This window comes from Catonella sp. (genome assembly GCF_052169795.1).
Classification (GTDB): domain Bacteria; phylum Bacillota; class Clostridia; order Lachnospirales; family Lachnospiraceae; genus Catonella.
On the sequence record NZ_JBQNBU010000002.1, the window covers coordinates 1 to 57,671 of the forward strand.

General features: G+C 36.6%; 55 protein-coding genes and 1 pseudogene (1 of these 56 running past the window's edge). 8 read left to right on the plus strand and 48 right to left on the minus strand.

All coding sequences use genetic code 11. The annotated features are described in order from the left end of the window. The first annotated feature begins 244 nt into the window (after positions 1-244). The 3 genes from ACTTKP_RS00340 (at position 245) to ACTTKP_RS00350 (ending at position 2,684) form a co-directional block, all read left to right on the plus strand. On the plus strand, positions 245-610 hold the full coding sequence (locus ACTTKP_RS00340; protein WP_442551916.1) for a LytR/AlgR family response regulator transcription factor: 366 nt from the start codon (positions 245-247) through the stop codon (positions 608-610). Between the two features lie 54 nt (positions 611-664). Continuing rightward, positions 665-976, plus strand: coding sequence for a LytTR family DNA-binding domain-containing protein (locus tag ACTTKP_RS00345; RefSeq protein ID WP_442551982.1), 312 nt, complete (start codon positions 665-667; stop codon positions 974-976). Positions 977-1,082: 106 nt separating this feature from the next. Continuing rightward, positions 1,083-2,684: a GHKL domain-containing protein gene (locus ACTTKP_RS00350; RefSeq protein WP_442551917.1), complete on the plus strand. Its 1,602-nt coding sequence runs from the start codon at positions 1,083-1,085 to the stop codon at positions 2,682-2,684. Between the two features lie 8 nt (positions 2,685-2,692). On the opposite strand, the gene ACTTKP_RS00355 is transcribed toward ACTTKP_RS00350, so the two are convergent. The 10 genes from ACTTKP_RS00355 to lon form a co-directional block, all read right to left on the minus strand. After that, on the minus strand, positions 2,693-4,204 hold the full coding sequence (locus ACTTKP_RS00355; RefSeq protein ID WP_442551918.1) for an ATP-binding protein: 1,512 nt from the start codon (positions 4,202-4,204) through the stop codon (positions 2,693-2,695). 159 nt (positions 4,205-4,363) lie between these two features. Continuing rightward, positions 4,364-4,711 (minus strand): ORF6N domain-containing protein, encoded by a 348-nt coding sequence (locus ACTTKP_RS00360; RefSeq protein ID WP_442551919.1) that lies wholly within the window; start codon positions 4,709-4,711, stop codon positions 4,364-4,366. A 27-nt stretch (positions 4,712-4,738) separates the two neighbouring features. Next, the gene (locus ACTTKP_RS00365) at positions 4,739-6,067 is read right to left on the minus strand and encodes a vWA domain-containing protein (protein ID WP_442551920.1); all 1,329 of its coding nucleotides are present in this window, start codon (positions 6,065-6,067) and stop codon (positions 4,739-4,741) included. A 1-nt stretch (position 6,068) separates the two neighbouring features. Beyond that, positions 6,069-6,908 (minus strand): leucine-rich repeat domain-containing protein, encoded by an 840-nt coding sequence (locus ACTTKP_RS00370; protein WP_442551921.1) that lies wholly within the window; start codon positions 6,906-6,908, stop codon positions 6,069-6,071. A 1-nt stretch (position 6,909) separates the two neighbouring features. Next, entirely contained in the window at positions 6,910-7,440 is a 531-nt protein-coding gene (locus ACTTKP_RS00375; protein ID WP_442551922.1) for a hypothetical protein, read from the minus strand. Beyond that, positions 7,425-8,084 (minus strand): J domain-containing protein, encoded by a 660-nt coding sequence (locus tag ACTTKP_RS00380; protein WP_023353330.1) that lies wholly within the window; start codon positions 8,082-8,084, stop codon positions 7,425-7,427. The genes ACTTKP_RS00375 and ACTTKP_RS00380 overlap by 16 nt, the downstream gene beginning before the upstream one ends. Beyond that, complete coding sequence (locus tag ACTTKP_RS00385) at positions 8,071-8,898, minus strand: DUF5685 family protein (protein WP_442551924.1); 828 nt, start codon at positions 8,896-8,898, stop codon at positions 8,071-8,073. The genes ACTTKP_RS00380 and ACTTKP_RS00385 overlap by 14 nt, the downstream gene beginning before the upstream one ends. A 179-nt stretch (positions 8,899-9,077) precedes the next feature. Continuing rightward, positions 9,078-10,364: a serine--tRNA ligase gene (gene serS / locus ACTTKP_RS00390; RefSeq protein ID WP_442551925.1), complete on the minus strand. Its 1,287-nt coding sequence runs from the start codon at positions 10,362-10,364 to the stop codon at positions 9,078-9,080. A 91-nt stretch (positions 10,365-10,455) separates the two neighbouring features. Beyond that, a complete protein-coding gene (locus tag ACTTKP_RS00395) occupies positions 10,456-11,169 on the minus strand; it encodes an adaptor protein MecA (protein ID WP_442551926.1) in 714 nt (237 codons plus the stop codon). A gap of 97 nt (positions 11,170-11,266) precedes the next feature. Next, a complete protein-coding gene (lon, locus tag ACTTKP_RS00400; RefSeq protein WP_442551927.1) occupies positions 11,267-13,645 on the minus strand; it encodes an endopeptidase La in 2,379 nt (792 codons plus the stop codon). Between the two features lie 158 nt (positions 13,646-13,803). Between lon and ACTTKP_RS00405 the strand changes: the two genes are divergently transcribed. Further along, positions 13,804-14,559, plus strand: a complete 756-nt coding sequence (locus ACTTKP_RS00405) for an SDR family NAD(P)-dependent oxidoreductase (RefSeq protein WP_442551928.1) — start codon at positions 13,804-13,806, stop codon at positions 14,557-14,559. Between the two features lie 213 nt (positions 14,560-14,772). Here ACTTKP_RS00405 and ACTTKP_RS00410 read toward each other — a convergent pair whose 3' ends face one another. From ACTTKP_RS00410 to ACTTKP_RS00490, 17 genes are all read right to left on the minus strand, one after another. Beyond that, complete coding sequence (locus ACTTKP_RS00410) at positions 14,773-16,566, minus strand: aminopeptidase P family protein (protein WP_442551929.1); 1,794 nt, start codon at positions 16,564-16,566, stop codon at positions 14,773-14,775. A gap of 263 nt (positions 16,567-16,829) precedes the next feature. After that, positions 16,830-17,222, minus strand: a complete 393-nt coding sequence (gene rpsI, locus ACTTKP_RS00415) for a 30S ribosomal protein S9 (RefSeq protein WP_442551930.1) — start codon at positions 17,220-17,222, stop codon at positions 16,830-16,832. A 24-nt stretch (positions 17,223-17,246) separates the two neighbouring features. Next, positions 17,247-17,687 carry a 50S ribosomal protein L13 gene (gene rplM, locus ACTTKP_RS00420; RefSeq protein WP_442551931.1) on the minus strand — a complete coding sequence of 147 codons (441 nt, stop codon included), beginning with the start codon at positions 17,685-17,687 and terminating at the stop codon, positions 17,247-17,249. Between the two features lie 155 nt (positions 17,688-17,842). Continuing rightward, entirely contained in the window at positions 17,843-18,367 is a 525-nt protein-coding gene (locus tag ACTTKP_RS00425) for a shikimate kinase (RefSeq protein ID WP_442551932.1), read from the minus strand. Beyond that, complete coding sequence (aroD, locus tag ACTTKP_RS00430) at positions 18,364-19,125, minus strand: type I 3-dehydroquinate dehydratase (RefSeq protein WP_442551933.1); 762 nt, start codon at positions 19,123-19,125, stop codon at positions 18,364-18,366. The genes ACTTKP_RS00425 and aroD overlap by 4 nt, the downstream gene beginning before the upstream one ends. A gap of 18 nt (positions 19,126-19,143) precedes the next feature. After that, a complete protein-coding gene (gene aroE, locus ACTTKP_RS00435) occupies positions 19,144-20,004 on the minus strand; it encodes a shikimate dehydrogenase (protein WP_442551934.1) in 861 nt (286 codons plus the stop codon). Between the two features lies 1 nt (position 20,005). Next, the gene (locus ACTTKP_RS00440) at positions 20,006-20,521 is read right to left on the minus strand and encodes a YqeG family HAD IIIA-type phosphatase (protein ID WP_442551935.1); all 516 of its coding nucleotides are present in this window, start codon (positions 20,519-20,521) and stop codon (positions 20,006-20,008) included. Next, positions 20,518-20,781 (minus strand): barstar family protein, encoded by a 264-nt coding sequence (locus ACTTKP_RS00445; RefSeq protein WP_442551936.1) that lies wholly within the window; start codon positions 20,779-20,781, stop codon positions 20,518-20,520. The genes ACTTKP_RS00440 and ACTTKP_RS00445 overlap by 4 nt, the downstream gene beginning before the upstream one ends. 121 nt (positions 20,782-20,902) lie before the next feature. After that, on the minus strand, positions 20,903-21,757 hold the full coding sequence (locus ACTTKP_RS00450; protein ID WP_442551937.1) for a CvfB family protein: 855 nt from the start codon (positions 21,755-21,757) through the stop codon (positions 20,903-20,905). A 12-nt stretch (positions 21,758-21,769) separates the two neighbouring features. After that, the gene (locus tag ACTTKP_RS00455; RefSeq protein WP_442551938.1) at positions 21,770-22,498 is read right to left on the minus strand and encodes an acyl-[acyl-carrier-protein] thioesterase; all 729 of its coding nucleotides are present in this window, start codon (positions 22,496-22,498) and stop codon (positions 21,770-21,772) included. Then, complete coding sequence (recD2, locus tag ACTTKP_RS00460; RefSeq protein WP_442551983.1) at positions 22,491-24,728, minus strand: SF1B family DNA helicase RecD2; 2,238 nt, start codon at positions 24,726-24,728, stop codon at positions 22,491-22,493. The genes ACTTKP_RS00455 and recD2 overlap by 8 nt, the downstream gene beginning before the upstream one ends. A 68-nt stretch (positions 24,729-24,796) precedes the next feature. Further along, positions 24,797-25,180, minus strand: a complete 384-nt coding sequence (locus ACTTKP_RS00465; RefSeq protein ID WP_442551939.1) for a hypothetical protein — start codon at positions 25,178-25,180, stop codon at positions 24,797-24,799. 2 nt (positions 25,181-25,182) lie between these two features. After that, on the minus strand, positions 25,183-26,007 hold the full coding sequence (locus ACTTKP_RS00470) for a flagellar hook-basal body protein (RefSeq protein ID WP_442551940.1): 825 nt from the start codon (positions 26,005-26,007) through the stop codon (positions 25,183-25,185). 18 nt (positions 26,008-26,025) lie between these two features. Beyond that, the gene (locus ACTTKP_RS00475; protein ID WP_442551941.1) at positions 26,026-26,802 is read right to left on the minus strand and encodes a flagellar hook-basal body protein; all 777 of its coding nucleotides are present in this window, start codon (positions 26,800-26,802) and stop codon (positions 26,026-26,028) included. Positions 26,803-26,881: 79 nt separating this feature from the next. After that, positions 26,882-27,877 (minus strand): rod shape-determining protein MreB, encoded by a 996-nt coding sequence (gene mreB / locus ACTTKP_RS00480; protein WP_442551942.1) that lies wholly within the window; start codon positions 27,875-27,877, stop codon positions 26,882-26,884. Between the two features lie 123 nt (positions 27,878-28,000). Then, complete coding sequence (locus ACTTKP_RS00485; protein WP_442551943.1) at positions 28,001-29,029, minus strand: ribonucleotide-diphosphate reductase subunit beta; 1,029 nt, start codon at positions 29,027-29,029, stop codon at positions 28,001-28,003. Between the two features lie 69 nt (positions 29,030-29,098). Beyond that, complete coding sequence (locus tag ACTTKP_RS00490; RefSeq protein WP_442551944.1) at positions 29,099-31,390, minus strand: ribonucleoside-diphosphate reductase subunit alpha; 2,292 nt, start codon at positions 31,388-31,390, stop codon at positions 29,099-29,101. A gap of 272 nt (positions 31,391-31,662) precedes the next feature. On the opposite strand from ACTTKP_RS00490, the gene ACTTKP_RS00495 reads away from it, so the two are divergent. After that, positions 31,663-32,145 (plus strand): hypothetical protein, encoded by a 483-nt coding sequence (locus tag ACTTKP_RS00495; RefSeq protein WP_442551945.1) that lies wholly within the window; start codon positions 31,663-31,665, stop codon positions 32,143-32,145. Between the two features lie 71 nt (positions 32,146-32,216). On the opposite strand, the gene ACTTKP_RS00500 is transcribed toward ACTTKP_RS00495, so the two are convergent. Next, positions 32,217-33,434 carry an iron-containing alcohol dehydrogenase gene (locus ACTTKP_RS00500; RefSeq protein WP_442551946.1) on the minus strand — a complete coding sequence of 406 codons (1,218 nt, stop codon included), beginning with the start codon at positions 33,432-33,434 and terminating at the stop codon, positions 32,217-32,219. 406 nt (positions 33,435-33,840) lie between these two features. On the opposite strand from ACTTKP_RS00500, the gene udk reads away from it, so the two are divergent. Continuing rightward, positions 33,841-34,458: a uridine kinase gene (gene udk / locus ACTTKP_RS00505; RefSeq protein WP_442551947.1), complete on the plus strand. Its 618-nt coding sequence runs from the start codon at positions 33,841-33,843 to the stop codon at positions 34,456-34,458. Here udk and ACTTKP_RS00510 read toward each other — a convergent pair. From ACTTKP_RS00510 to ACTTKP_RS00525, 4 genes are all read right to left on the minus strand, one after another. Next, complete coding sequence (locus tag ACTTKP_RS00510; RefSeq protein ID WP_442551948.1) at positions 34,448-34,699, minus strand: GIY-YIG nuclease family protein; 252 nt, start codon at positions 34,697-34,699, stop codon at positions 34,448-34,450. The genes udk and ACTTKP_RS00510 overlap by 11 nt on opposite strands. A gap of 187 nt (positions 34,700-34,886) precedes the next feature. Then, on the minus strand, positions 34,887-36,293 hold the full coding sequence (locus ACTTKP_RS00515) for a sodium-dependent transporter (RefSeq protein WP_442551949.1): 1,407 nt from the start codon (positions 36,291-36,293) through the stop codon (positions 34,887-34,889). Positions 36,294-36,548: 255 nt separating this feature from the next. Next, entirely contained in the window at positions 36,549-36,740 is a 192-nt protein-coding gene (locus ACTTKP_RS00520; protein WP_442551950.1) for a YjfB family protein, read from the minus strand. Positions 36,741-36,752: 12 nt separating this feature from the next. Then, positions 36,753-38,174 carry a leucyl aminopeptidase gene (locus ACTTKP_RS00525; RefSeq protein ID WP_442551951.1) on the minus strand — a complete coding sequence of 474 codons (1,422 nt, stop codon included), beginning with the start codon at positions 38,172-38,174 and terminating at the stop codon, positions 36,753-36,755. A gap of 335 nt (positions 38,175-38,509) precedes the next feature. Between ACTTKP_RS00525 and ACTTKP_RS00530 the strand changes: the two genes are divergently transcribed. Then, on the plus strand, positions 38,510-38,896 hold the full coding sequence (locus ACTTKP_RS00530) for a desulfoferrodoxin family protein (protein ID WP_035041164.1): 387 nt from the start codon (positions 38,510-38,512) through the stop codon (positions 38,894-38,896). A gap of 141 nt (positions 38,897-39,037) precedes the next feature. Here the strand turns inward: ACTTKP_RS00530 and ACTTKP_RS00535 are convergent, their stop codons facing one another. From ACTTKP_RS00535 to fic, 16 genes and pseudogenes are all read right to left on the minus strand, one after another. Beyond that, the gene (locus ACTTKP_RS00535) at positions 39,038-39,166 is read right to left on the minus strand and encodes a hypothetical protein (protein ID WP_442551952.1); all 129 of its coding nucleotides are present in this window, start codon (positions 39,164-39,166) and stop codon (positions 39,038-39,040) included. 210 nt (positions 39,167-39,376) lie between these two features. Then, the gene (locus ACTTKP_RS00540) at positions 39,377-40,303 is read right to left on the minus strand and encodes a ketopantoate reductase family protein (protein ID WP_442551953.1); all 927 of its coding nucleotides are present in this window, start codon (positions 40,301-40,303) and stop codon (positions 39,377-39,379) included. Positions 40,304-40,333: 30 nt separating this feature from the next. Then, complete coding sequence (locus ACTTKP_RS00545; protein WP_442551954.1) at positions 40,334-41,413, minus strand: LacI family DNA-binding transcriptional regulator; 1,080 nt, start codon at positions 41,411-41,413, stop codon at positions 40,334-40,336. A gap of 14 nt (positions 41,414-41,427) precedes the next feature. After that, a complete protein-coding gene (locus ACTTKP_RS00550; protein ID WP_442551955.1) occupies positions 41,428-42,936 on the minus strand; it encodes a sulfatase-like hydrolase/transferase in 1,509 nt (502 codons plus the stop codon). Positions 42,937-43,201: 265 nt separating this feature from the next. Then, positions 43,202-44,371, minus strand: a complete 1,170-nt coding sequence (gene alr, locus ACTTKP_RS00555; RefSeq protein WP_442551956.1) for an alanine racemase — start codon at positions 44,369-44,371, stop codon at positions 43,202-43,204. Between the two features lie 173 nt (positions 44,372-44,544). Continuing rightward, complete coding sequence (locus ACTTKP_RS00560) at positions 44,545-46,323, minus strand: ABC transporter ATP-binding protein (RefSeq protein ID WP_442551957.1); 1,779 nt, start codon at positions 46,321-46,323, stop codon at positions 44,545-44,547. A 254-nt stretch (positions 46,324-46,577) separates the two neighbouring features. Next, the gene (locus ACTTKP_RS00565; RefSeq protein ID WP_442551958.1) at positions 46,578-48,314 is read right to left on the minus strand and encodes an ABC transporter ATP-binding protein; all 1,737 of its coding nucleotides are present in this window, start codon (positions 48,312-48,314) and stop codon (positions 46,578-46,580) included. Next, entirely contained in the window at positions 48,311-49,771 is a 1,461-nt protein-coding gene (locus tag ACTTKP_RS00570; RefSeq protein ID WP_442551959.1) for an RNA-binding domain-containing protein, read from the minus strand. The genes ACTTKP_RS00565 and ACTTKP_RS00570 overlap by 4 nt, the downstream gene beginning before the upstream one ends. A gap of 132 nt (positions 49,772-49,903) precedes the next feature. Next, positions 49,904-50,599 (minus strand): MgtC/SapB family protein, encoded by a 696-nt coding sequence (locus ACTTKP_RS00575; RefSeq protein ID WP_442551960.1) that lies wholly within the window; start codon positions 50,597-50,599, stop codon positions 49,904-49,906. A 94-nt stretch (positions 50,600-50,693) separates the two neighbouring features. Beyond that, positions 50,694-51,620: a translation elongation factor Ts gene (tsf, locus tag ACTTKP_RS00580; RefSeq protein ID WP_442551961.1), complete on the minus strand. Its 927-nt coding sequence runs from the start codon at positions 51,618-51,620 to the stop codon at positions 50,694-50,696. Positions 51,621-51,662: 42 nt separating this feature from the next. Next, on the minus strand, positions 51,663-52,388 hold the full coding sequence (rpsB, locus tag ACTTKP_RS00585) for a 30S ribosomal protein S2 (protein WP_442551962.1): 726 nt from the start codon (positions 52,386-52,388) through the stop codon (positions 51,663-51,665). 375 nt (positions 52,389-52,763) lie between these two features. Beyond that, the gene (locus ACTTKP_RS00590) at positions 52,764-54,254 is read right to left on the minus strand and encodes a Cna B-type domain-containing protein (RefSeq protein ID WP_442551963.1); all 1,491 of its coding nucleotides are present in this window, start codon (positions 54,252-54,254) and stop codon (positions 52,764-52,766) included. Further along, a complete protein-coding gene (locus ACTTKP_RS00595; protein ID WP_442551964.1) occupies positions 54,251-55,006 on the minus strand; it encodes a vWA domain-containing protein in 756 nt (251 codons plus the stop codon). Before ACTTKP_RS00595 ends, ACTTKP_RS00590 begins: the two co-directional genes overlap by 4 nt. A gap of 14 nt (positions 55,007-55,020) precedes the next feature. Further along, positions 55,021-55,305 (minus strand): hypothetical protein, encoded by a 285-nt coding sequence (locus ACTTKP_RS00600; RefSeq protein WP_442551965.1) that lies wholly within the window; start codon positions 55,303-55,305, stop codon positions 55,021-55,023. Between the two features lie 246 nt (positions 55,306-55,551). Next, a pseudogene (locus ACTTKP_RS00605) lies at positions 55,552-56,382 on the minus strand (Fic family protein); the annotation flags it as partial. A 59-nt stretch (positions 56,383-56,441) separates the two neighbouring features. Then, positions 56,442-57,047 (minus strand): protein adenylyltransferase Fic, encoded by a 606-nt coding sequence (gene fic / locus ACTTKP_RS00610; protein WP_442551966.1) that lies wholly within the window; start codon positions 57,045-57,047, stop codon positions 56,442-56,444. 555 nt (positions 57,048-57,602) lie between these two features. On the opposite strand from fic, the gene ACTTKP_RS00615 reads away from it, so the two are divergent. After that, on the plus strand, positions 57,603-57,671 hold the start of the coding sequence (locus tag ACTTKP_RS00615) for an ATP-binding cassette domain-containing protein (RefSeq protein WP_442551967.1). 1,464 nt of this gene lie beyond the right edge of the window; the window shows 69 of its 1,533 coding nt (coding positions 1-69); its start codon is at positions 57,603-57,605; its stop codon lies beyond the right edge, outside the window.

Genomic DNA, 57,671 nt, shown 5'->3' on the forward strand with positions numbered 1-57,671 from the left:
CTGTATGCTGATTGATTAGAGTACTATGTTTTTAGAGAAACGACGGAAGTCAGGTATTATAACTCACTAAACAGTTTTATACAATATACTTTATCCTACTCTAAAGCAGTAACATGAATTATTTCAAGAATATCAATAACCTTCCTTTCTATTTGGATGACATAATTCGTAGTTGACAAATTGATTAAAATGTGATTGTATGATACACTTCTATTGTTGTTTATAAAAAGAATGGAGCTTTAAAATGTCGGATGTACTAAAAATAGCAGTCTGTGAAGATGAAACAGCGCAAAGAAACAGACTGCTTGCACTGCTTGATGAGAGCAGTATAAAAAACATATACAGCGTTTTTGAAAATGGCGAAAAATTACTTAATGTCTTTGAACAGGGAAAATATGACCTTATCCTTATGGATATTTATATGGACAGCGAACTAAGTGGAATAGAAGCAGTAAAGCTTATCCGCCAAAAAGATGAAGATATTCCTGTCGCTTTTGTAACTGCAAGCAAAGACCACGCACTTGAAAGCTACCGCCTGTCTGCAATAAAATATATTGAAAAACCTTATTCAAAAGAAAACATAGAAGACACTCTGCGTTTGGCACTTTAAAAAAAGCAGGATGTACCTTCTCTTCTGATACAAAAAAACGGAAATTTACAAAAAATTCCTTTTGCGGATATTATTTATATCGAGCAGCAGGTACACAAAATATTTATATGTTTAAATAATACTGAGGATGTCTACATATATGGGAAACTTTCTGATTTAAATGAACAGTTTCCTGAAGAACAGTTTTTCATTCCTCACAAGAGCTTTGTAGTTAACCTTTCTTTTGTGAGATATATTGATACTGAACTTAAATGCTTTGCAATGGGAAACCATACTAATGTTCCTATACGCAGAGAATTATTGACAAAAGCTAAAAATACTTTGGAAAATTACTTATTTGACAGTACAAGGGGGCTTATGAATTGAAAATACATACTAAATTTTTTATTTCTTTGCAGATTATTTTAGTTTTACTTACAATAATCGCATTTTTTTCATCACTTGGTTTTAAACTGAAACTCCCGTTACTGTCATGGCTTATATTTATCCTAAAGAAAAGGACTTCATCTATGCTAAAACCGCATATACACCTGCAACAGTATATACTGACGATATAGAAATTTATAAATTTGGAAAGAAAGAAACCTATCCGGCTTTTATGAGAGATCCTGCCACCGAAGTATTTATATCAGAACCTGCTGTAAGAAACAAAGAAACTGAACTTAAAATCAATTTTCTCTCCCCCAAAACCCGCAGCTCAATGACTATATATCCTCCGATTATAGGCTCTATAAAGTCTATATTTCAGGATAGGATAACGGAGTACAAATATATATTTTTGCTTGCCATTGTTGAAATCGGAACAGGCATATCTCTTATCGTGATTTCCTTAATACTCAAATTTTTTGAAAAGAAAATAAGCCTTATATTTTTTTGGCTTGGCATATTTGCCCTTACATCAGGAGTTTGGGCATTGGGAGAATCTACCCTCACTGCCTTAATAATTAAAAATCCGACTTTTCTCTACCTTTGTGCCTTCATAGGGCTTTTTACCTTAGCTATACCTCTGATACACCTTACCCTCGTATCAGTTGATTTTAAAAATCCAAAGCCGCTATATATAATCTCGGCTTTTATAACTATAGCAGCCATCCTTTCTTTAATATTACAGCTTTTAGGTATATATCCTCTGTCAAGTAGTATGTATGCCTTCCATATTATTAACCCTTGCGCACTTTCTCTTCTTTTATTTTTTATTCTCTATGAGGCATTTAAAAATGACAGCTTACAGGCAAAAAGGTTCATCCTTCCTATAATGATTTTGACAATTTCTGCACTTATTGAAGTTGCAAACTATTATTTCAGATTTACCTACAAGCTTGCTTCACTATTTCAATACGGAATCCTGCTGTTCATTTTAGTAATGGGATTTATTATAGGCTTTTATACAAGAGATACAGCCAAAATAAAAAATGATAATGAAAAACTTACCTCAGAGCTTGAGTTTATAAGAATACAGATGGATGAGCAAAGAAAGTATAACGAGCTGATTACAAATAGTGAAAAAGCTCTAAAAAAACAGCGACATGACCTACGCCACCATCTAATCACAATCAAAGAGCTTGCAGGTAGTGCAAATGGTGAACTTGACAGTTACATAAACTCGCTCATAGACAATGTACCAAAGCCACAGGACAGATACTGTGAAAATACGGCTGTAAACGCAATCATTTCCCATTATTCTGCTATATGCAAGGATAAAAACATTGCATTTACTGCCAGACTCGTTGTACCTAATATAGAAAATACCAGCTTTAACAGTGAGCTTTCGGTAATATTTGGCAATCTGCTTGAAAATGCTACTTATGCCTGCATGAAAATAGATAAGGATAAAAGGTTTATAAAAATATGCAGCGGAATAAGATATAATACGTTTGTTATCACTATGGATAACTCTTATGACGGAAATTTTATATCTATAGACGGGAGATTTCGTTCCACTAAAAGAGAGGGCTTCGGCATAGGTCTTTCTTCTATACAATCGGTTGCAAGAAAGTATCAGGGAAATGCGAAATTTGAGGGAAAAGACGAATATTTTCAGTCGTCTGTATATATGCGTATAGAAGGTATATAAATATATTACTACTCCCCTCTTATCTCACTCATAAGCTTATCTCTCAAAGTAGAAGTCTTTAAGAGTTTTCCATATTTCTTTATATCCACATTTGAGTGTTCCCTTATAAAATTCATACTGTAATAATTGGTTTCAAGCTCTGAGATAAAATAAACCATCTCCGAGCCTGAAGCTACAACAAGTTCCTCGCTGTCATCAGCAGGAGTAAAATACCTCTCCATAAAGCTTATTGCATTTGAAAGTGCTTTCTCTGCCTTTTCTGTGGTTTCAAGTACTGTTTTCTTTTCTCTTGCAAAAAATGCTGACATTTCACCTGCAAAAGCTTCCTCTTCAACCCCTTCACCAAGCTTTATAAGTTCAGCAAGCTTACTTATTGTCTTAACATATATTTTGTCCTGCACTTTGTCTAAGGCTCTTCCAAGAGTTAGTTTTTCATACTCTTTTCTTTCATTCCCATAAAGTACACATACTGTCTTATATCCCTCTTCTTCCTTAGCTTTCTTAAGTATATTAAATAAGCGTTTAATATATTCTTCTTCCCTGTAAGTCTTTATAAAGTAGCTATTCAGTCCTGAAAGTATCATAGACACCACACTTATCTTCTCATCAAAACTTGCACCTTCATAGCTCGGAAGTTCTGCCTCTATATCTCCATGTTCAAGTATGTCTTTAATCCTGTATTTATTCTCATACTTACGGTAAAGTTCAAGGAAATTAACAAAGTCTACAGCTATTCTCTTGTCCTTTATAAACTCAAGAGCCACCTCGTTAGTTATTTCAAAGCCCTTTCTTTCATAACCCCAGAGAAGTACAGAAAAATCCTCCCAGCCTCTTGGAGTAACTATACGTTTCCCTTCTACAGTTGTCTCCATATGATAAAAATTTTCTTTTTTAATCTCTAAGAAACTCATAATCGCAGGATGTACACCTTGTTTTATGGCATAGTTCTTCCATACGCTGTACTCTGCTTCTATGGTTATCTGCCTTATTCTATCCAAGGTTACAGTATCAAATTCTCTTACAGATTTGTTATAACCTGCCGGATTTCCTGCCGTAACTATAATCCAGCCCTTAGGCACACTGAAATTACCAAACTTTTTCTCCTGTAAAAATTGAAGCATCATAGGAGCAAGGGTTTCTGACACACAGTTTATTTCATCAAGAAAAAGAATTCCTTCTCTGATTCCTGTCTGCTCTATGCTCTCATAAATACTAGCTATAATCTCACTCATAGTGTATTCGGTAGTGGAATACATTTTCCCGTCATATTCTCTTTCTTTAATAAAAGGAAGTCCTACTGCACTCTGCCTTGTATGGTGGGTGATAGTATATGAAACCAGTGCAACTCCTTCTTCTGCTGCCACCTGCTCCATAATGGCGGTTTTACCTACTCCCGGAGGTCCTACCAAAAAAAGTGGACGCTGTTTCACCTGAGGAAGCAAATAGTTGCCCATCTCATCCTTTTCCAAATAAAGAGCTAAAGTTCTCTTAATCTCTGTTTTCGCCGCTTCTATATTCATGCTCTATCTCTCCAACTTTTATTTTTTATTCTGATTCTTCTAAACATCAGTCATTTTATATACAGATTTTATTTTCATGTGTTATTAAAGCTGATTTCGTCTAATTTTCACTATTTTTATTTTCTTATCCCAGAAATATCCTGTAAAGTATCTATCTTACTACAAAACTTTATTTGCTATTTCACTTTTAAGTACAGATGAGAGCATCGCAATCCCCTGTTCGGTAAAGACATAAGGCATATATCTTCGACCACCTGAGCCCACTTCATTTTTTGAGGTGACATTTTGGCACCTCAAAATAGCATACTCCTCTTTTGACAACTGAAAGCAAAAATCCTCTGGAAATCTTTCAGTATTTCTGTTTCTCTGCCTATTTAAATATTTCGTCTCCACCTGATACAACATAGCAAGGTCACTATCAAGCATCACCTGCATTCCTCTGAATGTGTAAATCATATTTTTAATATTTATATCATTTGCAATTAAAATCAACTTATCATCTGACATGTACTGCCTCCATATCTGTAATATTTCTTAAACATTCACAACCAAATGCATCGCCCAAACCGGAAACTCTGCATTTAAATAAGGCAGTTTTCCATCAGGATAGGCAGTTTCGGGAAACACAAAGGCGACATCATATTCCGGCTTCATTTCAGGATAAGTTCCATATCCATCCGTAAAATAAATAAGTCCTGAAGGCTTACTCATCCTCGCCGCTTTTACTTCCTCAGCTATATAATTAAAAGCTGCTCTGAAATCCGTACCTCCACGCCCGATTATTTCAAACTCCCTAATGTATAGCTCTAATTCATCTTTGCCCTTCAGTACCTTCATATCCTGAATCTGATTGTCACACTGAATTATTACACATTGTTTGGTTATGCCAAAGTCTTCCCCTGTGCCTTCCTCCGTAAGAATATTAACAGTTTCTTCTAAGAAACCTGTCACAATTTCTCTGCTTACCGAGCCGGAGGTATCTATTACAACCACAAAATTTTTAACCGCTTCCGAAACCCTGTACTCCGGTTCCTCTATAAGCGGCATATTGCCGTAAAGCCTCAGCCCATAATTATAAAAACCATAATCAAATGTTTCAAAATCAAGCTTAATTTCTTCAACAGGCTCTTTAAATTTCCTTAAAAAGTCCGTATAAGATACCTTTTCCCTGTTCTTTGTCACAAGACTTTGATAAAGTTTTGTATTTTCAATTCCTATACTTCTTGAATAAGTTTCAATCTCAGTCTGAATCTTTGTACTTACATCCTTCCAAAGTTCTTCTTCTCGTGCATCTTCTTCTTTTTTATCTTTATCGGTTTTATTTTCATCATTATTTTTATCAGTCCAAAGTGAATGGTCATCCACCTTGTAAAAATTTTCAAGCATAAGTATATCTTCTTTATTTTTCTTTAAATAATCATAAATGTACTCAGCAGAAAATATCTTACACTCCCTTGCTATCCTTGCTGTAGCTTCTTCCTTAAGTGGGGGAACTACCATTTCTACACTTGCAACCCCCATCTCATCTATGATACCCTCTACCATAATATCTGAGGCTAAGTTCCACATATCCTCATCTCTGCCTTCTCTTCTATACATATGTCCAAAAAGACAATGGAGTACACTATGAAGATATGCTCTATTTATAAATATTGGGTTCTCCATATATTTCTCGGCAGAGAGCATAGGCACAAAGTAGAGTTTAGCTCCATCTGTGGCCAGAAAATCCACCCTCATATCAGGAACTATGGTAAGCCCATCTAACGCGGCATAGAGATAGCACATAGAAAGATATAATTCATTCTTAGCTGCATTGAATATCTTAAGTCCAAGATTTTCCCATTCTTTATTGCTTCTTCCCATTTTATATTTCCATATCCATTATACTTGTTTTCTTAAATGTCTTATTTCTATAATCTATCAAAATATTGACTCCTTCTGCAAAATCTTTTTCACAGAAAAAATCCATTGCCTCATCCACATCCTCTTTTGTAGCAAAAATTCCTGTATGTATGTAGGCTAATACCTTATTGCTATCCTTATATACTGCAGCTTCATCAAACAAAGCTTTCTTATTATTTGTTAAAAACTCTAAATATTCTTCTCTTTTCTCATTTCTTAACTCTATAGGATAAATAAGCCTTGCCTTGCAGACTGCCACCGCCTCATCAAGCTCCATAGAATATTTTTGAATTGTAAACTGGGTATCATATTTCATATAGTCAATGCCTTCTCTGTCCACACATTCTCTATAATTCATTCCTGCTCCATGCATAATCTCAGCCACTATTTTAGCTCCCACATTATCTTGAAATTCCGGTTGAAAATGCGGAAAGAAAAGCTCATTTCCATAAACAGACACCGTCACACCTTTTGACATGGCAAAGATTATTTCCTTTAGTCCCCTTAAGCTACCACCCGAGCTGTTAAGTCCTATATAGTCTAACTTGGTACAATTACGAAATGCTCCATCTCCAAAACTCTCTGTCTTGTCAAAAAATGTAAATTTTAACAAATTTCTACAATTGTAGAAAGCATTATTTCCTACTTCTTCTACATTTTCAGGAAGATTTACCTCCGTAAGCTCCCTATGCTCCTTAAAAGCATAAGCTGCAATCTTTGTAAGTTCTCCATCTCCGTCATAAACAGCCTCTTTCAGGTCTGCTACATTATGAGCTGTCCCGGTATATTTAGTTAATATCATATCAAACCTGTATCCTGTTCCATATTCCTATCTGAAATGCATCATAGGCTTTATCTCCTATGAACCATGCCGGTTGCATTGCAGCTATCCCTATCAGTATCCATTTTATATCTGTCTGTGTTAAAAATAGCTGTGGAAATATTAACAACATCGGTACGGTAATCATATTAAATACTGCCAATCTCGAAAAGAAATATATCAACTGAGCCTTCTTAATATCCTTAATAGGCTTTTTTGCAATAAACTCCCAAATGCCCTCTCTTGCCAGTATATATATTTCTACTACTGCATAGGTTATTATTTTAATTTTATCCGGAGCTATGAAAAAAGCAAGTGCTAAAGAAGATACAATATAGGCTGCTCCCATTTTCAGTCCTGACTCTCTGATTACAACTCCCACAAAAAATCCGGACAGACTTAGTAAAAAAAGCGTACTCATACCGAATACGCCTTCAAGCAGAATTAAAACCATTGAAATTGCAAGGCAAAGTCCCGCATATACTAATTTTTTCACATTTACATGCATGAACACAAATCTCCTCCCATACATTCACAAAGTGTATCTGCACACCAGAGGTTACAGAGCATATTTGTAGCATCATCTAAGGTGCTTCTCCCACCTCGGTAATTATTTCTTACAGTTGTATATCTGTTACTTTGAAAACTTAACTGATTTACCAGATTCTGATAGTCCATATTTCCGGGCTCCATAGCTACTGCAGTCTTTGCAAATTCTATGCCACGCATAGTATTTCCGAGTCCTACCTGTGCAATCGCACTGAAGTAATACCATCTGGCATTTCTGTCCCTCATACCTTCAAGGATTCTGAGTGCCTGACTGTAAGCTCTTCTGTTAAGAAGATAATAGACCTCAGCCATTTCACCGGTATCACCACCGTAATAATTTGTATTATTATACGAATTATTATATGAGCTCCTATTGTCATATGTATCAGTTCTGTTATATGAATCGGAATAGCTATGCCCACTGTTTCTTTCTTTCATAATAGTGTCGTAAGCTTCCTGAACCTGCTTAAATTTCTCCTCTGCAAGTGAAGCAAGCGGATTACCTGCATAAGAATCGGGATGATACTTCCTGCTAAGCTCTCTGTAAGCTTTCTTTATCTCTTCAAGATCGGCATTACTTGATATGCCAAGTACCTCATACGGATTCATTTATCTCTCCTCCTGTCTCAAACTTTGACCAAACTCCATCATACAATATATTTCTTAAAATGTCGACATCTTTTATAAGCGGCAATCTTTCAAATGCTGCTGTACATTCACCAAGTGTAATTTCAAGCATTGTTCTTACATTTTCTTTAAAATTACTTTCTTTGTAAATATTTCTGAAAGGGTTATAATTCCCCTTCTTAGCATCTTCTTCCACATCTTCATAGGCATCCATTATATAGACGAATTTTCCTATAAAAAAACCTATTCTTCTTAAATCTTCTTCCCAGTTATCCTTTTCATATACAAAAATTTCAGCCATCAGCCTTCCGAAAGTCCCTGCCACTTCTTCAACATCATCGCAAGCCTCTGCTTCAAGTCTGCTAAGCTCTCCCAGTTCTTTTTTTATAGCTTTAACCTGTCGTTCATATTTATCTGCTGCCTTTTTATATGAATGCTTAAATGCCAACAGCCCTGCTGCCGCCTTAAGCTTCTTCTCATCTTTATAATCATCCACAAAGTGCTCATAAGCTAAAATTATATTCATATCTGCCGCATACTCACTGAATTTATTTGTAATTACAAGGCTTTTACGAAGAGGATGTACCATACAGCGTTTATTTCTTACTATAATTTCAGGTTCATAAAGTGAAGTTAAAAACACTATCAGAAAAGTCATATCATAGGAAAGCGAAAATCTGCTGCTAATACCATACCTTCCTCCCAGAGTTTCACAGAGTCCGCAATAAAACCCCTTAAACTCATAGAACTCCTTCATTTTCAACTCCATTTTATTAACATTTACATATCCGTACATATTCCTCCAAATACAAATAAAAGCACAATATTTCTCGGAAATATTTTTATAGAAATTTTCTTTAAAACAAAAAATCTCCGAATTAACTGACAAGATAAGCTTAACCCTAATATCCATCAATGTCAATTAAATCGGAGAAACTTTATTCTTAAGAAATACTTACATTCCTTAGTTATAAATTATTTCTTAGGTACAAGCTTTTCCTTGCCACCCATATAAGGTCTTAAAACCTCAGGAATATTTACACTTCCATCTTCATTTAAGTTATTCTCAAGGAAGGCTATAAGCATACGAGGTGGTGCCGCAACTGTGTTGTTAAGAGTGGTTGCAAAATAATTACCATTCTTATTGCGTACTCTTATGCGAAGTCTCCTTGCCTGAGCATCGCCGAGATTTGAACAGCTTCCTACCTCAAAATACTTCTGCTGTCTTGGGCTCCAAGCCTCCACATCCACAGATTTTACCTTAAGGTCAGCTAAATCACCTGAGCAGCACTCTAAGGTTCTTACAGGAATATCAAGGCTTCTAAAGAGGTCTACTGTATTCTGCCACATCTTATCGTACCACTTCATAGCTTCTTCAGGCTTACATACTACTATCATTTCCTGCTTTTCAAACTGATGTATACGGTAAACTCCTCTTTCCTCTATACCATGTGCACCTTTTTCTTTTCTAAAGCAAGGTGAATAGCTGGTAAATTTCTGCGGAAGACTCTCTTCATCAAGCATCTGGTCGATGAATCTTCCTATCATAGAATGCTCACTTGTTCCTATAAGATAAAGATCCTCACCTTCAATCTTATACATCATAGCATCCATTTCTGCAAAACTCATAACTCCTGTAACTACATTGCTTCTAATCATAAAAGGAGGGACACAGTAAGTAAAGCCTCTGTCTATCATAAAGTCCCTTGCATAAGTAAGCACAGCAGAATGAAGCCTTGCAATGTCGCCAATAAGGTAGTAAAAACCATTACCTGCTACCCTTCCTGCACTTTCAAGATCAATACCGCCAAAACTCTCCATAATCTGTGTATGATAAGGTATTTCAAAATTAGGAACCTTAGGCTCACCAAACTTCTGAACTTCTACATTCTGTGAATCATCCTTACCTATTGGAACACTTTCATCAATTATGTTAGGTATAGTCATCATAATCTTCTTGATTTTCTCATCAAGCTCAGACTGTTCTTTTTCCATAGCCTCAAGCTCTTTTGCATCGGCTGCTACTCTTCTTTTAAGCTCCTCTGCTTCATCCTTCATGCCCTTTGCCATACAGGCACCTATCTGCTTACTTAATGTATTCTTTTCAGCACGAAGGCTGTCTCCCTTAGTTTTTAACTCTCTTGCTCTTTCATCCAGCTCTATTACCTCATTTACTAAAGGAAGCTTAGCATCCTGAAACTTGTTTCTGATGTTCTGTTTTACAACATCAGGGTTCTCTCTTAAAAATTTGATATCTAACATAATGTCTCTCCTATATTGTATTATTATTTATGACAAAACGGCACAAACCCTCTTACAAGTATACTTGAACAGGGTTTCTGCCTCTTGCATTTTAAATGTTTTTCATAACCTGAAGTGCTTTTCTTGCGATTAGCAGGTTTCCATGCTCCAATAGTGATGCTTCTAATGCAGGTCTATTCTTAATCTTAGCCCCAAAATCAATAGCCATAAAACAGACTTTTGCATAAGACAGGGTTGCCATAGAGGCTTTATGAACTACTAAAATATATCCATCATCCACCTTATACAAGTCACTCTTTATTGGTCTTCCATAAGAAATTGACTTTGCATACTCACTTATATCATCAAGTGTGTCAAAAAGCAATACATGAGTTGTTTTTTCTCCATCAATTCCTACAATTGATTCAGTTATCAATTTCTCCGGAGATTTCACTTCCTGCTCATTATCTTCACGCCCACTACCCATTTCGGTTATAGTTTGGCGTAACTTATCCACTTGAGACATTTTTCTAAATAATGTCTCAAGCCTTTCTGCCATACCTACATCAACAGCCTCTTCCATAGCGGCATCAGTAATAGTAATAGATACCTTACCACCCGGCATCTGCATTATCCCAAGAGTAACCATGCCACTCTTAGATATTGTTCCTACCTCCGCACCTGCTCTCTCAAGAAGTTCATGGATAAAGTCAGAAGCCTGATCACTTTGTTCTATAAAGTCATCAATGCCAATTCCGTACTCTTCCATGTCTTCCGCTGTAAGAATACATCTGACAGTTCCTTTATTTAATCTTATAAATTTCATTCGTTACCTTCTTTTCATGAGCGGTTTACTTATCTTTTTTCTTTTATAATCGCACATTTTTTAAGATTTTTCAATATACTTTAAAAGACAACAAAGTTCATTTCGAGATAAAATCTGAATTTTCATCCTTTTTCATCTTCTTTTTATTCTTTTTGCTTTTTTCATTAAAAAAGCCCCTATTGTTAGGATGTAAAGACAGTTCCAAAGCTTCCCTTGCTACATCAGTTACTGTGTCCACAAGCACTATTTCAAGGGAATTCTTGGTACTTTCCGGAACATCTATTAAATCTTCCTTATTTGAAAGTGGAATCAATACCTTTTTTATTCCTGCTCTTTCTGCCGCCATAAGCTTCTCCGGAAGTCCCCCTATAGGAAGCACCTGACCTCTAAGAGATATTTCTCCTGTCATTGCAAGCTCCGAAGATACATTTATACCAAGCACAAGTGAAGTAATCGCAGTAAACATTGTTATTCCCGCTGACGGACCGTCTTTGGGAACAGAACCCGACGGAACATGTATATGTATATCCTTATCCCTAAAATCAATATCTCTATCAAAAAGTAATGATTTTACAAGATTTACAGCTATAGATGCTGATTCTTTCATGACATCTCCAAGCTGTCCTGTAATCACTATCTGTCCTGTTCCTGAAAGTGCTGTAGTTTCTATAAACAGTATCTCTCCTCCCGCCTGAGTCCAGGCAAGTCCTGTTACAACTCCCGGAATATTATGTTTGAGTGCTTTATCATGCAGAGCCTTCTTATTCCCAAGTAATTTAGGTAAATCTTCCTTTTTAATAACCACCTTACCTATTTCCTCTTCAAGAATCCTCACTGCTGCCTGCCGCATAAGTTTATCAATCTGTTTTTTAAGTCCTCTTACACCGGCTTCCATTGTATAATTTGCAATTATATTTTTAAGTACTGAATCTGAAATTCCTATATTTTTCTTTAAAAGTCCGGTTTCCTCAAGTGATTTTGCCATTAAATGTTCCTTAGCGATATGGAATTTTTCTTCAGCAGTATAGCCTGACAATTCTATAATCTCCATCCTGTCAAGCAAAGGCTCACTCATTTCATCTATGCTGTTAGCCGTACATATAAATAGTACCTTAGACAAATCATAAGGCACATTCATATAGTGGTCTGTAAAGGTTACATTCTGCTCAGGATCAAGAACTTCAAGCAAAGCACTTTCAGGATCTCCGTTAAAACTACCATATCCCAACTTGTCTATCTCATCCAATACAATGACCGGATTATTCACCCCCGAACGCTTAATGCTTTCCATAATACGCCCCGGCATAGCACCGATATAAGTTCTTCTATGCCCTCTTATCTCAGCCTCATCCTTTACACCGCCAAGACTTATTCGTATATACTTCCTGCCAAGAGCCTCAGCTATCGCCTTTCCCATACTTGTCTTACCTGTACCGGGCGCTCCTGTAAAAAGAATAATTGAACCTGCGTTCTGTTTTTTCAAAGCCATAACTGCAATCTGTTCTATTACTCTTTCCTTTGGTTTTTTTAGTCCATGATGACTCTTGTTTAATATGTCTTTAGCCTTTTTTATGTCTATATCAGTTTCTTCAGCAGGTTTCCAACTTAGGGCAGTTACAAATTCAAGATATTCTAAGGTTGAGCCATACTCATGATCCTCGCTCCCCATCTGCTTAAACTTATTAAATACCCTATCAATTTCAGCCCTTGCCTCATCCGGAAACCCTGCTTCTTTAATCTTACTTTCAAGCCTTTTAACATCAGACACTTCTTCAGGATTATACTCATTCAATTCATCACTAAGAAGCTCTATCTGCCTCCTAATCATATTTTCCCTGTAATTATCACCCTGTTTATCCTGAATTTTTTTACTTATATCCACCTGAAGTTCTACCAGATCCTTGTACTTTAGCATAGCTTCTGAAATAAGATGGTATCTTTCTAACAGAGAATCAGTTTCAAGCATTGCATATTTTTCTTCTACTGTCAAATCTGTATAAGGCCCTACTATGCTTATAACCTCATTTACATTATCAAGCTTCTCAGAAAAACGCATTGCCCAACTTCCCCACTGAAAATAAGAAGAAATCTGTGCAAGGCTTTCCATTACCATATTAAATACTGCCCTCTGTTCTCTTTCATCTATATCCGTTTCATCATAAATTATTTCATAGTCAGCAACCAGTATTTCCTTATTTGCTACAAGATTATGCACCTTTACCTTAACATCAGTTCGCACTGCAATAATAAAATCTTCATCATTATTTCTTATGCCTTTTACAACTCCTGTTAAGCCGATAGGATAAAAATCTTCCGATTTAATTTCTTCCCTTACCCTGCTCTCTTTCAGAGGCAAAAGTATTACAGTATCCTCTGTCTTAAGAGAAGCTTTCTCTCTCTCAGTTAATGAATCCGGCTCAAGATTGTATTGTACTTCCGGTAAAATTATTGTATTATAAATAGGTATAACTAACATCTTACACCTCCTGTCTTCCTATAAATATATGTTCTATAAAATGATACCATTAGACAGATATTTGTCAAGGTTTATTGCAAATTTTAGGACTAATATCTTGATTTTTCAGGTCAAAAATACTAAACTTTATAATTATAACAGATTTTAGGAGAATTCGTATGTTAGCTTTAATTACAGGTGCCAGCAGCGGACTTGGAGTCGAATTTGCAAGACTTCTTGCTATAAACGGGTATGATTTGATTATAAGTGCAAGGCGAAAAGACAGACTGGAGTCACTTAAGAAGGTTTTAGAGAAAAAATACAAGATAAATGTAGAGGTAGTTCCATCTGATTTATCTAAAGTTTCAGAAGTAGAAAAGCTTGTAGAACATTGTTATAAAAATAACATAGATGTACTTATTAATAATGCAGGCTTTGGTATACTTAAGGCATTTCAGAATATTTCAAATGAAGAAAATACTAATTTAATTAATACCAACATTACAGCCCTTACTCTGCTTAGTCAGGAATTTATCAAAACGCAGAAACGAGGTTATATACTGAATGTTGCAAGTGTTGCCGCCTTTCTGCCGGGGCCTCTGCTTTCCTCTTATTATGCTTCAAAAGCCTATGTACTCAGTCTTTCTGCTGCTGTCAATGAGGAGCTTAAAAGGAGTGGAAAGCCCATTTCTGTTACCACTCTTTGTCCGGGGCCGATGAAAACCGAGTTTTTTGCTACAGCAGGAGCTTCTAAGGAATTTGCAACCGCTACTCCGAGAGCCTGTGCAAAAAGAGCTTTAAGAGCTATGTTTAAGAGAAAGCCTGTAGTTTTTTCTGATAACCTGATAGCCCTTGCAGCCTTTGGAACTAAATTTTTACCTTTTAACCTGCTTACTAAGTTAAGCTATAAGATACAAAGAAGTAAATTTATGTAAATTAGTAAGAGGAAGTATTGGTGATTAACCTTTACTTCCTCTTACTAATTAGTTTCTATAACATTGCTTAATCATTTTTATATTTTTTAACAATGAATCTTACAGCAAATACAATGACAGCAATGCCTACTACGGACATTATAGGTAACATTATAGTTGCAATGTTCATATAAACACCCCCTAGGTTACTTTTTATAAGAAAGGTATATAACATCAAATCGGAGCACAAGCCTCTTTAAGCCAAGCCAATTCCTCACCCTCAAAATAAGGTGAAAGCTTCTCAAATACCAACCTGTGGTAAGCATCTATCTGCTCTATATCTTTCTTTTCAAGATAAGATACATCAATAGCTTCTTTATCAATAGGGCAATAGGTTACAGGCTCAAAGCACATAAACTGACCATATTCATTCTTAATATCCTTCTTGCAAAGCAGCTCATTTTCAATTCTTATTCCATGGCTGTTCTCTGCGTAAACCCCCGGCTCATCTGTGGTTATCATACCTTCCTCAAGTACCGCACTGTCATTTCTTTCAGGAACCATCTTCCATCTGAAACCGTTTGGAGCCTCATGTACATTTAAGAGATAACCAACTCCATGACCTGTACCACACTTGTAGTCTATACCGATATTCCACAGAGGAGCACGGCAAAGTATGTCAAGATTGATACCTGTGCAACCATATAAGAACTTAGCATTTAAGAGATTCATATGTCCCTTAAGTGTAAGCGTATAATCTCTCTTCCACTCGTCTTTAAGAGGTCCCAGTACTATGGTTCTTGTAATATCTGTAGTTCCTTCATAATACTGTCCACCCGAATCTACTAGGAAGAAGCCTTCCGGCTTAAGCTCGGCATCATGCTCAGGAGTAGCTGAGTAATGCATCATTGCAGCATTTGCATTATATGCGGCTATAGTATCAAATGAAAGCTCAATAAAGCCTTCCTGCTCCCTTCTTCTTGCCTCAAGATAATCACTTGCAGAAATCTCTGTAATCTTCATCTTGCCGACATTCTTCTTAACCCAGTAAATGAACTTTACCATAGCGATTCCGTCTTTTACATGAACCTTTTTAATATTTTCTATCTCTGTAGAATTCTTTTTAGATTTTTCAAGTGTTGTTGGATTTGTCTTGTCAAGCTTTTCTACATTTTCAGGTATGTTGCTATAGATTGCATAGTTTACCTTCTTGCCGTCAAGCATTACCTTCTTGCATTCTTTAAGACCTTTTACATATTCATAAATATCATTGTATGGCTTTATTTCTACATTAATTGCCGTGAATTCAGCTCTAAGCTTGTCATTAAGTACTGCTTCATTAAGGAAAAGTACTGCCTTGTCCATAAATACAACTGTATAAGAAAGCACCACAGGGTTGCAAGGGATATCATCTCCACGCATATTATAAAGCCAGGCTATATCATCAAGGGAAGTAAGCACGAAGGCATCTGCTCCCTCATCTTTCATTGTTTTTCTTACAAAGGCAAGCTTATCTGATGCAGGTCTTCCCGAATATTTTTCTTCAAGGAAAAATGCAGGCTTAACAGAAAGTGCAGGCCTGTCTGTCCAGAATTCATCGACTAAATCTTTGTCGTATTTAATAGCTGTATTCTTCTTAGCTATAGCCTTTTTAAGCTTGTTACCCAAAGCAGAGTTTATAACTCTTCCATCAAAGCCAAGCACTCCATTTTCAGGAATGTTATCCTCAATGTATTTCTCTATTGTAGGAACACCTTCCTCACCCATACGCATAAGTTCTATAGTGCTTTCTTTCAGCTCTCTTTCTGCCTGAATAAAATATCTGCCATCTGCCCAAAGAGCAGCCTTTTCTTTTCCTACCAAAAGAGTACCTGCTGAGCCTGTAAAACCTGACATATATTTTCTTACGCCAAAATGCTCTCCGGCATACTCCGATTCATGGAAATCAGCAGTAGGTATGAGATATAGGTCAATCCCTGATGCTGACATTCCTTCTCTTAATTTTGCCAATTTTTCTTTAACTTCCATTTTGTCCTCCTTGCATTAGATGGAACTAATTATTATAGGAAAAGTCTAACACAAAGAACTTTATTTTTAAAGTCTTATGGGAAATTTCTACTTTATTATCGTTCAGGCAGTTGCAAAAGTCATCCGGAGGATACCTCAACTAGTCTCATAATTTGTTACTATCGTGTTACTATCACGGAGAAATGCTAAGAAACGCAGGCAAAGAAAAATCCCATAAAATCAAGCTTTTGCTCAATTTTACGGGATGTAAAAATTGCTGTTTCTTATCTCTTACTAAACTGTGGTGCTTTACGAGCTTTCTTAAGTCCGTATTTCTTTCTTTCTTTCATTCTGGAATCACGAGTAAGGAAGCCTGCTTTCTTAAGAGATGGACGATAGTCTGCATCTGCCTCAAGAAGAGCTCTTGAAATACCGTGACGAATAGCACCAGCCTGACCTGTTGTACCACCACCGTGTACAGTAACAAGAACATCAAACTTCTCACCTGTCTGTGTAAGAGCAAGTGGCTGACGAACTATTGTCTTTAAGGTTTCAAGACTGAAATACTCATCTATGTCCCTCTTATTTACTACAATCTTACCTGATCCTGCTACAAGATATACTCTTGCAACACTGCTTTTTCTTCTTCCGGTTCCATAAAATTTAACAGTAGCCAATGTAATATCCTCCCTTCACTCTAATTAGTATCTGCTCTTAATCTCATAAACTTCAGGCTTCTGAGCTGTCTGTGCATACTCAGCATCAGCATATACATGAAGTTTCTTGAGCATATTTCTGCCAAGAGTTCCGGTTGGAAGCATACCCTTTACTGCATGAGTAATAGCATCTTCCGGCTTTGTATTAAGAGTTTCCCTAAGCGTCTTCTGCTTAAGTCCACCAACATAATCACTATGACGATAGTAAATCTTCTGATCAAGCTTCTTACCACTTACCTTAATGCCTTTAGCATTAATAACAATTACATAATCACCGGTATCTATAAAAGGTGTATATTCAGGTTTCTTCTTACCTCTTAAAATATTTGCCACCTCTGTTGCAAGGCGTCCAAGTGTCTGTCCCTCAGCATCAATTACATACCATTTCTTCTCAACGCTGTTAGGGTTAGCCATAAAAGTCTTCATGGTTATTCCTCCCAAAAATATTGTAAAAAGCACATTAAGGAGTATGTGCTGCTTTGTCTGTTCTTATGGCAGATAAAAATGTATTATCCCAATAGGATGTCCGGGCCTACCTGAATAACGACATAATTATTCCGTCACATCTGTTTATTATACATCTATGCAATGCTATTGTCAAGCATTTTCTCAACAATCTTACCGACAATTTTCTCTACCGAAATATCATCTACATCAATAGTCACATCTGCTGTCTTTTCATAGGCTTCTTTTCTTTCATTCATCAGCTTTTCTACTTTAGCAAGCTTATCCTCTCCCAAAAGTAAAGGTCTTGTTACATCTCCATCAAGTCTTTTTACTACTGTTTCCGGTTTTATTCTAAGATAAAAAACCGTTCCAAGTTGTTTTAGAAGCAATATGTTTTCCTCATTTGTAATTATTCCTCCACCGGTTGAGAGCACTTTAAGTCCATCAGCCTCTATGAGATTTTTTAATATTTTAGTTTCCAGCTTTCTAAAATATTTCTCCCCTTTGAGATTAAATATTTCACTTATTTTAGACTGCTCATAAGTCTCAATAAGCTCATCTGTATCAACAAAGGAAATTCCCATTTTTCTTTCAATTGCCTTAGCTATAGTAGTTTTACCCGAGCCCATAAAACCTGTCAGTACGATGTTTTTCATCATAATACCGCATCCAGCCTGTCCAATATTTCTCTGACTTCCGTAATTTCCATCTGTCCCGGGGCACTCGACTTACCTATGCTTGCAAAAGTAATCGAAGAACCTGTAAATTCACCCAGAAGTCTTGTAATCCTTCCCATATTGCCCATAGCTATACTAATAATAGGCTTTGGGTTAGGTCTGGTATAAGAAAGAACAGTAGCCGTCATAATTCTCATTACATCTTTTTTCTTATGTGGCATAGTTGCAATCTTAAGAATATCTGCATTACAATTATCAATTACTGACAGTCTGTATACCAGTTCAGCTGTATCCGGAGTACCCGAAAAATCATGATAAGAACCGATTACCTTAACATCTGTAAAACTATGTATCTCATCAATTATATCTCTCGCCTTAAACTTAAACGAAAATATTTCAACATCAATCATATCTGTAATCCCTGCATTTGCCACAGAAAGAATCAGATCCTGATACTTCTCGTTGTCAATTTCTTTCCCGCCTTCAGGCATGGTTCTAAAGGTATAGATTATAGGAAGATCACCTATGACATTTCTTACCTCAGATAAAATCTCATTATGATAATCCTCATCAAATTCTCCTTCTCTGAGCATATCTGCTCTCCATTCGATGAGATCCGCTTTACTGTCTACCGCTTTTTTCGCTTCTTCTACCACCTCTGCCTTGTTTTTACCCATAACAAGCACACAGATTTTAGGTTTTCCCTCACCAATAGTTAAGTTTCTTACAGTTACATCCATAGTCGGTTCTCCTTTCTGTTAAAAGAATTTTTTTCTTACTTCTTCAACCGGCATATCTTTCCCTGTATAAAGCTCAAAAGCATATACCCCCTGCCATAACAGCATTCCTTTTCCGTCTATGCAAGTACACCCTCTCTCTTTTGCTTCTTTTAGAAGTCTGGTTTCAAGAGGGTTATACACTACATCCGCAACTACCAAACCTTTACGAAAAGCAGATATATCTTTAACAATAGATTCATTATCAAGCGGTTTCATTCCTACCGCTGTTGCATTTATGAAAATATCTGCCGACTTAATCTTATTTGTAAATAATTTCTCATCTTCGATATCATTTATACTTATGACCACATTCGGAACTTCATCTTTTATTCTTGCAATAGTTTCAACCATCTTGTCAAAATTCAGGCTTTTTTTATTAAAAATACTTATCTCGGCAACACCATCTAAGGCGGACTGTACTACGATTGCTGTTGCCGCTCCTCCTGCTCCTGCTACTACAATCCTCTTATCAGCTATTTCTATGTTATGTGCTGCAAGATTTTTAATAAAGCCAATTCCATCCGTATTGTAACCAATCAATTTTCCGTTTTCATTTACCACAGTATTCACTGCACCTATAAATCTCGCAGGCAAAGACAGCTCATCTATATAAGAAATCACATCATTTTTACAGGGCATTGTGAGGTTAAATCCTCGCATATTATAGAGCCTTGCAGCAGCCACAGCTTCTTTAAGCCCTTCCCTTCCTACATCTATCGCTACATACACATAGTCAAGTCCAAGTTTATTAAAACTATAATTGTACATTGCCGGCGAACCCGAATGTGCAACCGGTGAACCAAATAAAGCAAGCAGTCCGGTATGCCCTGTGATATTCATATCAGTTTCCTGCCTTTCTTTCCTTTTCGTATGCAGCTAACACAATTTTTTCAAGGTATCTTTTAAGCACTATCTGTATCTCTTCTTTTTTGTCAATCGGATTAAGTAAAATGTTACTGATTCCCGCTCTCTTTGCACCTAAAATATCTGTAAAAAGCTGATCCCCTATAAATACAGTAGTTTCCTTCTTTGTTCCCATCATCCTTACAGCCTTAAGATAGTTTGTAATTTTGGGTTTTCCTGCCTTATAAATATAGAGAGAACGAATATTTTTGTTAAATCTCTTCACTCTCTCTAATTTATTATTTGATAGCAAAAATGTCTTAAAACCCATTCTCTTAAGTTCACTAAACAGTTTTTCAATTCTTTCATCTGCATCTGCACCATGTGGTACAAGGGTATTATCAATATCAAATATCAATCCCCTCATACCTTTTTTATACAGTCCATTAAAATCAACTTCATAAATTGAATTCTGTCTGGCATCAGGATAAAATTTTCTAATTAATTTCATCATACAAGTTTAATATTCTCATTTGACTGCTCAGCCTGCTCGAATGTCTCAAGAATCTCCTGTCCATATTCTCCGAGATTAATCTCAAGCAAATCAACATCTTCAAAAGTAATTTCAGTGGACTCATCTATAGAAAGCAGGTACTCTAATAAGGTATCTGTATCTGTAATGCTGTCCTCATCCCAGTTAAAAACTCCTTCAAGATATGCGTGAGCCATAGCTTTCGTGGCCATCTCTCCACAGTCAATAACAATTTCTTCCATTTTACTTCTCTCCTTCTAAATTTAAAATAATGGATTCAAACTAATCCTTTCAGCATAGAGCCTGCATGAGTTATTACTCTATATCATAATTTATGCCACAATCATGTGACCTTGTCAATAACTATTCTGCTAATCTTATTCCATCTTTTTCAATTAAAATAATCCGTTCTTTATAAAGCCTTCCTATGGCTCTCTTAAAAGCAGCCTTACTCATACTAAACTCTTTTTTTATTTCTTCCGCATCGCTCTTATCCTGATAAGGTAAGTGTCCTCCTGCTGCCCTTAATTTTTCAAGCACTACCTCTGAGTCTGCATCCATCTGTACATAAGCCTTCTGCCTGAGTGAAAGATCCATTTTACCATCTTCCTTTACTTCAAGCACTCTCGCCTCAATACAATCTCCTGCTTTTAGCTCCGTATGAAGTTCTTTCTTCGGCACAAGTGCAGAGTATTTATTATCTACTGCCACATAAGCTCCAAACTGCTCATGTACCTGATAAACAGTTCCTTTTACCATATCATCTTTCTGATAAGGAGTAAGGAGAGATAGTCTTGAATATAAATCCATTGTCGCACAGAGCCTGTCACTCAAGTCCACATAAACTATTACGAGTATTTCATCGCCGGGGCTTATGTCATAAATCTGCTCTTTAAACGGCAAAAACAAATCCTTCGAAAGTCCCCAGTCAAGGAATGCTCCAATTGTATTAACCTCTTTCACTTTTAGCTTCTTTATTTCTCCTACCTTAATAAAAGGCTCCATTCTAGTCGCAATCAACCTGTCTTCAGAATCTTTATAGATAAAAACTTCAATTTCAGAGCCTAACTCCATATCTTCCGTTACCTGATTTTTAGGCAGTAAAACCTCATCTTTTGTGTCTCTTTTCTTATCTTCTTTTTTTTCTATATCTGTAAGAAATAATCCGAAATCTGTTTTTTTAACTATAGCAAGTTTCTGTTTATACCCTAATCTCATCTTCTTTCCTCTCTATCCAAGCTCAAATTCAACCTTTGCAAAATTTTCTCCGACTTCATTATCCAGTGAAACAAAAATTCTATTATTGCCTTCATCAAAATAATAAGCAGGAATCATTGTTTCATTAAGTACTGCTGCCTTCTTATATTCTACCCTTATTTGCCTTATCCTGTCTAGTTCCAAACTCTCAGGCAGAAAGTCAAGTGCAATCCTCACATACTCCCTGTTGTTCATATGACAGTTTGAATCCAGATGCGATTCCCTCACCTTAAGACAATCAGCCTTTATAATTTTTTCTAAATCACTTGGAATCACTATCTTTCTATCCGCCTTTTCCATAGGAAATTCTTCATCTATTTCAAATCCTATACCTTCTTTCTCATACTTTACAGGTTTTCCCTTTTCAGTATCAACATAGAACCAAATGGAATTGGCATAAGCACACACCTCTTTATCTGCACCGTACATAATGAAATTTCTAAATCCATAAACACCTTTAATCTCATAAGCCCTTGTCTCAACCTCAATCTCTTCATCTATATCAGGTCTTCTATTAATCACTATCTGCCAAGAACTTAAAAACCAAGCTCTCTCCATTCCTAAAAGTTTATCTTTATATAAACCTATGCTATTGCTGTGAAAATTGGAACAATCCTGAAAATAACTTATAAGATGTGGTATCGCTAACTTATTATCTTTCGCAGTTTCGCTAAATCTGACCCTGCTTTTAAATTTATACATTATCAGCTTCCTCCATTTCTATTATGCTGTCCACAAGCCCTGTATTTCTTCTCATTTCACTCTCATTCTGTATCATTTCATTTACCGAACCTTCACTTCCTACAATTGCAACACATTTTCTGGCTCTGGTAACTGCAGTGTACAAAAGATTTCTGTTTAACAAAGGTCTTGGAGCATTTAATAACGGAATTATTACTGCCGGATACTCACTTCCCTGCGACTTATGTATAGTAACTGCATAAGCCAAATCCAATTCCTCCAGAGTTGAATTTGAATACTCCACCATCTTCCCCTCATCAAATTCAACCGTCACTGTTCCGGCATAGTCATTTATTTCTCTTATAATTCCACAATCACCATTAAAAACTCCTGTACCTGTTTTCATTGTAAGTCCTGTCTTTGTTACAATCTTCCACTCTAACTGATAATCATTTTTTATCTGCATTACCTTATCGTTTACACGAAAAACCATTTCACCCCACTGTTTTTCTTTTTTATTTATATTAGGAGGATTGATATACATCTGAAGGATTTTATTTAAGTTTTCAACCCCCAACTCTCCTTTTCTGGATGGTGTCAATACCTGAATATCATGCTTTGTCGCAGAAACATATTTAGGAAGTTTCTCATCAATTAGGCTTACTAAAGCTCTCTGTATTTGCAAGGAATTATCCATTTTAATCATAAAAAAGTCTTTACTCTTATTATCTAACTTAATACTTTTCCCGGCATTTATTTTATGTGCATTTGTAATAATATCACTTTCCGCAGCCTGCCTGAAGATTTCATTCAGCATTACAACATTAAACTTTTCAGAGCTTATTATGTCTTTTAAAACCTTACCGGGACCTACACTGGGAAGCTGATCCACATCTCCTACCAGGATAAGTCTGGTTCCTACGGTTATTGCTTTTAATAACGAGTACATCAGATATGTATCAACCATTGACATTTCATCTATAATTATCACATCTGTCTCAAGAGGATTTTCTTCATTCCTTTCAAATCTCATTACACCACCCTCTTCAGGATTACCATTTAATTCTAGCAACCTATGAATGGTCTGAGCTTCCATCCCCGTTGTTTCTGTCATTCTCTTTGCAGCCCTCCCCGTAGGTGCTGCAAGTAAAATCTCCATATTCTGCATCTCAAAAAGTTTAATTATCGCATTTATGGTTGTTGTCTTTCCCGTACCCGGACCTCCTGTAATAATTACAAGTCCACTCTCAACAGCCTCATACACAGCCTTTCTCTGTAAAACTTCCAGATTAATTCCTATTTTCTTTTCAACTTCTCTTACCTTGGCTTCCATGACTTTAAAATTATTATTGCTTTTAGTGTTTAAATCCAAAAGTTTTCTGGCCACTGTAAGCTCCATATAGTAAAGATTATTGTTATAAACCCTGCGTTCATGGTTTATCTCTTTTAAGAAAATCTTTTTATCAGACTTAAGTTCATAAATGTCATTTTCAAACTCATCTTCAGAAATTCCAAGCAGTCTTTTGGACTCTTCAAACAAAATTTCAAATGGCAGGTAAGTGTGTCCATTTGATGCTGCAAGACTTAAGACAAATAAGATTCCCGCCTTCATCCTCATTGAAGATTCCATAGAAAATCCCATTTTTAGTGCAATTTCATCTGCGGTTTTAAATCCTACTCCTGCAATATCCTCAGCAAGTCTATATGGATTTTCACGCACAATCTTCATAACCTTTATACCATACTCTTTGTATATCTTCATTGCTAATGAGTTTGAAACACCGTATTGATTAAGAAAAAGCATTGCATTACGAAATTCTCTTTTTTCTTCAAACTGTGTAGCTATCTCACTCGCTTTTTTCTCTGTTATTCCTCTAATTTCAGATAGTCTTTCAGGTTCTCTGTCAATTATATTAAAGGTATCATCTCCAAATTTTTTTACAATCTTAGATGCAAGTGCAGGCCCTATACCTTTAATAATTCCTGAACCTAGGTATTTCTCCATAGCTATAGAAGTTTCGGGTTCTTGTATCTCATAGGCAGTTACTACAAACTGTATTCCATACTGCTTATGCTCAACGAAACTTCCTTCCGCAATAAGTTTGTCACCTTCAGTAAGATCTGCAAAATAACCTGTACACATAACCTCATCGCCCTCTACACTGAGGCTTGCCACCGTATAGGCATTTTCCTGATTCCTAAAAACAATTTTCTCTACATGGCCATTAATAGTTTCTAATTCCAAAGCAATTATCTCCCACACTTAACAAGCCTGCATACAGCTTTTAACCATATGCAGGCATCTATTCTACATCCATTTTACTTTTCAGAACTCTCACCAGCAGTTTCCGGTTTAGTAATATTTCTTTTCATAGATTCATAAAGCATCTTTGCTATGCCCAAATCCGTATTCTCTGTCAATAATTCAGCCTTATACTTGATAAAGCTGTCATTAAACATAGCCATATATTCATTGTCTTTCTCAGAATCTACTCCATCAATATGGGATATTTCTTCCATCTTAGCCATAACCTGCTCTACCATATAAGCCTCAAAAGATTTGCAGGCCTTCATTAATTCTTCATCTTCAGAATTATTTTCGGCTTTTCTTACTGAATCGGTAAGCTTTTTAGTTGTCATACCGGCAGCTGTATTTTCCATAAGTCCATTGTAATAATTATTATTTATAGAAAGAAAATCCATTGTTACCTCCTCAGGTTATTAGCCTGTTCAAGCATTTCATCTGAAGCTGTTATAGCCTTTGAATTGAGCTGATATGCCCTTTGCGTAACTATCATATTTACCATTTCATCGGCTGCAGATACATTGGAGGCTTCAAGGTATCCGGATTTAATAAGACTCTTGCTAAGGCCTGTATCTGTTTCTTCACTCCTTGCCTCTCCTGAAGCCGGAGTCTCATAATAAAGACTTCCGCCACTTCTACTTAAACCAGCAGGATTATTAAACTGATAAAGTGCTATCTTTCCAAGGTTTTCATGCTTAGTTGAGCCTGCCTTCTTATCATCTACTCTGCGAAGTACATTACCCGCTGTATCTATGCTTATGTCCTTAGGATCCCAAGAACTGTCTATTTTAATAGGTGTTCCCTTAGTGCTGAGAACAGGATTACCATCTGAATTGGTAAGCTCCCAACCACCTTCAACAGCCGAAAGGCCAAAATGTCCGTTCCTAGTGTATGCTGTTTTTTCTCCTATTTTTACCGAAAAAAAACCATTCCCCTGAATAAAAAGATCCAGCTTTTCTTCTGTATCTAGGGCTGCACCCTGTGTAAATTTAGCAGTCACCGAAGCATTACGAACTCCAAGACCTACCTGTACACCAACAGGCTTTGGATTACCCTCACTGTCAGTCGATTTAGCTTTTAACTGCTGATAAAGCAAAGATTTAAACTCCATGCTCTGAGTCTTAAATCCTGTTGTATTTATATTAGCTATATTGTTTGAAATAGTATCAAGATTCATCTGCTGCGCCATCATTCCCGATGCAGCACTCCATAACGACCTAAGCATTATTATCCTCCTTTAGCCTTAACCGATTCTACCTACTGAATTAACTGCTGTTTCCATAATTTTATCTGAACTCTGAATCATTTTCTGTCCTGCTTCATAAGCCCTTGTTATAGTTATAAGATTTACCATTTCACGCACTGAGTTTACATTTGACTGTTCTATATAGCCTTGCAAAACCTGTGCTTCTGACTCTTTCTCCACAGCTCCATCTACAGTCTTATATAGATTGTCTCCAAACTTTTCTATATAGTCATAGCTTTCAAAATCAACTACTTTTATCTTATCTATAACCTGATTATTAATAGAAACTGTTCCATCTGTACCTATGGAAATATTTTCAGAATCCACCGGAACTTGCAGCACACCACCCTCTGTTCTAAGCTGATTTCCATATACATCAGTCACATGACCATCCTTAGTCAGCCTAAAATTACCATCTCTAGTATATTTAGTAGACTCATTTCCATTCTTATCTACAAATCTAACTGCAAAAAAACCTTTTCCGGAAAGTGCTAAATCATATTTCCCTGCAGTATCTCTAAGAGCTCCCTGGGAATAGTCGGTAAATACCTCGCCAACCTTCACTCCAAGACTCATCTGACCTATGCTATGGTCATTAAAAGCTTCAGATACATCTCTTATCTTAATTCCTAAAACCTTATCAAATGACTGGCTCGAAGAACTTTCCATCTTAAATCCGGCTGTAGTTGCATTAGCAAGGTTATTGGTCATTATATCCATTCTTCTCTGTTCATTAACCATGCCTGTATAGGCAGTGTAAAGGCTTCTTAGCATTTAAGTTCCTCCATCTTTGAGTAATTTTTCCTTTATATAAATATATCGACAATTATCAAATAAAACTTAACTCTTATTATTACTTAAAACCGGTGGTATTACTTAAAAATTCTACAAACTTTCCTGTACCTATCGCAACACAGTTCATAGGGTTTTCTGCTGTCATAGTATTTATTCCTGTTTTAGATTCAAGAAGCTGCTCCATCCCCCAAAGCAAGGCTCCTCCACCCGTCAGCACTATTCCCCTGTCAGCTATATCTGCCGCAAGTTCCGGTGGAGTCTTCTCCAGTACCTGATGTACAGAATCTATTATCTGTTTACAAGGAAGTTCCAATGCTTCAAGTGTCTCATCGGATGTCACTGTAATTGTATTTGGAAGACCGGTAAGCAGATTTCTACCCCTTACATCCAAGGTTACAAGTTCCGGACGCTTAAAGGCTGAACCGATTTTTATCTTAATCTCTTCTGCCGTCATCTCACCTATCAGAAGATTGTGTTTTTTACGCATATATTTCATAATTGCATCATCAAAATCATCCCCTGCAATCTTTACAGAAGAACTCACAACAGAGCCGCCCAACGAAATTACAGCTACATCACAGGTACCGCCTCCGATATCCACTATCATATTTCCACAAGGCTTTGAGATATCTATACCTGCTCCGATAGCTGCTGCAATAGGCTCTTCTATAATGGCAACTTCTCTTGCACCTGAATTGTAAGTAGCTTCTTCAACTGCACGCTTCTCAACCTCAGTAGCAGCCGAAGGTATACATACACTTATTCTCGGTTTCCTGAAAAATCTCTTACCGCCTGCCTTCTGTAGAAAATATTTCATCATTTTCTCAGTTACATCATAATCTGAAATAACTCCCTGTCTCAAAGGACGGATTGCCATAATATTACCCGGTGTCCTTCCAAGCATAAATCTTGCTTCTTCACCTATTGCCTTTACCTTCTTTGTATCTCTGTCAATAGCCACTACTGAAGGCTCTTTTAATACTACTCCCTTACCCTTTATATAAACCAGCACACTTGCTGTACCTAAATCAATTCCAATATCACTGCCAAGCATAAAATAAAGCTCCTTTCCTACTCCACTATATATAATAAATTAAACATTATAATCATTTTAAAGTCATGCTAATCTATTATAACCTTTTCTATTAAAAAAAGATAGTAGGAATTTTTAATTATCCTATTCCAATGAATCAAAATCAAAAGCCGCTGCCTTGGTATAGTTTGTTACCTTTGCTTCAAAGAAATCTGTCTTTGTGGCATTCAGATTTGAAAAACTTTCTATCCAAGCCATTGGATTCTCGGTAATTTCAGGAAACCACACAGGAAGACCTATGGCCCTTAATCTAAGATTTGAAAGGTACTTAATATACCTCTCTATCAACTCATTATTTATACCTAAAATCTCATTATTAGTCACATACTGCCCCCACTCTATTTCATTTAAAGTGCCAACCTTAACCATTTCCCTCAGTTCCTCTTTAAGCTCATCAGTAAAAATCTCAGGATTTTCCTTCATAAGCTCCCTTAAAATATTCTGGAAAAGCACCAAATGGGTAATCTCATCCCTGTTTATATATTTGAAAATGGTACTTGTAGCTGTCATCTTGCCCTGTCTTGCAAGGGTATAGAAAAAGCTGAAACCGCTGTAAAAATAAATACCTTCAAGGATGTAGTTAGCCATTACCGAACGCACAAAGTTCTCTGTGCTTGGATCATCCGAAAACCTCTGATACATATCGGCAATGAACTTATTTCTGCTAAATAAAATCGGATCTTCACGCCATTCATCATAAATCTTATCCCTTGTTACAGGGTTAGTCACAGTGTCAAGTATGTAAGAATAACTCTGTGCATGGATTTCCTCCTGAAATGCCTGAATATTAAGCAAAGAAGAAACTTCTGCAGCTGTTATATACCTTGCCAGATGAGGCAGATTCTCACACTGAATTGAGTCAAGAAAGTTAAGAAAGGAAATAATCTTGTCAAAAGCCTTCCTCTCTCCTGCAGTCAGATATGAAAACTGCTTTACATCCTCACCAAGCGAGATTTCCTCAGGTATCCAGAAGTTATTGAGCATGGTACGATACATAACATTTGCCCAGTCATATTTTATACGGTTCCACTCACGAAGATTGGTTGTATTACCATTTAATATGCCTTCAGTTCCTCTTTTTCCAAGTTCATTAAAAATTTTCTTCTTATCCATCTTATCTCCATTCCATTACTGCCAACCTTTTGCATAAATATCAGCTAAAATACCGAATAATACTATCTATCAGCTTGAACAGCTTGTACACTCATCCATTTCAAGCGACCTGTTTCTTACATAATAAATTGTTTTGATACCTGCTTTATGAGCCTCTACATACATATCCAGTATATCCTTCGCCTTAACCTCAGGTGTAATATAGAGGTTAAAAGACTGTGCCTGATCTATATGTCTTTGCCTTGCCGCACAGGCTCTTATTGACCAAAGCTGGTTAATATAATGTGCTTCTTTATAATACCAGAATGTCTCGTCATTTAGCTCAGGAGCAGTCTTAGGCGTAAAGCTTCCCTTCTTTTCTTCCACAAAAAACTTCTTAAATATAGGATCAATTCCGGCTGTAGTTCCTGCTATATTGGATGTGCTTCCGGTAGGGGCAACCGCCATCAAATAGCCGTTTCTAAGCCCATACTTCATTACATCTTTCTTTAATTCCTGCCACCTTTTGCTTACATAGCCTCTTTCGTCAAAATACTCTCCTGTCTGCCACTTCGAGCCTTCAAACTCAGCATAAGCTCCTTTTTCTTTGGCAAGCTCCATAGAAGCCTTAATAGCATTATAAGCTATTTCTTCAAAAAGTCTGTCCGCCTCTTCAATATGTTTTTCATTTTCCCAAGCTATAGCATTTTTAGCAAGATAATGATGATACCCGCTCACACCAAGCCCTATTGCCCTGTATTTTAGTGAAGTTACCTTTGCATCTGCTACCGGAAACATATTTAATGTAATTACATTGTCAAGCATTCTTATCTGTAAAGGCACATTTTCTTTAAGCTCTTCAAAGGTAACATTGCCGAGATTTACCGAGTTAAGGTTACAGGTTACCATATCCCCCGATTTAACTGTTGTGACTATCTTTGTTTCACCGTTTTCTGTAATAATTTCCTCAGAAACATACTTTGTTTCACTCATATTCTGAGCTATCTCGTGGCAAAGGTTTGAACCGTAAATCATGCCTGAGTGGCTGTTTGGATTTGCCCTGTTTACCGTATCTCTAAAGAAAATGAATGGAGTACCGGTTTCTACCGCACTTTTCATTATTTTTTTCATTATATCAAGAGCCGGAACAGTTATTTTTGTAAGTCTGTTATCATTTTCACAAAGTTTATATCTTTCTGAAAATTCTTTATGTTTTTCATCTTTATCGTAGTAATCTTCCAAAGAAAATCCCATAAGCTTTTCAACTTCATGTGGATCAAAAAGACTGAATTCCTGTCTGTTTATAAGCCTTTCCATAAAAATATCCGGTATGCTTATAGCAGGGAAAATATCATGAGCCTTTCTTCTGTCATCACCGTTGTTGGTTCTAAGGTCTATAAATTCATACAAATCCTTATGCCAGATATCAAGGGTAATGGAAGCACCGCCTTTTCTTCTTCCAAGCTGGTCTACCGCAACAGCTGTGTCATTGTAAAGTCTAACCCAAGGAATAACACCACCTGAAGCATTGTTATATCCTCTTATATCACTGCCAAGACTTCTGACCTTGCCAAGATAAATCCCGAGTGCACCTCCATGCTTAGATACTTTGGAAAACTTGGAGTTTACATCATAAATCGACCATAAATTATCAGAAACTGTGCTTATAAAGCAGCTTGAGAGCTGATTAAAGGTCGTTCCCGCATTTGCAAGAGTCGGAGTAGCCACCGTCATTTTAAGTTTACTAAGCAAATCATAAAAAGCCTTAGCATAGTACACCTTATCTTCTTCTACACTTGCAAGATGCATAGCTATTGCCATAAATCTTTCCTGAGGAAGCTCCATTACTTCTCCATCCCTGCCATGTACAAGGTAGCGGTCTGCAAGCAACTTCACTCCTTCATAATTAAAAAGGAAGTCTCTTTCCGGTTTTATATAGTCAGACAGTTCTCTTCTTTCGGCTTCTGTATACTTTGTAATAAAATCCTCTGTGTAGATTCCTCTCTCGACTAACATTTCTATAAGTTTTGTAAAATCACCATAACCAAAAGTCTTATAATTGCGGCTTATTTTAGCCTCTTTGTAAAGGTCAAACAAAAACAGCCTTGCAGCCACATTCTGCCATTTGCTGTTCATCCTGTTAAGTCCGCCGCCGTTTTCACTCTGTTCATTTACAATAACCTTCTCGATAGCAGAACGAATGAGCACCTGCTGAATTTCTTTGGTGCTCATTCCATTTTTAAACTGAATCTTGGAATCCATTTCAAGCTCCATAGGATCACAACCGTCAAGCCCTTCACAGGCAAGGGCTACCATCTTTTTAGTCTTTTCAACGCAAAGATTCTCATATTTTCCATTACGCTTCTTTATCAAAATGTCCATATATATTGTGCTTCCTTTTCTATTAAAATACTACATTTTGATATTATAGACTAAGAAAAGGAGTTTGTAAACTGCTGAAATCATTAATATATCTATGTATATTTTGCCATAAAGACCAATAGTGATGTAAAAACTTAACCTATCCAAAAATATTTATTACAATAGTCGGAAGAAAAATTGCCACAAAATGAAATGGGAGTAGCATATTTTAATGAATAGTGGTATAATTTATCTGAAATTATTTGAATTAATAACGAAGACAGGAGGTAATTATGAATAATAAAAATGAATTTAAGGACATTGCAAAAAAAATAGGTTTTGCCGGCATAGGTGCTGTTGCAGTAGCTGCTGAAGCTGCCGGTAAAATGTTAGATAAGCTTTCTGAAAAAGGTGAACAGGTTACAACTGAGAGCAAAATCATTAATGAGGGAAAAAAGGCTGTCAAAGATTTTAAAGAAAATGTAAGCAAGAGCCAAGCAAAAAAAGCTATGGAAGCTGTTGTTGATATGACAAAGGAAGAGCGTGAGGCTCTTCGCAAAAAACTTGATGAGTTTGAAGCAGAGATTGAAAAAGCTGTAGGTGATGTAGCCGACACGGAAGATAACGAAAATGAAGATGATATTGAAGTAGAATTCTATAATGATCTAAAATCTGAAGCCTGTGAATCCTGCTCAGAACAGGACAAATCTGACAAAGAAAAGGATTCCTGTGCAGAAGAGCACACCTGCTGCTGCAACGAGAATAAAGAACAATAGGTAAACATTAAAAGAACCCGACATATGCCGGGTTCTCTTTTTTTATATTTTCATTTACAAAGAAGCAATTATTAGAAATCAACTTCTGTATCATAGTAGCAGCACTTAAGAAGTTTTTCCATCTCTTCCTGCTTAGGCTGTCTTGGGTTAGATCCTGTACAAGCATCAGCAATTGCATTCTTAGCAATCTCAGGAAGTCTCTCAAGGAAGATGTTCTCAGGTACAAAACTCTTCTCAGCAGGGAAGCTGTCTGCACCGTAAGTACCGATTCCGTGAGGAATTCTAAGGCTGTCATTCATTCCTCTTAAGTACTTAATAAGGTTAGCAATCTTCTCACCTTCAGAAGCACCACCAATTCCCATATAATCTGAAATATATGCATATCTCTTAGCTGCTGTAGCATCCTTAGCATTGAAAGCAATTACCTTTGGAAGATACATTGCATTGGCAGCACCATGGATGATGTGTGCGCCCTGATCCTCAAATACAGCCCCTGTCTTATGTGCCATAGAGTGAACTATACCAAGGAGAGCATTGGAGAATGCCATACCTGCAAGACACTGTGCATTGTGCATTCTTGCTCTTGCATCCTTATCACCCTTATAAGAATCAACAAGGTCAGCTTTAATCATTGTCATTGCATGAAGCGCAAGCGGATCTGTATAATCACAGTTCGCTGTAGATACATAAGCCTCAATAGCATGTGTAAGAGCATCCATACCTGTATGTGCAACGAGCTTATCAGGCATTGTTTCAGCAAGGTCAGGATCTACAATAGCTATATCAGGAGTGATTTCAAAGTCAGCTATAGGATATTTGATACCCTTTGAGTAATCTGTAATAATTGAAAATGCTGTAACTTCAGTAGCTGTACCTGATGTTGAAGGAATGGCACAGAAATGAGCTTTCTTTCTAAGTTCAGGTATACCGAATACCTTACACATATCTTCAAAAGTACATTCAGGATGCTCATACTTAATCCACATAGCCTTAGCAGCATCGATAGGTGAACCGCCACCCATAGCTACTATCCAGTCAGGCTCGAACTTAAGCATAGCTTCAGCACCACGCATAACTGTCTCCACGGAAGGATCCGGCTCGATTCCCTCAAAAAGTTCAACCTCCATGCCTGCTTCTTTAAGATAATTTACCGCTCTGTCAAGGAAGCCGAATTTCTTCATCGCACTTCCGCCCACACAGACGATAGCCTTCTTTCCTTTAAGGTTCTTAAGGTTTTCTAATGAACCCTTTCCATGATAAAGGTCTCTTGGTAATGTAAATCTTGCCATTTTTAATTTCCTCCTAAAATTTTATTTGAAGATTGTTTGTTTAAAATAACAATCTTTGACTTTTTTTAACAATCTCTATTATATACTTTTTTAGGGGAAAAGCAAATGCTTTTAGTAATAATTTACAATTAATTCACAAATTTTTGTGCTAATTTGATAATGAAAACCAGTTTCTTTACTTTTTATCATCATAATCTGATCCTCTAAAATCTCTTTCTACTATAATATGATCCTCCTAGCATAGTATACTCTAAATCCAATTTACTGCTCCTTTATACCTCTTCATTAACTATATTTATACTTTATTTCATAACTTGTTTTTTGAAATTTACACTGCTATTTCATTTGACATATGCCATTACTTATAGTAAATTTTAAGAAACATCTGTATTTAAAAGGAGATAGTATGAACAAACCCTGTATAGTAGGAATAGCCGGTGGAAGTGCTTCCGGCAAAACAACAATAGTAAATAAGATTAAAGCCTCATTTGGTGACAACATCCTTGTAATAAGTCATGATTCTTATTATAAGGCTCATGATAATCTCAGCTATGATGAACGCACCAGGCTTAATTATGACCATCCCGATTCATTTGATACCGATCTTATGGTAAGAGACCTCAAAGAACTTATAGCAGGCAGAGAAGCCGACATACCTGTTTATGATTTTTCAATCCATAACAGGACCGACTCCACCACCCATGTATTTCCAAAAAATGTAATTATCGCAGAAGGTATCCTCATTCTTGCAAATAAAGAGTTAAGAGACCTTATGGATATAAAAGTTTTTGTAGATACGGATGCGGATGAAAGACTTTTAAGAAGAATAAAACGAGATGTAACCGAAAGAGCCAGAACCATTGATTCTATTATCAACCAGTATCAACAGACGGTTAAACCTATGCACGAACAGTTTGTGGAACCTTCCAAGAAATATGCTGATATCATCATACCAAGAGGCGGTGAAAACTCAACAGGAATTACTATTCTTACTGAGCATATAAAGCAGATGCTCACTTTGTAAATTTACCAATCATCTCTTCTTTTTCTTTCCTTGTAAGCCTGTGTTTTATATACCATTCTCTCTTCATTGCACTGCTTTTATCTTCAAAAATTTCTTTATAAACCAGCTTACAAGGAGTTCTTCCTCTTGTATATTTAGCTCCCTTTCCCTCATTATGTTCTTCAACTCTTTTCTCAACATCAGTTGTAAATCCTGTATAATAAGTGTTATCTGAACATAATAAAATGTATATATAGTACATCATTCTTCTCCTTTTTAAGTTGTACCCGTACACACATCACACATAATCTATGCAATAAAATTTCTCTAACGCAAGTTATAAATCTCTCGTAGAAATTTAATGCTCAACAAATAATTTTAGAGAAATTTCTCATTAAAATAAAGCACCCGCCAAATGACAGATGCTTTATTTTAACACACAAATTTCATTATTTCCAACCAAGAATTCCAAATATTCCTGTAGACTGCAAGAACAAAATTCCCATCATCACAGGAGCAATGTATTTTACCATAATTTCATATACTCTTTTTTTGTGGAAGGCTGCACCATTTTCAAGCATTTCCTCTTCAATCCAAGAAGGCTTAACTACCCATCCGATAAAAATACAGGTTAAAAGGGATATAAGAGGCATAAGAAAACTATTGCTTATATAATCTGCTATATCAAGAAGCTGTCCTGTAGAGCCATTTGGCAGCGGAGCTTCAAAATACAGAACATTATATCCAAGGCAAATAAGTATGGCTGTTATTATGCTAAATACCGCAACTCCAATACACACCTTTTTTCTGCCTGCATGGAAAATTTCCATACAATTTGCAACCAAAGTTTCCATAATAGAGATACAGGATGTAAGTGCCGCAAATACTACCATTATAAAAAACAGTATTCCAACAAACTTACCGGCTCCCCCCATTGCTGCAAAAACTTTTGGAAGTGAAATAAACATAAGACTAGGTCCTGAACCCATTCCCTCCATTCCAAAGAATACAAACACCGCAGGAATTATCATCATACCCGCTATCAGTGCAACACCTGTATCAAAAATCTCAATCTGAGTTATTGATTTTTCCAAATGTGTTTCCTTCTTCACATAAGAGCCGTATGTTATCATAATTCCCATAGATACACTTAAAGAAAAGAATAACTGGCTCATCACATCAAGAAGAATATTTAAAAACTTTGATAGGGTCAATCCCTCAAAGTTAGGGGTTAGATAAACTTTCAATCCATCTATACCATTTCTGGTAACTCCTGAAGCATCAGTATTTTTTAAAGTGAGTGAGAATATTGCAATGCCAATTATAAGCAACAAAAGCCCCGGCATAACAAATTTTGAAAACTGCTCAATGCCTTTTTCTACCCCCCTGTACACTATCCATATAGTTACAAGAAGGAAGATTAGCATAAATATTATCGGAGATACCTCTGAAGTAATAAATCCTGTAAAATATCCGTCAGACGCTATCTCCAAGCCATCAGTTACCACATAATCAAAAAGATACTTTGTTATCCATCCGCCAATTACTGAATAATATGTCATTATAAGTGCAGGTACCAAAAATGTCAGTTTTCCAAGAAAACTCCATTTAGGCGAAATGCTTCCGAAAGCCTGTAAGGCATTTTTTCTGGTCTTTCTTCCTATTGCTATATCCGTAGTAAGTAAGGTAAAACCGAAGGTCAATACTAAAATTAAATATACTAATATGAACAAACCTCCGCCATCCTTAGCTGCAAGATAAGGAAATCTCCAAATATTCCCCACTCCTACCGCACTGCCTGCTGCTGCCAGAATAAAACCCAGACTTCCACTAAAACTTACTTTTTTTTTCTCCATACATTTTCCTCTCGCTTTTAATTTGTAAAGTCCTTATATAATACATGTTTTTCTTCAATATTTCCAGTAGGTTTACTATGATAAAAATGTATAGCTGATAAAAGTATTTAAGATATTCTAACCTATATTATTTTACACCTTAAGTTCCTGTCTCTGATTTATTCAACTATCAGTATAACTGCAACCATATGTTTATAATATAAATTTGCCTATACGAAAGTAAACTTTCATATAGGCAAATTATAACTAAATATCTTAAAGCTTTACATCTACATTATTTCCAAGATGAGGCTGCACAGATTTTTCCATCATCTTTATCATCTCATTTCCTAAAGTTTCATTCACATCCATATTCTGCTTCATTACTGCGGTACTTACTTCTGTCATTGTCTTTGCCATAGCCATATCCGTTGAAAGAGATGCTATGCTCATTGATAAACCATCCATATTAACCTCCTTTTATTCCGTAAGAGCATAATAAAGGCTCTTAACCATAACTCCTGTTGCACCCTCTCCTACATATCCATAAGCTTTCTCTACACCTGCTGTTCCTGCTATGTCTACATGAATCCAAGGTATTTCTTTTGCAAGAAAAGAACCTACAAAAAGTCCGGCAGTCATCATTCCACCATACTTTCCTCCGGTATTTTTAATATCAGCTACCTTAGATTCATTCATCTTTTTATAATATTCAGTGGAAGGCATCTTCCAAATCATTTCTCCCGCTCTCTCATTTCCTGCCAAAAGTTTGGCAAAAAATTCGTCATTATTAGTTATAGCTCCACTCACCTGCTCACCAAGTGCTATAGCACAAGCACCTGTAAGAGTAGCTAAATCAATGAGCTTTGTTGCACCAAGATTATTAGTAGCATAATAAACAGCATCTGCAAGAGTAAGTCTTCCCTCTGCATCTGTATTTATTATCTCAATAGTCTTGCCGCTCATAGAGCCAATTATATCTCCATTCCTGTAACCATCACCTGAAATCATATTTTCACAAGCTGCAACTACAGCCACCACATTAACTTCGGCTTTAAGACTTGAAAGTGCATTCATTGCACCAATTACAGTACCTGCTCCACCCATATCCATGTGCATAGTTACCATTCCCGTAGCAGGCTTAATTGCATAGCCGCCACTATCATAGGTCAGTCCCTTGCCGACAAGCGCTATCCTTTCATCTGATTCCGGATTATTGTAATATTCCATAACAATCAGCTTTGGCTCTTTTGAGCTTGCTCTGGCAACACTTAAAAAGGCTTCCATCTTAAGTTCTTCAATTTCTTTTTTACCATATATAGTAACTTTCACTCCATTTTTTTCAAGCCTCTCTTTAGCTATATCGGCTAAAGTCTCCGGATAAATTACATTTGCAGGCTGATTTATAAGATCTCTTGCTAAAAAAATTGACTCAATAAGCTTTTCAGCCTCATTTATTCCCTTCTCAGCCCTATGCTCTTTGCCCGGGATAGGATTATAGTTCACCATAATTTCCGGCACAGCTTTTCTTTCTGACTTAAACTTATCAAACCTATAGGTAGCCTGCAACATTCCCTCTGCAATAGCCTCTGCAAGCTTATAATTGCACAAGTTATTTAACTTAGGAATATTCAACTCCACTTCATCAATCTTATGTTTTAATAATACCTCAGCAACTTTAAAAAAAGTTCTCCGAAGCATATCAAACTCAATTTCTGATTCTTTTCCAAGACCAATTAGCAACAAACTCTCAAAACTGCTATTCATAGAAAAATAAACCTCTTCCGGCTTACCTGCAAATACTTCTTTCTCCGACAAAGACTTCAAAAAATCTGTATCTAATCTGTCTTCAAATACTAATTCAGCCTTTACTCCACCGTTTTTTCCAATATTAAATTTCATGTACCCTCCTAAATCTTTTCATTAATTAATATAGAATTGTTTCTAACAATTCCTGTATAGATATTTTATTACTTATAACTATCTTACCATACTTGTCAAGTCCATAACATAAACTTTTCATATATAAACTCACCTGACATCAGCTTTTATCCAAAATAAAAATATTTATTTTTCACCTAGACAAAACGAATTGTGTGTGATATAATTTGATAAAACCTAACAGAGTGGCTTTTTAAAAAATTTTGGTAAATTGAGTTGACTTTTTATGGTTTAAGTATAATATTAAATTGAGCAATATTTTGGCTCATATCAAACAATACAAGGAGGATTTAATAATGGAGAATTTAGGATTTTATGTCTGTAAGGATTGCGACTTTGAGGTACAGGTAATTAGAAAGGGTGACCACGAGCATGAGCACAAACTTTTCTCAGAGGAGCTTAAGTATTTAAAGCCAAACTCAAAGGAAGCTGCTGTTGAGAAGCATGTACCTGAGGTTAGCGTTGACGGCGATACAATCAATGTTGTTGTAGGTAGTGTAGTTCATCCAATGACAGAAGAGCATAATATTGAATGGGTATATGTTGAGACTGAAAAGGGCGGACAGATGAAGCATTTTAAGGCTACTGACGAGCCAAAGGCTGTTTTCAAGATAGTTGATGACAAGGCTCTCAGAGTATATGCATACTGCAACCTTCATGGACTTTGGGTTAAAGAGCTGTAAGTAAATTTTAGTAAATTTTAAGCCTGTAATAAGAAACTGATTGATATAATATCAATATCTAACTTATTACAGGCTTTTAACTTTTATTAAACTCCCGAATTGATTTTATCTACCATTTCGGTGTTTTAAAATTTATATTACTTAAATCCCCATCACATATACCTGGCAAGGATTCCATTCATCCCAAAGCGTAGGAAATATCTCAAATTCTTTAAATCCGAGCGAAAGATAAAAACAGTTAGTCTCATCATACTCTTTATATTTTCCCATCTGAACTGTTTTTACCTACATAAAGGAATCTTCTTTATTACCTGAGCCGGAATCTGTTGGTATGTCAGCAGTTTATCACAAGTCAGGTTTTTACTGCTATTGATACAGGATTGCTCCGGTTTCACCTTCCCAAATCCTTACAGTACCTATAAAGTATGTAATATTTCATACAGCTTGTCAATATTTTTTCGCACTCACATCTTTTCTTAACTATTTGTAGTCAAACTTCCCATCATTCTTTTCTTCAAGAGCTTTAATTGCATGGAAGATGAATTCATTATAAGGTGTTGGAATATCCAGTTCTTTTCCCATTCTTACAACAGCCCCCGCAAACATATCGATCTCTGTGTGTCTGCCTGCATCAATATCCTGCAAGGTAGAATATCTGGCTCTGTCAGCCACCTTGCTTCCTACAGGCGTACTTTTGCAAAGTGAAAAATCAATTCCTTTTGCTTTTGCAATTTCTTCAACTTCTTCTCTGACTTTTTTTCTCAGAAATCCCAAATGTTCACTATCCCTGTAAGCTCCTACCCCACAGCCTATGATAGCCTGAATCTGGTTATTGGCTACATTCAGCCGAAATTTATTCCATATTTCATGTAAAATAACATCAGAGGAAGCGTGATGAAGTCCTGCTTTCCCGAATAGCTCTGCAAGTGCTTCCACTCTTTCACTACCTCTGTTTAAGTCTTTTTCACCGTAAATAATTCCAATGGTAGTCTCAGGATCAAATACAACTGAATTTCCTTCTCTTTCTGCCGCTACCTTAATGAGAGAATAAATTATATGCTCTTCTCCTATCTTCTCAGCAATGATGTCCTCACTCTCCACACCGTTCATAAGGCTCATAACCATGGTATTCTTATCTACCATCTTTTCAATATCAGAAAGAGCCGGTCTTAAAGAATTGTATTTTACAGTTACAATCAGAAGGTCTACACCCTTTGCTTCTTCGGGTGTTTTTATAATTGGGTGATATTCCTTCCCGTTTATAGTAAAACCTTCTTTTTCATACCTTGATTTTCTCTCTCCTTCAGCTATGACATACAGCTCAATATCAGTTTTTTTAGACAAGCCCCATAACAAATATGAGCCAACTGCACCCAAGCCTAAAATTGCTACAGAATTTATTTTCATACATTATCTCCTTGAAATTACAATTAAGGATTATCCCAGTCGGTTCGTACTGTCCCTCTCAATCAATTTTGTTGTAAATACCTTTTCTGTTTCCTGCCTTTGTAAAGTGCCGTTTCTTGCACCTTGATTCATACTTTCGATTAACTCAATAGCTGCCCTGCTCATCTCCTCCTTTTGCTGCTCAATTGTTGTTATGCTTGGGGTTATCAAGCGTGAAATACTGGAATTGTCTACTCCCAAAATCATGATATCATTCGGAATTTTTCTGCCAAGAGTTTGGGCAATTTGAGAGGCAGTGGCCGCCAATCTGTCATTTCTGGTAAAAACTGCGTCAACCTGGTGGTTCTTTGCCAAATATTTTGCAAATTCTTCCTGCCATAAATCTTCATCAAAACCGATAAAAGTCTGTTCTAAGATTTTCTCATCTGTCAGTCCATGTCTCTTGCCAACCTCCTGAAAAGCCAAAAATCTGATATCCTTTTGCAAGTCTCTTTTTTTCAGAGGTTCAGCTAAGTAGACTATATTTTTTGCTCCTTTTTTCCAAAGCGTTTCTAAGCCCTCCTCAACTCCTTTATACAGTCCTGAATCAATAGTAGCCACTCCGTCAGGGATCTGTTCATATTTTTTTGTCAGAAACAATACTACAGGAGTTCCTGCCTGGGCAATTTGATTTATATATTCTGTTTTAAATCCTGCCGAATTTATAATAATGCCATCAAACTGGCTGTTAATAACCCTTCCCAGGTAGGAATCAACATTGTGATATTTACAAAGTGATACCAAATAACCTTTATCATAAGCGTATTTATCTAATTGGTACAGAATCTCACCAAAAAATTCATCAATTACTATATCAGTAATCAGCAATATCTGACGGCTGGTTTTTTTACGCAAAGCTCTGGCAATCACATTCGGATGATAATTCAGCTCCGCTACAGCCTTTTTTACCCGCTCACGTTTTTCTGCCGCCACATATCGATTGTTATTTAACACATAGGACACTATGGTTTCACTGACACCCGCATATTTGGCAACATCAGCCCGGGTTACTCTTAAATTTTTCTTTTTTTCCCCATCCTGTCCATCAGTTCCTTTAGAATTTGGCTTCATACTGTTCCTTCCATTTAATATTTCCGGTTATATTCCACAATCGGTAATCCGGTTGAATAACCGTATTCACCAACTTCTCCATCTTCTCTGTGACGGCTTCTGGAGTATCCCCCACAATCCCACGATACCTTTTGCCTATCTTTCCTCCATGGTCTCTTCTCCCAATAATATCCCCTAAGCGGATCACGGGTTTCATTCTGCCAGTCAAGCAATAAATCGTGCAACTGATTACGTATTGATTCACAATTAGGATCGTCAATTAAATTGTGCATTTCATTATAATCTTCCTCCAGATTATAAAGTTCGTCCTGAGTCATCAGGTTTATTGTTAATTTCCATTTACCTTTGACTACACAGCGTACCGGCTGGAATCCCCCCCAACCGTCATGATCCACCTCATATCTGTTAAACTCAACGAATACCGGTCTGCCCTCTTTTTGTCCGGTAATTTCTTTATCTGTAAGGCTGTTTAACAGGCTTTCACCTTCCAGGCTCTTTGGCTGTGGTAAACCATAGAAATCTAAAATTGTAGGTACAATATCTATATGAGAAACCGGCATTTGAGTAGTAATCCCCGCTTCAATCTTATTCTTCCAGCGTGCAATCAAAGGAATATTTGTAATTTCTTCATACATTGCAGGGCCTTTAGCATGTATTCCGTGAGAACCTTGTGAATCACCATGGTCTGATGTATACAATACCAATGCCTCTTCAGCGTTTTTCTCAGCCGCCTCAAGTACTCGTCCTATCTGAGAATCAATAAAAGAATTTGAACCCAAAAGCCCTACAGCAAAGCCATCTCCTTTACCTCCCTGAATTTCCAAGAATTTTTCATGCCATACCTGAATATGTTCAGGAAGCTTTGAGAAATTCATCTGCTGATTTGGTTTCTGTAAATATGGCTGATAAAACGGTTCATAAAATGACTTTGGCGATAAGAACGGATGGTGAGGTTCATCATAGGATACGACTAAAAAATAATCCTCATCCTTGTACTTTTCCATAAAGTCCAAAGCCCTCTTGGTACAGCGGTATCCATATGTAAATTCTTCACCGATTCCTTCTCCCTCCAGAGCTGTATCAAGTGTACGGGAGCGTGCTCTGTCTTCATCACTCTCCAATTCATCCAGATAGTTGCGCATATCATACCAATAGTTTTCATCCCAGCCATCCGGACAGATTCCGTCACCGAAGTAATCTCCGCCATCCAAATGCCATTTACCGATATAGGCCGCATGAATTCCTGCCTTGCTGAGACGCTGTCCTATGGTCAGGCTTTGCTGCGACAATGCCATACAGTTACCTAACATTCCATTAGTATGAGGATAGGTACCTGTAAACAAACCTGCCCTTGCCGGTCCGCATACCGGCTGTGTGGTATAAGCCGACTGAAAAGCCAGTCCCTGATCACACAAACGGTCAAGGCAAGGTGTATGCATGTTCTCTCCCCTCTCATTGCAACGGCTGATCATATCACGCCTTTGACTATCTGTCATAATTAGAATAAACTGTTTCTTTACCATTGTTACCTCCGTTTTTCTACACTTTCATTTCTGTCTATATGTACACACGAGTGTATATTGTCGTAAAAAATAAAGCAATAGACTGTTCTTATTTTTTTATAAAAACAGTCTATCACATTTAGTTAAAAAATACAATATTTTATAAATATTATTATATTTATTTGTTATTTTGACAAATCTTTAACACATCAAATGTAACCCATCCATCATTTTGATAGTATTCAATAAAGCAATCCACACTATCATATATAGTTTCAATTAAATCCTACATCCTAAGCATCAGCTCTTTATCTACCACTTCGCCGTTTTCAATATATATCCTGTGAACCCTCTTGCTTACGGCACATACCAATTCATAGGGAATTGTTCCCGCCATTTCAGCCATAGTTTCTATAGGATTATTTTCTCCGAATATTTCAATTTCACTGCCCACATCTATATTGTACTTGTCCGTAAGGTCTATCATACACATATCCATACAGATTCTGCCTCTTTGCCTTACTGCTCCCTCTTCTGTCATAAAGGAATATTTATTTGAAAGGCAGCGCATAAAGCCGTCCGCATAACCATAAGGCACAACTCCCATACGGGTTTTTCCTGTGGTTGTGTAGATTCCTCCATAGCTAATCTTAGTTCCCTTTGGATAAACTTTAATTGTACTTACAGTAGTTTTCATAGACATTACAGGCTTTAGACCAAGTGCCTTTGCAAACTCTCCATAGCCATAGAGCAGAAGCCCCGGGCGAACCATATCCATATAGCTGTCAGGTCGGTTTACTGTCGCACCTGTATTGGCACAATGGTGAAGCAAAAATGCCTTTCCTGACTTTTTTTCCACTTCTGCAATCACAGACTTAAAAAGCTTAAGCTGGTGGTCTGTATACTCCTTACATTCTTCACCCTCTTCATCAGATACTGCAAAATGTGTAAATATGCCCTCCGCCTCCAAATTTGGCAGTTTACATACATTCACTATACCATCTACACCATGTTCAAAATGCTCACCCTCGCAAAGATAGCCAAGCCTTGACATTCCTGTATCTACCTTTATATGTATTTTAAGCATTCCCTTGCATTTTACTGCCTCTGCACTGTATTCAAGAGCCTTTGCCTCACAGGTTACAGCCTGAGTTATATTAAAGCAGATAAGTCTGTCCACCTGCTCCCTCGGAGTATGTCCTAAGATGAGTATGGGCATGGTTATTCCGTTAAATCTAAGCTCCATTGCCTCATCTATACTGCTGACTGCAAGATAATCAGCCCCTAATTCCTGTAACTTAGCTCCCACCTTCACAGAGCCATGTCCATAGGCATCTGCCTTTACTATACCGGCAAACTTAACATTTTCTCCGATATGCTCTTTGATTTTTTTATAATTATATTCTATCGCATCCAGGTTGATTTCTGCCCAGGTTCTTTTAAGTGTTGATTTCATCTCTATCCTCTTTTCGTAAGCTTTACATCCAAATATTAGTCAACAATTATAGTCCGAAGTCTTAAAAATACAAGTACTTATCCCTAATTATTCACAAAACATCTTGCTAAATATCGTAATCAAGCCACATACCCCCCAATTACTATATTTTGCATATGTTTGGCAATATCACATTAACTGCCGACACCTACAAACTGGCTGTTATAAAGCTCTGAATAAAATCCTTTCTTTTCAAGAAGCTCTTCATGATTTCCCTGTTCTATTATCTTTCCTTCCTTCATTACAAGGATGATATCCGCTTCCTTTATAGTTGAAAGCCTGTGTGCAACTATAAAACTTGTTCTGCCTTCCATCAAGCGGTTAAATGCTTTCTGGATTTTGATTTCAGTTCGGGTATCAATGGAAGAAGTTGCTTCATCAAGTATAAGCATAGGAGGTAAGAGCAGCATAACTCTGGTTATACATAAAAGCTGCATCTGCCCTTTGGAAAGTCCGCTTCCATCCTCGTCTATTACTGTATTGTAGCCATCCTTCAGCTTGCTTATAAAGCTATGTGAATGAGCCACCTTTGCCGCCACAATTACTTCCTCATCTGTGGCATCAGGCTTTCCCATAACTATATTTTCCCTGATGGTACCATTTCTAAGCCAGGTCTCCTGAAGCACCATTCCGTATGATTTTCTAAGACTATGTCTTGTAAGTTCTCTTATATCAGTATTTTCTACCTTTATACTTCCGCTGTCAACATCATAAAATCTCATAAGCAGATTGATAATAGTTGTCTTGCCACAGCCCGTAGGCCCTACTATGGCTATTCTCCGACCTTTTTTTACACTTAGATTAAGCCCTTCTATCAGCTTTTTATCTTTGACATAAGAAAATGCCACATTCTCTAAGTCTATATCGCCTATATTGTTTGTTATATTTTTATCAATTTTGTTTGACTTATCTGCTCCAAGTACAGTTTTCCCGTCTTCTGTCTCAATATCCTCATTTATAAGCTCAAGAAGCCTTCCTGCACAGGCTATAGCATTTTGAAGCTCGGTAATTATTCCCGAAATTTCATTAAAAGGCTTGGTATACTGGTTTGCATAAGCTAAAAATGCAGAAAGTCCACCTACGCTTATACCTCCGTTTACTACCTGAAATGCTCCCACGAGTCCAACCAGAGCATAGACAATATTGTTGACAAATCTTGTAGCCGGATTGGTGATTGAGGAGAAAAATATAGCTTTAAGAGAAGCCTTTTCTATTTTTTCATTTATTTCATCAAAGGCCTCAACTGCCTTTTCTTCCCTGCCATAAGCCTTGACAACCTCCATACCTCCTATCATTTCGTTAATTAAAGAGGTCTGCTCCGCCCTGGTTTCTGACTGAAGCTTAAAGAAAGAATAGGTATGCTTTGAAATGAAACGTGCTACAAGTAAGGATAATGGAGTAAGCACCATTACTATAAGTGCTGTAAATATATCAATTCTAAGCATAAATACAAGAGTGCCCAGTATGGTTGCAATTCCTGTAAAGCTCTGTGTAAATCCAAGCAAAAGTCCGTCTGAAAACTGGTCTGCATCTGCTATTACCCTGCTTACTATATCTCCTGTAGAATGTGAATCCAGATAACTTAAAGGAAGTTTTTCAATCCTTTTAAAAGCATCATTTCTGATATCCCTTACTACGTTATAGGCTATTTTATTATTTATGGTAGTCATTAGCCACTGGAATAGCGAGGTAGTACCTGCGACTATGACTGCTGTTATAATTATTTCAAATATTTTGTCAAACTTTGTCTGCCCTCTTCCCACTATAAGGTCAATGGCATCACCAAATAATATAGGCAAATACAGTGTCAAAACTACCGTAATCATCGCCATTACAAGTGATACAAAAAGCAGTATTTTATAATGTCCTATATAAGCAAGAACTGCTTTAATTATCTTTTTGTTATCTTTCATGTCAGGTACTCCTTATATATTAGTGGTTCAATAACGCTCCAGATGATAAATGTCCACAATTAATAAGTACAAAGAGCGAAGTCAGAACGGACTCATCAAAGTAAATATCTCCCTTAATTCCCCACACAGCCCCGTTTGTAAGTGTGCTCGGAAGCGAATGCGCCCTCTCAGCTCTGAGCTTACGAGCACCTTACAAAGGTAGGGGCGTAACTAAGTCGAGTGTGATTAAATACGGGGGTAACTGAGTAAATAATCTAACTATATTGCGAATTATAAATCTCCTTATATACCTCACAATTTCCAAGCAGTTCTTCGTGCTTTCCGAGTCCAACCATATCACCGTCATCCAGCACTATAATCTTATCCGCCTGCATTATGGATGAGGTACGCTGGAAAACTATGAACACAGTCGGCTTATAAGCGAATTCATTAATTCCTTTTCTAAGTGCAAGGTCAGTTGCATAATCAAGAGCAGACGAACTGTCATCAAGAATTAAAATTTCAGGCTTGCCTACAAGTGCTCTTGCGATAGAAAGTCGTTGTTTCTGTCCGCCGGAAAGGTTTCTGCCTTCCTGCTCTATTATAAAATCAAGCTTCCCCTCTTTAGCATTTACCACATCTTCCGCCTGTGCTATACGAACAGCTTCCATTATCTCATTGTCAGTCGCAGTTTCATTTCCCCATTTTATATTATCCCTTATACTTCCTTTAAAAAGTGAAGCTTTCTGTAAAACAACGGCTACTGTTTTTCTAAGTTCCTTAAAACTATAATCAGCTACAGCCTTTCCTTTAACCCTTATTTCACCTTCACTGACATCATAAAATCTTGGAATAAGACTGACCAGAGAGGTCTTTCCTGAACCTGTACCTCCGATTATACCTACAGTTTCACCTCTTTTTACCGTAAAACTGATATTATTCAAAGCATTTTCTTCTTTAACAGAAGATAACATACCATTATAATTCAGACTTACATTTTCAAATTCAACTATGTTGTCTGTGTTTTCCTCTATATCTTTAACAAGAGAATCTGCCCCTTCCTTCATACCCGGCTCTATCTCAAGTATGCTCTGCACCCTGTTGCCACAGGCTATGGAACGGGTAATATTAAGAAACATGTTTGCAAATTTTACCAGTTCTATAAGAATCTGTGACATATAGTTATAAAGTGCCACAATCTGTCCCTGAGTGAGAGCACCGTCTTCAACACGAATAGCCCCCTTATATATAAGTGCCGCTATACCTATATTTATAGTTACATAAGTTAAGGGATTCATAAGAGAAGATACCATTCCAACCTTTTTACTTAAGCCTGTTAGAAATGTATTGGAAGCTTCAAAGTTCTTTATTTCCTCATCTTCCTTGCAAAATGCTCTAATAACTCTTACTCCGGTAAGATTCTCCCTGGTCTTCCCAAGCACCTTGTCAAGGGCTGACTGTACTTCCTTATACCTTGGAATACACCAATGCATTACACCAAATACAACAGCGGACAGCACAATTATAGTAATTACAAAGATAACTGCAATCTGTGTATCTATTGAAAATGCCATAACTACTGCACCAAGCACTATAAATGGCGAACGAAGGAACAGCCTGAGTGTAAGGTTGACACCTGTCTGAATCTGGTTCATATCACTTGTAAGCCTTGTTATAAGTGTATTGGTACCAAGCCTGTCTATATCTGAAAATGAAAGCTTCTGAATATGTGAAAATACTGCGTGTTTCACCTGTTTAATAAAACCAACACTGGCTTTAGCCGCAAAAAACTGGGCTGTAATTGAAAATGTAAGCCCTACAAACCCCAGCCCTACAAGTACAAGGCAGAGCCTTATTATAAGTCCCTTATCATTTCCGCCTATTCCCTTATCTATTATATATGCCATCACAAGTGGCACAATGAGGTCAAGACAGGCTTCAAAGAGTTTGAAAAGAGGACCTAAGATACTCTCCCTGGTATAGTCACGAATATAGATTAATAGTTTTCTCAATGTTTATCTCCTGAATTTTTGCCGATTTCCCAATGTCCACTTTTACCTGTTCCCACATATCTGATATCAGACATTTCCTTTATATATCTTGAAACTGTCTTCTCACTTATTTTCAAGCTTTCAGCCATAAATTTACGTGTTACTTTATTATCATTTTTTATAAGTTCAATAATCGCATTTTTAATTTCTTCCCTAGAATTTAGAGGGACATTTAGAGGGACATTTAGAGGGACATTTAGAGGGACATTTAGAGGGACATCTTCTATGCCTACTTTCCTCGTTGCTATTTTCTTTAGTGGAATAATAGTTCTAAATATGTCACCTTCCTCAAATATAGGATTTTTACCCGAATATAGCTGAGTATATTTATAAACATTTCTCATTCCTGAACCAAGCTCATCTGCCAAACCAAGCTCTCTAAAAACCTTGGAGATAGTTGGATTTTTAGGGAATGGTTCAAATGTTTTCAAATCTAACTCCCCAAAAGTATGTGCTAAGTTACTATTTTCAACAACGATTTTTTCATCATCAATAATAATCTTAGCCGGAAAACCACTGGAAAAATCCCTATGCACCAAAGTATTTGAAACTATTTCCCTAAGTATCCTGTCTCTTGCATTTACATTTACAATTCCATCTAAAACAAATAAGTCATTCAGATGTTTTCTCCCAAACTCCATAAGCCTGTCATAACTGTCAATCAAATTTGTAAGAACAACATCCCTATCATCATATCTGTCTTTGTTAACCACCCTAAATATTGCATCCGTTTTATGGTGGGATAAAACAGACATTATCGAATTATCTTTTCCAAATAATAAAATTGCTGCTAAAGTTATTCCTTCTTTGTTGGTATCCGGATCAAATAATATCAAATTGGCACTTCTAAGGAGTTCTTCATTACTCATATTTTTCCAAACATGATTTTGATTCCTTGATATTGCCATATTTTTTGCTCTCTCAATTATCTCCTTGTCCAAGCATTCCAAAGTAAGGCTGGGATATATTTTATTTACAAAATATGAGCTTTGCTTTCTTGCATACATCTTATATACAAGTTCCGCATTATTAGTAATATTAATATCCCCCTCATAAGATCTATCCAAAATTTTACCATTATGCCTACATACCTGATAACCTTTTGGCACTCTAATGTAAATAATTATTTTTTCATCTATAGAAACTGTAACAGGTGTTAAGTAAAGCGGTGGATATATTTTTTGTGGATTATTTATGGAATTGGTAAATTCTTTAAGAATTTTATCTGCCTTTTCAGGATTAACTCCAACTATTTCTTTGTTGTCATTAATGCCTAATAATATATGCCCGCCGTTTCTATTATTAAAGGAACATACTGTATCATAAACATCTTTTGTCAAAGCATTTCTTGACTCCTTAAATTCTACATCTATTTTTTCACCATCTTGTATGAGTTTTTTTATTTCTTCTAAAGTCATTGTCTACCCCTTACATAAATCATTTAAAACATAAGATAAAAATATATCATCTCTCTTCTCAAACAGTATAGCACAAGTGTGAATGTAAAAAAATCCCCCTGTAACTTCTTATTGAAATTGCAAGGGAAAACTCTATCCTCTCACAGAAACTACATCTTCCTTCTCGGATAGCCTGTTAATAAGCCCGGTCTTATTGTATCCCGCAGGAAATAATACTTCCAGTTCTACTTTTAAAAGCTCCTTATCAGCCTTTGAAATTTTAATTGATTTTATCTCAATTCTTTCATTCATTATATATTCTTCCAAATCTTTTACACCATTATCAGAACGCTTTAACACAATACGCATATCATCCTGAAATGCTTCATTTGCCAAAAATCTTACCCTATGAAATACAACCTGCATTACAAGTATCATTACTGTACTTATAGTTGATAAAAAATACTGTCCTGCTCCCATACTCATGCCGACTCCGGCTGTCGCCCATATACCTGCGGCAGTAGTAAGACCACTTACAGAATTATTATTTCTAACAAATATAATACCCGCTCCCAGAAAACCGACTCCACTGACTATCTGAGATGCCACTCTTGAAGCATCAAATTTGTCTACATCGGAAAATCCATATTTGGACACAACCATCATAAGTGCAGCTCCTAGTGCTACTATTGCATGTGTACGCACTCCCGCTAATTTATTTCTGTTCTTTCTTTCAAATCCTATCGCTGCACCTAAAAGTCCTGCAAACAATATTCTTAAAGCAAGCCCCCCATGATACATGCTTTGAAATATAAACTGTTCTTTTATAAAAGGAAGTATAATTATCACCTCATCTTTCTTTAATATAGATTACAAAAAATCCCTCCACAAATCAAATAATTTGCAGAGAGATTGTAATTGTTAATATTTTAATTTCTAAATATTAGTTGCCCATCTGAGCTGCTACTTCATCAGCGAAGTTCTCACTCCTCTTTTCAAGACCTTCACCGGTCTCAAAACGAACAAATCCTGTAAGAGCCATAGTTGCTCCGATTTCCTTAGCCACACTATCTATATAACTCTGAACTGTAAAGCTGCTGTCCTTTACATAAACCTGATCTACAAGGCAGATTTCCTTAAGTTCCTTGTTAAGCTGTCCCTTAAGAATATTCTCAAGTACATTTGCAGGCTTACCTGAAAGCTTAGGATCATTAGCCGCCTGAGCCTTAAGGATTTCCATTTCGTGATCAAGATATTCTTTAGAAACCTCATCTCTATTAAGGTATGTAGGACGCATAGCTGCTATCTGCATAGCTACATTTCTTGCTGCTTCCTTAGCTGCATCATTTACTACACTTGTCTTAAGAGCTACAAGAACACCAATTCTGCTTCCGTGAATATAAGACTCAACTAAACCGTCTGCCTCAGCAAGCTTAGCAAATCTTCTGATATTCATATTCTCGCCGATAACCGCAATCTGCTCTGTAAGAGCTGCCTTTATGGACTTACCTGCTTCAAACTCTTCCTCAAGGAAAGCATCTATATCAGCTGCAGATGTAGTAAGAGCCTTAGCTGCTACCTCACTTGCAAATGTTGTAAATTTCTCATTCTTAGCAACGAAGTCTGTCTCAGAGTTTACTTCTACAACCGCAGCACTCTTGCCATCTGCTGCCACTGCTGCCACACAAACACCTTCTGCTGCAATTCTCTCTGCCTTCTTAGCAGCCTTCATAAAGCCGTTCTCTCTAAGCCATTCTACTGCCTTGTCCATATCTCCGTCAGTTGCTCCAAGAGCCTTTTTACAATCCATCATACCTGAGCCTGTAATTTCACGAAGCTCTTTAACCATAGCTGCTGTAATTGCTGCCATTTTTTTCGTCCTCCTATTTGCTTTTATCTATATCTATACTAATTATTCCTCTGTAGCTGCTTCTTCTGTTGTTTCTACAAACTGCTCACCCTGATTAGCCTCGATAACAGCATCTGCCATCTTAGCAACGATAAGTCTTACAGCTCTGATAGCATCATCATTACCAGGAATTACATATGTAAGTTCATCAGGATCACAGTTAGTATCTGCAATACCGAAAAGTGGAATATTAAGTGCATGTGCCTCCTGAATACAGATTCTTTCCTTCTTAGGATCTACTACAAAAATAGCATCAGGAAGTTTCTTCATTTCCTTAATACCGCCAAGATTCTTCTCAAGCTTCTCCCAAGCTTTCTTTATCTGAATAACTTCTTTCTTAGGAAGTACATCAAATGTTCCATCCTCGCTCATCTTCTCATACTCTTTAAGCTTTGCAATACGGCTCTTAATTGTCTTGAAGTTGGTAAGCATACCACCAAGCCATCTCTCATTTACAAAGTACATACCTGAACGGATAGCCTCTTCCTTAACTGCCTCCTGAGCCTGCTTCTTTGTTCCTACAAAAAGAACAGTTCCACCATTAGCCACAATATTCTTTAAAGCCTCATAAGCAGAATCAACCATACCTACAGACTTCTGTAAGTCGATGATGTGGATACCGTTTCTCTCGGTATAGATATAAGGAGCCATCTTAGGGTTCCATCTTCTTGTCTGATGTCCAAAGTGTACACCTGCCTCAAGTAACTGCTTCATTGAAATAACGCTCATTTTTCTACCTCCATGGTTTTTCTTCTGCCTGTCTCAGCGTTTAACTGCCATACCCTTAGGGCACCATCAGTATAAAACAGGCATGATTTAATTGTTCTTGCCTAAATGCTATTGCATTTTTACGCAAAGTATATTTTATCACAAAATAATAATTATTGCAAGTTCCAAACTATTTTAATTTTGATTTCCTTATACTCTTAACATTTAAGCTTTCCATATATTTGATAGCAGACTTTCTATCTTCTATTCTCTCCATTAAGCTCATAGAAATAAAATACTTATTGGAATGAATAAGGCAATATTAAGAAAAATCCGGAGTATATATGTTATATGCAGCAAAAGCGAACGCTTGATTTTGCGTTCGCTTTTAAAAACTTATCTAATCTTTTTTCTTATAATAAGACCTAACCCAAATAAGGCTGCACCAAGCAGTATAAATCTGTTTCCATTGCTTCCTCCTGTTTTTGGAAGTCTGCCCTGTGGGGTCTTGTCATCAAATACCTTTACTACTTCAAGTGTATTATCATCATGAATCTTTGCAACCCCCTTCGGAGCCTCATCATCATCTATAAAGGTATAAGTTTTTTCTTTCTTATCTACTTTCGCCTTTCCAAGAGGTGTATCCCCTTCATTTACTATATCAAATACAGGATTACCCTCAGGAATAAGCTCCTCATTTATTATCCTCTCAGGAGTAAACGGAACATCAACAGGCGGATTTATAGATGGAATACCGGGAGCTGTCGGTACTGTCGGTACAACCGGTTCGGTTGGCGTACTTGGCTCATCCGATGTATCCGGAGTAGTTGGTACAACCGGCAATACCGGAGTACTGGGATTTGTTGGAGCAGTCGGTTCTGTTGGGGTACTTGGTTCTGTTGGAGTACTTGGTTCTGTTGGAGTAGTCGGAGTACCTTCATCAGGTTTTTTTGGAGTCTCCGGTTGTTCAGGAGTTGTTGGATTCTCCGGTTTATTTGGATTTATTGGGGTATCTGAGCCTCCCGGAGGAGTTGAACCTCCCGGAGAAGTTGAGTAAGTGTTAGTTATTTGATACGCATCATTCAGTTGCTTATACGTTACTATAAATTTACAATCATTATTAGTTAATTCATTATTAACTTCGCCTATTTCTCTAGCAGTGTATTTAATTTCCTTACCACCATCATCATACTTTGGAAGATTCTCAAAAGTAACTGAAGATTCAGAATTATCTTTGCTTATAGTTTTTGTTTGACCATCAATTAGAAATTCTTTACTTCCATCAACAGCATATAGCTGTACCCCCACATCAAAACGCTTATCAACCGGTGTGTATTCCCATTTTTTTGTAACTGTGAATGAAGTTTTTTCGGTGTTTCTATTCACACAATTAAAGACTTTAGCATTACTATTAGCCGCTCCGGCTTGACCTATAATTTCACATTTATAGCCTTCAATGTTAGCCTCTTCTACCGAATAGACGATTGACTGTCCATCCTTATATATAGGCAAGTCTTTAATGGTTCCTGTCCATTTGCCATTGTTATCCGGCTCTACTCTTATAACTTTGTCAGTAGGCTGTCCATCTGCAAGAACTTTAAATTCAACAAATTGTATACCTTCCTTTATAGGTCCTTTCCATTCTTTATTTACAATAATGTCGATAGTATTTTTATCCTGTACCTCGGGAATTTTAAAATTCAACTTTTTATCAGGATCCTTAGCCTTTCCTTCAGGATATAATACAGCCGTCTCATTAAGAGCTTTCCATTCTCCGTTCCTATGAGCTTCTACAAGCTCCGCTTTGTATGTTATATTTAAAACTTCGCCCTTATCCAGTGTGATATCCCCAAAGCTAAGGGTCTTGGCAGCACTATCCCAAGTCACAGTTTTTTAATAGCATCCGCCTTTGCAGTCAAGGCAGCTTGATCAGCTCCGTCAGGACCTTTAATCTCAACTTTAATCTCAGTAAGGTCTGCTGCATTCTTAAACTCGACCATATCATTCATTGTAAGCTCTATATCGGCATTTATAATATTAGGTCTAACCTTATCGGCAACCTTATCAAGCTCTGCATTCAAATTGTCTGCAGCACCATCTACATCACTGTAATAATCAGCCGATGTCGCTATATTTTGCAATACTTCTTTTCCTTTATCGATTACACCTACACCTAATGAATAGATTGTAACATTATTCCCCTTAATCTTTTCCGCCTCGGCAATGGTTGTTTCTCTAATTGTTTTAAGATACCAGTCATAACCGTTTCCAATAACTTTATTATGATTTTCATCTTTATATGCATAAGTAGGCTCTCCGTCACTTATAAGTACAATGGCTTTATTATGCCCATTGTTATCTTGTAATATCTCATAAGCTTTCATCAATCCCGCCTGAGTAAAAGTACCTCCGCTGTTTTGACTGGATGGATAATATGTATATCCGTCAACTGCATTTTTCAAATCAGACGGATTATCACTCAAAGGATGTGACTCAAGTGCTGGTCCGGTCTTTACTTCATTTGCTCCGCCAAAACCCACCAAACCCACTTTAACCTTGTCGTCAGTTCTGACTTTTCCTTCTCCGTCGGTTAACAGTTTGTCAACAAATGCAGCTGCCGCCGCTTTGGCTTTTACCATTCTTTTATTATGCCTCATACTTTGGAGCAATCTATTGCTAAAACAACATCAAGCTTTTCCTTGCTTTTTACAATCGGAACATCACCTTCAACTTCCAGCTTAACATCAAACTCACCGTAGGGAGCCTGACCGTAAGTATCTTCTACGGCTGTTTCCTTTAACTTAATCCCATCTTGTTCTACCAGCTCTCCATTTTTTTGGAAAGCCCAAGTTTTTTCCGGCTCTTCAGCCCTTACACCAAAGGAGTACCCGCCCCTAAAATATTTACAGCCATCATAAACAGCATAAGTACTGCCCAAAATGCCCGCCTTTTCTGCTTAGTCTTCATAACACTACCCCTTCTTTCTTATATTTTACTTGCTTTTTGTACAAAATTTCTCTTCCTATTTTACCATAATTTAGTTACATTTTAGTTACATTATAACATTACATTAACTAATCGTGCAATTTTTTAAATGTGAGTAACAAAGAATAATTGTAAAATCTGCACACTTTTTAAGTATCTTTAGAAAATCCTTAGTATACATATACCTGTAAAGAAATATTTAACAGCTAAAAGTTTTAAATTTATATTTTCCTTTTCCATAACCTGAAACTGCTTCAATAATATCCGCTTGTACTAAGTTAGACAGCAGTTTAGATGTACCCGAACTTTTCAGTTCAAGAAATTCCATAACTGCACTTCTGCCAAAGATTTCATCAAAGCCAAATTTTCTAAACAATCTATGGATATGAATAGTGGTTTTAGTAGAAAACTCTACTCCTTTTTGCAAAAGTATACTTTCAATGTCCACTTTTTCAATCTCAATGTCCACTTTTTCAGTCTCAATGTCCACTTTTTCAGTCTCAATGTCCACTTTTTTATTAGTCCAACGTCCACTTATATGTAAGTTTCGATTGTGAAGTTCATTCTTTTCTCCCAGTAGCAGATTTCTAAGAAACATTTCTAAATACTCCGTTGTTTCGTGGATATCATTTTGCAGACTTGTATAATTAGCTCTAACAAGTGCATTTCTAAAATACCAGGCATTATCTGCAAATATATCATTAGTAGCTGAAAATCCAAGTGTTCTTATATATTTAATAAAAAATACTGCTGTTGTTCTTGTATTACCTTCTCCAAAAATATGAATTTGCCATAGCCCGGAAATAAAAATTGCAAGATGATGGATGATATCATCCATTGACAGTCCTTTGTAATTAAAGTTTTTCTCCTGCAAAATATCATATTCCAGTGTAGCTCTTAGTTCTGAAGCACTTCCATACATAACAGTTGCTCCATCAAGCACCCATTCTTTTTTTGTAATATTATAATCTCTAATCTTACCGGCATATTTGTAAATGCCCTGAAACAGTTTTCTGTGAATTGAAATATACAAGGATCTTTTTCCATATACCACCTCATATTATTCTATAACTTTTTCAATCAAACTTTCTACAATTCCTCAGTTTTATAAGTAGCATATCCTTCGTAATAATAGCTGTAATCAATCCCCTTCGTATATACTTCTCTGTCATCTATTTTGTCAGTCAAGGCAGCGAAAATAAGTTGTTTTATCTCAAGGTCTTTTATCGGACTTCTCTCCATCGCTAACAGATAATCATCTTTATCTACCTTACTCCAGTCTACCACCTTGTCAAGTTCCGATTTTAAGATTAAGTCCAGCCATATCCTTGTACTCCTCCCGTTTCCTTCTCTGAAAGGGTGGGCAATATTCATTTCAACATACTTTTCTACTATCTCATCATAGGTTGATTGTGGCATTTTTTCTATACTCTTAAGCGCCTCAGTAAGATAGATTGCAGGGGCAAATCTAAAATTTCCCTTTGCTATATTAACAGTTCTTATCTGACCGGCAAAGTTGTATATATCTTCAAATAAATATTTATGAATTTGAGTAAGTGCTTCTAGCGAACCTGCCTGTAAACTATTTAAAAATCCTGTCTGAAACATTTCCAACGCTTTTTTCTTACTGATTTTTTCTTCTTCATCAGCAAGTTTAAAAGAATCACTTATACCCAGTTTATTATCACGCGACATTTTCATCCCCTTTAAATAATATGTTTATCTGTCTTATATTATACCAAATAATTCGTTTTTTCAAAACTATTCAATTTAATAATTTATAATTCCCCTTGACAAAATTTCTTTTTTTGATATGATGAAGAATATAAAAAAAGGAAGGCACATAGTGACAGGTGAAAGAATGATTATTAATAAGTAATTTAACAGAGTAATAGTGCAGACCAAAAGTTTTAAGGATAGGTCTGTCCATTTTCCTGAATTAGATTACTTATACATCTTTATTACCTGATTACATGTGTATTTTTTTGTTTTTGGCAAGGTATTTCTATTAATTTTTAGCCAAGCTCAAATTTATATGGCATATATTTATCTGTTAATGTAAAGATTGTAACATAGTCTGTTTCAGGAAAACTGAAGCAGGCTTTTTTGTTTAACAGAAAATTTCTTTGAAATTTCCTGTTAAACAAAAATCTCCCCGATGGATGCACAGCTCGCGGCAGGGAAGTTTGCCTTACGGCACCGCTCGCGCGCGAAGTATGTGCAAGCACATACTTTTTATAAGGAGGATATATGTTACAGATAAAAAATTTAACCATTACACATAAAAAAGATTTGCGTATTATACTGAATGATTTTTCC

Excerpts from the sequence above, each read along its gene's own strand:
- ACTTKP_RS00510 (WP_442551948.1), bottom strand. The coding sequence starts at position 34,699 with ATGTACTATATATACATTTTATTATGTTCAGATAACACTTATTATACA.
- ACTTKP_RS00465 (WP_442551939.1), bottom strand. The coding sequence starts at position 25,180 with ATGGATTTTCTTTCTATAAATAATAATTATTACAATGGACTTATGGAA.
- ACTTKP_RS00520 (WP_442551950.1), bottom strand. The coding sequence starts at position 36,740 with ATGGATGGTTTATCAATGAGCATAGCATCTCTTTCAACGGATATGGCT.
- rpsB (WP_442551962.1), bottom strand. The coding sequence starts at position 52,388 with ATGAGCGTTATTTCAATGAAGCAGTTACTTGAGGCAGGTGTACACTTT.
- ACTTKP_RS00485 (WP_442551943.1), bottom strand. The coding sequence starts at position 29,029 with ATGGATAAGAAGAAAATTTTTAATGAACTTGGAAAAAGAGGAACTGAA.
- mreB (WP_442551942.1), bottom strand. The coding sequence starts at position 27,877 with ATGCTTGGCAGTGATATTGGAATTGATTTAGGTACAGCAAGTGTGCTG.
- fic (WP_442551966.1), bottom strand. The coding sequence starts at position 57,047 with ATGTCGCGTGATAATAAACTGGGTATAAGTGATTCTTTTAAACTTGCT.
- ACTTKP_RS00515 (WP_442551949.1), bottom strand. The coding sequence starts at position 36,293 with ATGGAGAAAAAAAAAGTAAGTTTTAGTGGAAGTCTGGGTTTTATTCTG.
- ACTTKP_RS00470 (WP_442551940.1), bottom strand. The coding sequence starts at position 26,007 with ATGCTTAGGTCGTTATGGAGTGCTGCATCGGGAATGATGGCGCAGCAG.
- ACTTKP_RS00365 (WP_442551920.1), bottom strand. The coding sequence starts at position 6,067 with ATGGGAAGAAGCAATAAAGAATGGGAAAATCTTGGACTTAAGATATTC.
- ACTTKP_RS00340 (WP_442551916.1), top strand. The coding sequence starts at position 245 with ATGTCGGATGTACTAAAAATAGCAGTCTGTGAAGATGAAACAGCGCAA.
- ACTTKP_RS00560 (WP_442551957.1), bottom strand. The coding sequence starts at position 46,323 with ATGAAAGATAACAAAAAGATAATTAAAGCAGTTCTTGCTTATATAGGA.
- ACTTKP_RS00425 (WP_442551932.1), bottom strand. The coding sequence starts at position 18,367 with ATGATGAAAAACATCGTACTGACAGGTTTTATGGGCTCGGGTAAAACT.
- lon (WP_442551927.1), bottom strand. The coding sequence starts at position 13,645 with ATGTTAGTTATACCTATTTATAATACAATAATTTTACCGGAAGTACAA.
- ACTTKP_RS00500 (WP_442551946.1), bottom strand. The coding sequence starts at position 33,434 with ATGGCAAGATTTACATTACCAAGAGACCTTTATCATGGAAAGGGTTCA.
- ACTTKP_RS00475 (WP_442551941.1), bottom strand. The coding sequence starts at position 26,802 with ATGCTAAGAAGCCTTTACACTGCCTATACAGGCATGGTTAATGAACAG.
- aroD (WP_442551933.1), bottom strand. The coding sequence starts at position 19,125 with ATGGATGTAACTGTAAGAAACTTAACTATTGGTGAGGGAAAACCTAAA.
- ACTTKP_RS00545 (WP_442551954.1), bottom strand. The coding sequence starts at position 41,413 with ATGAAGCCAAATTCTAAAGGAACTGATGGACAGGATGGGGAAAAAAAG.
- ACTTKP_RS00490 (WP_442551944.1), bottom strand. The coding sequence starts at position 31,390 with ATGGACATTTTGATAAAGAAGCGTAATGGAAAATATGAGAATCTTTGC.
- ACTTKP_RS00370 (WP_442551921.1), bottom strand. The coding sequence starts at position 6,908 with ATGATATTAACTAAATATACCGGGACAGCTCATAATGTAGCAGACCTG.
- ACTTKP_RS00495 (WP_442551945.1), top strand. The coding sequence starts at position 31,663 with ATGAATAATAAAAATGAATTTAAGGACATTGCAAAAAAAATAGGTTTT.
- udk (WP_442551947.1), top strand. The coding sequence starts at position 33,841 with ATGAACAAACCCTGTATAGTAGGAATAGCCGGTGGAAGTGCTTCCGGC.
- ACTTKP_RS00380 (WP_023353330.1), bottom strand. The coding sequence starts at position 8,084 with ATGAATCCGTATGAGGTACTTGGCATATCAAGTAATGCCGATCTTGAA.
- tsf (WP_442551961.1), bottom strand. The coding sequence starts at position 51,620 with ATGGCAGCAATTACAGCAGCTATGGTTAAAGAGCTTCGTGAAATTACA.
- ACTTKP_RS00355 (WP_442551918.1), bottom strand. The coding sequence starts at position 4,204 with ATGAATATAGAAGCGGCGAAAACAGAGATTAAGAGAACTTTAGCTCTT.
- ACTTKP_RS00455 (WP_442551938.1), bottom strand. The coding sequence starts at position 22,498 with ATGTATAAATTTAAAAGCAGGGTCAGATTTAGCGAAACTGCGAAAGAT.
- ACTTKP_RS00540 (WP_442551953.1), bottom strand. The coding sequence starts at position 40,303 with ATGAAAATAAATTCTGTAGCAATTTTAGGCTTGGGTGCAGTTGGCTCA.
- ACTTKP_RS00360 (WP_442551919.1), bottom strand. The coding sequence starts at position 4,711 with ATGTCAGATGATAAGTTGATTTTAATTGCAAATGATATAAATATTAAA.
- ACTTKP_RS00350 (WP_442551917.1), top strand. The coding sequence starts at position 1,083 with ATGGCTTATATTTATCCTAAAGAAAAGGACTTCATCTATGCTAAAACC.
- ACTTKP_RS00550 (WP_442551955.1), bottom strand. The coding sequence starts at position 42,936 with ATGGTAAAGAAACAGTTTATTCTAATTATGACAGATAGTCAAAGGCGT.
- aroE (WP_442551934.1), bottom strand. The coding sequence starts at position 20,004 with ATGAATATCACAGGGCATACCGGACTGCTTGCTTTATTTGGTTCACCG.
- ACTTKP_RS00570 (WP_442551959.1), bottom strand. The coding sequence starts at position 49,771 with ATGACTTTAGAAGAAATAAAAAAACTCATACAAGATGGTGAAAAAATA.
- ACTTKP_RS00440 (WP_442551935.1), bottom strand. The coding sequence starts at position 20,521 with ATGATGAAATTAATTAGAAAATTTTATCCTGATGCCAGACAGAATTCA.
- ACTTKP_RS00450 (WP_442551937.1), bottom strand. The coding sequence starts at position 21,757 with ATGAGATTAGGGTATAAACAGAAACTTGCTATAGTTAAAAAAACAGAT.
- ACTTKP_RS00395 (WP_442551926.1), bottom strand. The coding sequence starts at position 11,169 with ATGAAATTTATAAGATTAAATAAAGGAACTGTCAGATGTATTCTTACA.
- ACTTKP_RS00530 (WP_035041164.1), top strand. The coding sequence starts at position 38,510 with ATGGAGAATTTAGGATTTTATGTCTGTAAGGATTGCGACTTTGAGGTA.
- ACTTKP_RS00445 (WP_442551936.1), bottom strand. The coding sequence starts at position 20,781 with ATGGAAGAAATTGTTATTGACTGTGGAGAGATGGCCACGAAAGCTATG.
- alr (WP_442551956.1), bottom strand. The coding sequence starts at position 44,371 with ATGAAATCAACACTTAAAAGAACCTGGGCAGAAATCAACCTGGATGCG.
- ACTTKP_RS00525 (WP_442551951.1), bottom strand. The coding sequence starts at position 38,174 with ATGAAATTTAATATTGGAAAAAACGGTGGAGTAAAGGCTGAATTAGTA.
- rplM (WP_442551931.1), bottom strand. The coding sequence starts at position 17,687 with ATGAAGACTTTTATGGCTAACCCTAACAGCGTTGAGAAGAAATGGTAT.
- ACTTKP_RS00535 (WP_442551952.1), bottom strand. The coding sequence starts at position 39,166 with ATGGGAAAATATAAAGAGTATGATGAGACTAACTGTTTTTATCTTTCG.
- serS (WP_442551925.1), bottom strand. The coding sequence starts at position 10,364 with ATGTTAGATATCAAATTTTTAAGAGAGAACCCTGATGTTGTAAAACAG.
- ACTTKP_RS00405 (WP_442551928.1), top strand. The coding sequence starts at position 13,804 with ATGTTAGCTTTAATTACAGGTGCCAGCAGCGGACTTGGAGTCGAATTT.
- ACTTKP_RS00385 (WP_442551924.1), bottom strand. The coding sequence starts at position 8,898 with ATGTACGGATATGTAAATGTTAATAAAATGGAGTTGAAAATGAAGGAG.
- ACTTKP_RS00410 (WP_442551929.1), bottom strand. The coding sequence starts at position 16,566 with ATGGAAGTTAAAGAAAAATTGGCAAAATTAAGAGAAGGAATGTCAGCA.
- ACTTKP_RS00595 (WP_442551964.1), bottom strand. The coding sequence starts at position 55,006 with ATGGTAAAAGCCAAAGCGGCGGCAGCTGCATTTGTTGACAAACTGTTA.